We start from the raw sequence: 46852 nt of genomic DNA, 5'->3' as shown, positions 1-46852 counted from the left end.
AGATCGAGTAGTTCATGTGGGCGATACCGCCTTCGTACCTGAGGTCAACGATCAGCTTCAGTTCGTGCAGGCATTCGAAGTAGGCCATTTCCGGCGCGTAGCCAGCTTCAACCAGGGTTTCGAAACCGGCTTTTACCAGCTCAACGGTACCGCCGCACAGAACGGCTTGTTCGCCGAACAGGTCGGTTTCGGTCTCGTCCTTGAAGGTGGTTTCGATGATGCCGGTACGACCGCCACCAACGCCAGCGGCGTAGGACAGTGCAACGTTTTTGGCGTTGCCCGAAGCGTCCTGGTAGATCGCGATCAGGTCAGGGATACCGCCGCCTTTGACGAACTCGGAGCGCACGGTGTGGCCCGGTGCTTTCGGCGCGATCATGATCACGTCGAGGTCAGCGCGCGGAACAACCTGGTTGTAGTGGATCGCGAAGCCGTGGGAGAAGGCCAGGGTGGCGCCTTTCTTGATGTTCGGCTCGATTTCGTTTTTGTACAGGGCCGACTGGAACTCGTCCGGGGTCAGGATCATGACCAGGTCAGCAGCTGCAACAGCAGAAGCAACGTCGGTTACTTTCAGGCCGTGAGCTTCAGCCTTGGCAACAGTGGCCGAACCTTTACGCAGACCAACAGTAACGTCAACGCCGGAATCTTTCAGGTTGCACGCTTGAGCGTGGCCCTGGGAACCGTAACCGATGATGGCAACTTTCTTGCCCTGGATGATCGACAGGTCGCAGTCTTTTTCGTAATAAACTTTCATGAAATTCCCCTATATATCCAGGCCGTTCAGGCCATTCGCTAATTTGGTTTAGATGCTGAGTACTTTGTCGCCGCGAGCAATACCGGTTACGCCGCTACGGACGGTTTCCAGGATCGACGCGGTGCCGATGGACTGAATGAAGCTGTCGAGCTTGTCGCTGGTACCGGTCAATTGAACGGTATACACGCTGGCGCTGACATCGACGATCTGCCCACGGTAAATATCGGTAGTGCGCTTGATCTCGGCGCGCTGGGCGCCAGTGGCCTTGACCTTGACCAGCATCAGCTCGCGCTCGATGTGAGCACTCTCCGACAGGTCGACCAATTTGACCACTTCGATCAACTTGTTCAGGTTTTTGGTGATCTGCTCGATCACTTCATCGTGGCCAACGGTGGTCAACGTCAGGCGCGACAGGGTCGGGTCTTCGGTCGGTGCCACGGTCAGGCTTTCGATGTTGTAGTTGCGCTGCGAGAACAGGCCGACTACACGAGACAGAGCGCCGGGTTCGTTTTCCAGAAGCAAGGAAATAATGTGCCGCATGATTAAGTACGCTCCGTCTTGCTCAGCCACATATCGCGCATGGAACCGTCTTTGATCTGCATCGGGTAGACGTGCTCGCTGGTGTCGACCGAAACATCGATGATCACCAGGCGATCCTTCATGGCGAACGCTTCTTCCATCTTCGACTTCAAATCTTTCGATTCGGTGATGCGCACGCCGACGTGACCATAGGCCTCGGCCAGCTTGACGAAGTCAGGCAACGATTCCATGTAGGAGTGTGAGTGACGGCTGCCGTAGCTCATGTCCTGCCACTGGCGAACCATACCCAGAACACCGTTGTTCAGGATGACGATTTTGACCGGCAAGCCATATTGCAGACAGGTGGACAGTTCCTGGATGTTCATCTGGATGCTGCCCTCGCCCGTCACGCAGACGACGTCGGCATCCGGGAAGCTCAACTTGATGCCCATGGCCGCCGGGAAACCGAAGCCCATGGTGCCCAGGCCGCCGGAGTTGATCCAGCGGTTCGGCTTGTTGAACTTGTAGTACTGCGCCGCGAACATCTGGTGCTGACCCACATCCGAAGCGACATACGCATCGCCCTTGGTCACTTCGCACAGGGTTTCGACCACGGTCTGCGGCTTGATAACGCTGCCGTCGCCCTTGTCGTAAGGGAACAGGCCGCGATCACCGCGCCACTCATCAACCTGCTTCCACCAACTGGCCACGGACTCTTTGTTCGGGGTCTCGCCGATTTCCTTGAGGATCGCGACCATTTCGGTCAGGACACTTTCCACCGGACCAACGATAGGCACGTCGGCCTTGATGGTCTTGGAGATCGAAGCCGGGTCGATGTCGATGTGAATGATCTTGGCGTTCGGGCAGAACTTCGCCGGGCCGTTGATCACACGGTCATCGAAACGCGCACCAACTGCCAGGATCACGTCGGCATGGTGCATCGCCAGGTTGGCGGTGTAGCTGCCATGCATGCCGAGCATGCCGATGAACTGACGGTCGGTGCCAGGGTAGGCACCCAGGCCCATCAGGGTATTGGTCACTGGCAGGTTGAGCATCTTCGCCAATTCGGTCAGCGGCGCCGAGCCACCACCGAGGATCACGCCACCACCTGCGTACATCACCGGACGCTTGGCCGCCAGGAGCATTTCGGCTGCCTTGCGGATTTGCCCGGAGTGACCGCGAACGGCCGGGCTGTAGGAACGCAGCTTGGCTTTCTTCGGGAAGATGTATTCGAACTTCTCGGCCGGGTTGGTCATGTCTTTCGGAATATCGACAACGACCGGACCAGGACGACCGGATTGCGCCAGGTAGAACGCTTTCTTCATGACTTCCGGGATTTCCGAAGCGTGCTTGATCATGAAGCTGTGCTTCACGATCGGCCGGGAGATACCGATCATGTCGGTTTCCTGGAACGCGTCGGTGCCTACCATGGTGCTAGGCACTTGGCCGGAAATGACCACCATTGGAATGGAGTCCATATAGGCGGTGGCGATACCGGTGATGGCATTGGTTGCGCCAGGACCGGAAGTCACCAGTACCACGCCGGCTTTACCGGTGGCACGGGCATAGCCGTCAGCCATATGGGTAGCCGCTTGTTCGTGACGAACCAGGATGTGGGTCACTTCCGGTTCTTTGAACAGGGCATCGTAGACATGAAGAAGAGCACCACCCGGGTACCCGTAGATATATTTGACGCCTTCGTCACGCAAAAAGCGGACGAGCATCTCACCGCCAGATAAAAGCTCCACGTTGTTCACCTCTAAAACGCCAGAATACCGTCCACTCACAAGAGGACGGGTCTTAATAGGTTTACTTCTCGGCAGAGCATGAGCGACGGTGGTCGCCGACTACGTCAGCACTGACTGAGCAAGTATTGGGATCGTCCCAAGTGTTGCGGGGCTTTCCCACCCAGCGCGAGGTAACGCGTTGCGGGTGTTACAGGTCGGCGCGGGTATGCGCCTCATGATCTGCCGAGCGGGTCTGCTTCTGGCAGTCCCTCTACAGCGGACTTTGGATTCTTCTGTTTCGTCCTCTGCAAGTCAAGTCGTCTATGTGCTTTATTGTGAGTAAGCACATGAGAACGCAAGAAAAAACCCGTAAACCGCGAGTGTGTTAGCTTCAATTGCGCAACTTATGACAAGGAAATGGCATGCGTACGCTCTTCTTCACCGCCAGTCTGCTGATCACCTTGAGCCCTTGGTGCATGGCTGGCCAGATCTACAAGTGGGTGGATGCCCAAGGCGTGACCCACTTCGATGCCCAGCCGCCGCAAGGTCAGCAAACCACCACAGTGGTCACGCCCGCCTCACCCGCCGGCAAACCACCTGCGCCCGAGCGCAGCAATGTGCTCGGCGATCAGCAAGCCATCGATAAGACTGTGAAAAAGCAGGTGGCCGAGCAGCAAGCCCAGCTCAAGGTGTTCTGCGAGCAGGCGCGGACGAACCTCGCTCAACTGCAGAACAATCCGCGACTACGGGAAGAGATTGACGGGGAGATGCGCCGCCTGACCGACCAGACACGTCAGGAGCGCATCACCGAAGCACAGAAACAGATTGCCGATAACTGCCAATAAAAACCTGTAGGGCTCCTGCGCAGCGCTTTAGCGAGAGGCCGTGATCAGCAGGTCGAATTCTTTAAGCAGAACCTGAAGCTGTCGATCCTTGCCCTGAACGTTGCGGGCGGCGAAGACCATCTCGGCCATCTCCTGAATGCCCGACGCATTGGGCAACGGCAGATCCTGCTCGAGGATCGCCTTCATGCGCGGCAGGAAGATCCATTGCAGCCATTGCTCGAAGTCCAGGGTGTCGACCGAAAACGGCTCGACACTGGACAGCGCTTCAGTACTCGGCGCGACTTCATCCCACCAGCCCTGAATCCGCAACTCACGTTCGATCAGCAGCAACTGCTCGGCAATCTTTGGGAAACGTGCATCCATCACAGCGAAACCTTGGCCTTCTGACGAGCCTGCGCAGCGCCAGCGGAATCGCCCTGTTTCTCACGCGCCTGAGCGATCAATTCCCACAGGCTGGCTTGAAGATCTGGACGGCCATTGGCGAACGTCAGACCACGACGGGCAAACTGCTCGGCTTGCGGTGCATCGCCTTGAGCCATGCGTACTTGCGCCAGGCGATAAAGCACTTGCGGCTCACGCGGAGCAACACGCTGGGCACGTTCCAGGCTGGAGGACGCGCCGTTGAGGTCGCCACCGGCCTGTTGCTGTTGAGCGGTGGTCAACAACGCCAACACTGGGCCATCGAGTTGTTCATCGGCAGACAAACCGCCACCGGTACTGGCCGACGGAATCCCGCTCGGCGTCGATGGCATGCTGTAGCTGCCTTGATTGATCGGCGCGGACTGAACCGGCGACGTATCAATCGGACCCGGCGTAATCGGGCCAGGAGTGATCGGCGAAGTGCTGATCGGCGCCGAAGTCACGGCGCCACCACCCGGCACCATCACCACCACACCGGTATCGCCTTGCGGGATCGCCTGTGTCTGGGCTTGTGCAGGACGTTTCACGGTTGTCTGACGGAAACCGCCATTCGCCGAAATCCGTTCACTGTTCGACACCGCACTGCCGGAATCCACAACCGGGATCGAACCGCGCTGTACGCTGGAGCAACCGCTGAGCAAAGCCACGGCGGTAACCGCTGGAATCAACCACTTGTTCACTTGAAACCCTCTTCGCTTAATTCATCCAGCCCTTGACCCAATCCATCACCGTTTCGCCGGAAGCAGGGGTTTCCCCACCGCAAGCGGCGCCGGGAGGCGGTTCGCTGCCGCGAATATACGGCATCTGCACCGCACCTGGGCAGTTGGCATCAGAGCCCTGCCCGGTGCGCGAATCAACCCACGCCTGAACAATGTTATCCGGCTGCGGCATGTCCAGCGGCAGCGGATCGGCCTTGCGCATGAAACTGGTCCAGACCTGCAACGCACCGGTGGCGCCGGTGAACGGTGTCTTGCCGTTATCGTCGCGCCCCAGCCAGACCACTGCCAGCAGATCCTGGCTGAAACCGGCGAACCAGCTGTCACGGGAATCGTTACTGGTACCGGTCTTGCCCGCCAGCGTCAGGGTCTTGGGCAGCACGTTATAAACCGAACTGCCGGTGCCTTCACGCATCACCCGTTGCATGGCGCTCTGGATCAGGAAAATCGACGCCGGATCGAACCGTTGCTGGATCTGGAACGGATAACGCTTGAGCGGTTCGCCCTCGGCAGTCAGCACGCTACGGATCCCGCGCATCGGCGTATTGAAACCGCCGTTCGCGAGAGTCTGGTACATGGTCGCCACTTCCATCGGCGTCAAGCCACCCGCGCCCAACAGCATTGATGGGAACGCCGGGAATTCGCGAGTCACGCCCAGACGTGCCAGAGTCTTGAGGACATTCGGCACACCCAGTTCAAGACCGAGACGCGCAGTCGACAGGTTGTAGGAATGCGCCAACCCCTGATACAGGAACACCGTGCCATGGGAGCGGCGATCGTAGTTCTGCGGTTTCCAGACCTGACCGTCCGCGCCCTTCACCGAGAAGGCTTCGTCCGACAGCCAACTGGTCAGGCTGTACTGGCTTGGTTTCTCAAGGGCGGTCAGGTACACCGCCGGCTTGATCAGCGAGCCGATCGGTCGCACCGCATCCAGTGCGCGGTTGAAACCGGCAAAACTCGCCTGACGGCTGCCAATCATGGCCTGGACTTCGCCGGTTTCCGGGTTGGTCACGACCATGGCCGCTTCGACGTCATCCGAACCTTTGCGCCCGGCCAGTCGTTTAAAGGTGTCATTGACCGAGGCTTCGGCTTTCATCTGCAGGATCGGGTCGAAACTGGTGAAAATCCGCAGGCCTTCTTCGGTCAAGTCTTCGTCGCGATAGTCTTCGCGCAGTTGACGTTTGACCAAGTCAATAAAGCCCGGGAACGAGATGTCGGCCAGTTTGCCGCGAGTGGTCACGCCTAGTGGCATGGCCTTCGCCGCAGCGACCTGTTCGGCCGTCGCAACGCCCTGTTGCTCGAGCACATCGAGCACCAGATTGCGGCGTTCCAGCGCCCGCTCAGGATTGCGACGCGGGTTGTAATAGGAAGGGCCCTTGACCATCCCCACCAGCAAAGCGACTTGATGCAGTTTCAGTTCGGACAATGGCTGGCCGAAGAAGAACTGACTGGCCAAGCCGAACCCGTGCACCGCGCGCTGGCCATCCTGACCGACGAACACTTCATTGAGGTACGCCTCAAGAATCTCGCGTTTGTCGTAATGCAGCTCAAGCAGCATCGCCATCATGGCTTCGGTGAGTTTGCGGGTCAGGCTGCGTTCGCTGGTCAGGTAAAAGTTCTTGACCAACTGTTGCGTCAGCGTACTGCCGCCCTGGGTCATCTTGCCGCCCGAGGTGTTGACGTAGACGGCACGGGCAATCGACTTCGGCGATACGCCCCAGTGGTGATAGAAATCCCGGTCTTCCACGGCGACCAGGGTTTCCAGCAGATACGGCGGGACCTGATCGATCTTGATCAGGATCCGGTCTTCAAGGTTTTTCGGGTAAATGCCGCCGATCAACAACGGCTCCAGCCGCACCACGGACAGTTTCGAACCGTTGGTCGCCGAAAGTTCGGCCACATAGTCGCCGGAGAAGCGCACGCGCACGGGCTGGGCTTTTTCCAGGCCTTCATAGAACTGGAAGCCACGGGTATTCAGGTCGACGGTGTTGCCGCTGACCGCCGCAGCGCCGGGGCCGTTGCTCACGGCTTCGCGTCGGTAGCCCAGGGCGTCGAGCTCGGTGAGGAAGTCATCCTTGCTCAGCTTCTGGCCGGTGAACAGCTCCAGCGGGCGTGCATACACCTTGGCCGGAATGGTCCAGCGCTTGCCAGAGAACTTCTCCTGGACGATAGCGTCGAGGTAAACCGCGAACCCGGCGAGCACGACGAGGCCGACCAGGCTGAGTTTAATGGCCCAGCTCAGCCAGGGGCTAAGGCCCTTGGACGGTGGTTTTTTTTTGCTGCGAGGGGATCGAGTACGAGTCATGGCGGCGGATTATACGCACTTTATTCATACTCAACAGGAGCCCGCCGAGGTTTGCGTCAGGCGGACTTGCGGCCATAATGGCGACCTTGAATTTTCCCCGACTCTGAAGGATCGCCCGTGAGCCAGTCCCTGATCGCCGCCCTGCAAAACCCGGCCCTCTACCCGCATCCCGTTGACGGATTCCAGGTAATCGAGACCCATATCTCCTGGGTCATCCTCACGGGTCCCTTTGCTTATAAAGTGAAGAAGCCAATGAATTTCGGCTTCCTCGACTTCACCAGTCTCGACGATCGTGAACATTTCTGCGCTGAAGAGCTGCGCTTGAACCAGCGCCTGACCAACGATTTGTATCTTGAAGTGTTGCCGATCACCGGCAGTGCCGAAGCCCCACAACTGGGCGGCGAGGGTCCGGCCATCGAGTTCGCGCTGAAAATGCGTCAGTTCCCGCAAAGCCAGTTGCTCAGCACGCTGCAAGCCAACGGTGAGTTGACCACCGCGCATATCGACGAAATGGCCGAGCAAATCGCGCAGTTCCACCTCACCGCGCCGAAAGTGCCTGCCGAACACGATGCCGGCACCCCGGACAGCGTCATGGCGCCAGTGCGCCAGAACTTCGAGCAGATTCGCCCGTTCCTCAGCGACAAGGCCGATCTGCTGCAACTGGAGGCCCTGCAAGCCTGGGCCGAAAGCAGCTTCGAACGCCTCAAGCCACTGTTTGCACAACGCAAGGCTGACGGTTTCACCCGCGAATGCCACGGTGACATTCACCTCGGCAACGCCACCGTGATCGACGGCAAGGTCGTGATCTTCGACTGCATCGAATTCAACGAACCGTTCCGCTTCACCGACGTCTACGCCGACACCGGTTTCCTGGCGATGGACCTGGAAGACCGCGGCCTGAAAAGCATGGCTCGCCGTTTCATCAGCCATTACCTGGAGCTGACCGGCGATTACCAGGGCCTTGAGGTGCTGAACTTCTATAAAGCCTACCGCGCCCTGGTCCGCGCCAAGGTTGCCCTGTTCAGCATGCCGGCCGAGGCCGATCCTGTGCAGCGCGCCACCACCCTGCGCCAATACCGCAACTATGCGAACCTGGCCGAAAGCTACAGCACCATCCCTTCGCGTTTCCTGGCCATTACCCACGGCGTCTCCGCTGTCGGCAAGAGCCGCGTGGCGATGCGCCTGGTGGAAGCCCTGGGCGCGATTCGCCTGCGCTCAGATGTTGAACGCAAGCGTCTGTTCGGCGAGCAAACCGTGCCGAACGATCCACAGGCCGGCATCTACAGTGCCGATGCCAGCGCCGCGACCTACACCCGCCTGCATGAAATCGCCGGCGTGATCCTGCGGGCCGGTTTCCCGGTCGTGATCGATGCCACCTACCTCAAGCGCGACCAGCGTGACGGCGCGGCAAAAATTGCCGAAGCCACCGGTGCACCGTTCCTGATCCTGGACTGCAACGCACCGCAAGCCGTGATCGAGAGCTGGCTGGCCTTGCGTCAGACAGAGAAAAAAGATCCGTCCGACGCCAATCTCGCCGTTATCGCCGCCCAGCAAGCCAGCCGTGAAGCGCTGACGCCGGCCGAGATTCTCTGCAGCAAACGCGTTCAGACCAATGAAAGCGGGACTCTCGACACTGTTGTGGCGCAGATTCGCCAACGCATGCCGGGCCTGTAAGAAACTATTTCAGCCGTGGGGCCTTCGTCGGCTTCACGGCTGTCAAATAGTGGCACTATACTGGCGTCATAAAACCAACAGGTGATGTGACATGAGCCAGCCGAAACTTCTCGACACCCCGCTTTATGCCTTGCTGCACAAAGACGACATCACAGGTTTCAACAAGGAACGTCCCAAGGATGGCCCGATCGACATGGTCGGTGGCGACTTCCGTGGTCTCGACCTGCGTGAACTGAATGCCGATGGCGTCGACTTTACCGATGCATATTTCCGTTCCGCCGACTTGCGCGGCATCGACTTCCGCAATGCCTCCCTGGAAGGCGCGAGCCTGGCCCACGCGCAAATCTCCGGCGCCTACTTCCCACCGGAGCTGAGTGCCGACGAGATTCTGATGTCGATGAATTTCGGGACACGCCTGCGTTATCGCACTCGCTAATCCCCTGACACGACGCAATCCCTGTGGGAGCGGGCTTGCTCGCGAAAGCGGTTTAATCTTCAACATTCATTTCGCCTGACACACCGCTTTCGCGAGCAAGCCCGCTCCCACAAGGGTTTGCGCTGCCCTCCTTCCACTGCGTTCGCAGACATTCCTTCGTTGCCAATCACCCGCCTCTTAGAAGCTTTTGCGTCGAAACCGACCAAACAATCACGCTTTTCCTACTGATGGCTACACTCCTCAAAGGCTCGCCCACGCACCGTTCGGCCGTCGCAAGGAGGCTTGATGAATGATGAACTGCAACACCTGAAGAATCTTGGCAAGACGTCTGCACAGTGGCTGCATGCCGTGGGCATCCACAGTGCCTCGGACTTGCGTCGCCTGGGGGCGGTGGACGCTTATCGGGCCGTGCGCACGCGCGGGTTCCGGGCGTCGAAGGTGTTGCTGTACGCGATCGAAGGCGCGCTGATGGATGTGCACTGGAACGACATCCCCGCCGAACGCAAGGAAGCCTTGAACAAACAACTGGAAGCCATCTCTTCACGCCACAAGAATTGAACAGGCGCCATCGCCATGTACCTGCTCGGGGAACAACCGGCTTACGCCGACGCACTGATCAACCGCCTGCAAAACATGCCCGCCCGGTTGCTGGAGGGGTTATCACCCTGCGGGCCGGTCTTGGAGCTGCCTGCCGTTGAAGACCTTGCGACGGTATTGCCCGGCGATCAGCTGTTCTTGCTGGAAAGCGGTTTGCTGCATGGCTGCGTCGATAAGCGCGCCTTGTTCTATCTGCATGAAGGTGACCTGGTCGGCCTGCGCCAGGACGTTGAACTGCCCCATTGCCGCTTGCGCAGCGACGGCCCGTTGTCGTTGACTCCTTACCTGCGCGCCGAAGTGTTCCAGCATATTTATGCCGATCCACAGCGTTCGGAGTTATTCCTGCAATACCTGGGCGGCCAGACGTCCTTGCTGTCCGACGCCATCGCCCGCCTGAAACAACCCGAGTTTCGCAGTGCCCACGGCTTCCAGCGCGTGGCCAGGGGCGAAGTGCTGATTCAGCAAGGCGATGAGGCCGATCACGTGTTCGTCATCATCGAAGGTCACGCCGAGGCGTTTGTCGACGGACACAAAGTCGGCGATGTGCCCAAGGATGAGATTTTCGGCGCCATGGCGGTATTCACCGGCGAGAAGCGCAATGCCAGTGTAGTCACCAGCGAACCCAGCACGGTGATGCTGATCCCCAAGGATCAGTTTCTGAGCCTGACGCAAAGCAATCCGAAGATCGCTCACAGCCTGATCGAAAGCATGGCGCGGCGCATCGGCCTGTTGAACAAGCAGATCACCCAACTGAGCGCCGCTAAAATTTCGGGCTGAAGCCCAATGAATACGGGGCTTCCAGGCGAATTTAAAATTAATCGGAAAACAGCGGTTGACTTGGTAATGAGAATCGCTATGATTATCACAACTGGTCGCGAGACTGGTCGATATTCTGAAAAGCCCTTGGTTCGGACTCTCAGATTATCTCCTCATCAGGCTAATCACGGTTATTTGACCCGACTCTTGTCGGGTCTTTTTTTGCCTGTGGAAAAGTCGCCTGAGCCTACTTGCCCATCTGCTTACGCATCTCCGCGCAGTAATCCTGCGCCGGCGCAGCAGGCGTGTACCAGACGTAATCAGCCATGGCCAGCGTGACCTCACTGCCCTGCTCCGCCAGCATCAAAACGGTTGGCGCTTCAGGCTCGCCAAGATCCAATACATGCAGCGAAACACCGACATCCTTGCGCGCATGGTAGGCGCCGGCCAACAGCATTGACGGCGTCGGCGCCGCAATCAACCGCTGCGCCATACGCCGATCACGTTGCTGTTGCACCGCCAGCATGGCCGGCATTTGCGATTGGGGCAGCAGACCGCAATGGGAGCCGCTGATTTGCTCCAGCAGCTCTTTCTTGACCGACGGGGCATTGGAGCGCGAACCGCTCACTGTCGGAGACTGGGCGTAGAAAGCACGAACTTCGGCATTGTCCAGATTGGCGGCCAGCAGCGGATAAGGCTGAGTCAGGGCAAAACGCACAATCGGCCCGTACAAATCCCAGTCCCACCCCGACTGCCAGGCCAATGCGCCGGGCAAATCAGTTGAGGTTGTAGAGGCATGGCGCACGACATCGACGCGGGGCTGCTGGTCCGGCGTGAGCATTTCCAACAGCAGGCTGCCTTGCGCTCGCCGCTGACCCAGCTCTTGGAGCAACCACAATTGCAGTTGATGGTGATCGCGGTTGTCATGCTGCTCGCCGACAATCAGCCGCTCAGGCTTGGCCAACCGTGCGACCAGTTCTGGCGCCGTCAATGACTGACCGGTGCGCAAGTCGCGAATCTCGCCGGTGATCGGTGGCGGCGCGGAAATGTGCTGACAAGCAGTCAGCAGCAGCACGGCCAGCAGCAAAATCCCACGCATGTTCTCACCTCCATAAACAACTCAGCGGGCGATGATCAGCGGATGCCCACGCTCCGGGTGCAATTGCACCAGCACTTCCAGGCCGAATACCGCTTTGAGCGGTTCCGGACGCAACACTTGCTGCGGCGTATCCAGCGCCACCGGGCGCCCGCCTTCGAGCAGCAACAGGCGATCACAATAGCGCGCGGCCAGGTTCAGATCATGCAGGATCACCATCACCGCCGCACCGCGATCAGCGAATTCGCGTACCGCTTGCAGTGTGGTGTGTTGGTGCAACGGATCGAGCATCGAGGTCGGCTCATCCAGCAGTAGAGTCTGCCCCGCCTCCCCCGGCCAGAGCTGCGCCAATACCCGCGCCAGATGCACACGCTGACGTTCGCCGCCGGACAGCGCCAAATAACTGCGACCGCTCAGATGCCCGGCATCGGCGGCGCCCAATGCGGCGGCGACGATTTCATCATCGCGCACCCGGCCCGTCTGATAGGGCAAGCGGCCCATGCCGACCACTTCCTCGACACGAAAGCCGAAGTCCAGGGTCGACACTTGCGGCAACACTGCCAGCCGTTGCGCACGCTGGACGCCGGTGCAGTGCCGCAACTCCTGCTGATCGAGCCAGACGCGCCCCTCATCGGGATGCAGCTCACCGCACAACGCGCCGAGCAACGTACTCTTGCCGGCGCCGTTTGGCCCCAACACGCCGAGGACTTCACCAGGTTTGAGTTCGAGGTTGATATCCGTCAGCACGGTTTTGCTGCCCCGGCGGATCACCAGGTTTTCCGTGCGCAGCATCAGGCAGGCCTCCTGAGCAGCAAAAACAGGAAGAACGGCGCGCCAATAAATGCCGTGACGATGCCGATCGGCAACTCCGCCGGCGCGAGGGCCAGGCGTGCCACCAGATCGGCGAACAACAACAGACTGGCCCCCGCCAGCACCGAGGCCGGCAACAACACCTTGTGATCCGGTCCGGCCAGCAGCCGCACCAGATGCGGCACCACCAGCCCGACAAAACCGATCATGCCCGCCGCTGCTACAGCCGCGCCAACACCCAGGGCGGTGCAGAACACCAGTTCACGCTTGAGCCCTTCGACATCAATACCCAGGTGTCCGGCCTCGGACTCGCCCAGCAATAACGCATTCAGCGCCTTGGCCCGACGCGGCAACCACAGCGCCACGCCGGCCGTCACCAGCAACAACGGCCAGAGCCGCGAATAACTGGCGCCGTTGAGGCTGCCCAGGTTCCAGAAGGTCAGTGTGCGCAAGGTCGCGTCGTCCGCCAGATAGGTAAACAAACCCACGGCCGAACCGGCCAGCGCCGTCAACGCGATCCCCGCCAGCAACATGGTTGCGACATTGGTCTGCCCGTTACGTCGGCCCAATCGATACACCAGCGCCGTCACCCCGAGCCCGCCGAGAAACGCGCACAACGACAAAAGATAAGGCCCGAAAGCTTCAGGCAAACCGCCGAACGCCGAGCCGCCGACAATCGCAATCGCCGCGCCCAACGCCGCACCACTGGAAACTCCCACCAGTCCCGGATCAGCCAAGGGATTGCGAAACAAACCCTGCATCGCCACGCCGGACAACGCCAGCACACCGCCGACCGCCAGGCCCAATAAGGTGCGCGGCAGGCGAATCTGCCCGAGGATCAGTTCAGCCTGTTCCAGTCCATCCGGCGCAATCGGCACTCCGATCAGCCGCAGCGCTGCACGCAAAGTATCGAGCAGCGGCAGGCTCACGGGGCCAAGGGCCAACGACAACCAGATCGCCAGCAAACACAGCACACTCAAGCCGATAAACAATGCGCGAGGTTTTACCAGCGTGGTCATTGGCCAGCCGCGCCGGGGTAGAAGCCGTCAGACAGCTTTTTCAGCGCTTCGGGCAACCGCGGCCCCAGCCCACCCACCAGCAACGTCGGGTCGAGCTCCATCACTCGCCCAGCCTTCGCCGCTCGCGTCGAGGACAGGATTGGATTCTCTTTGAACAACGCCGCACGCGCCGCATCGCCGGTCAGGGCGCGATCGGCGAACACCAGCACTTCAGGGTTCAGGCTGGCCAGGGATTCATTGGAAAACGGTTTGTAACCGGTGTGCGTCGCCAGATTGTGGCCGCCGGCCTGTTGCAGCAGCCAATCGGCGGCGGTGTCCTTGCCGGCGATCATCGGCTTGCCGCCCATATGACCGAGCAGCAACAGCACGCCCGGCGCTTTCTGCTTGAGCTGCGCCTGGGTGACCCGGATCCTTTGCTGATCCAGTTGCTGTTGATAGGCCTGTAAGGCTTGGGATGCCTGAGTTTCAGCGCCGAGCAACTTGCCCAAATGCTCCAGGTTACTTTGCAGCGACGGCAAATCCGGCTGGGCCGAGAACAATTCAACTTGAACGCCAGCCGTGCGAATCTGCGACAGCACCGGCGGCGGCCCCATTTCTTCGGTGCCGACCAGAATCTGCGGGCGCAGGCTCAAGATGCCTTCCGCCGACAACTGCCGCTGATAACCGATGCTCGGTAACGCCTTGAGGGATTCCGGATGCTGGCTGGTGGTATCGACGCCCACCAGTTTCGATTCGCCGCCCAGCGCGCTCACCCACTCGGACAGCGCGCCACCCGCGCTGACCCAGCGTTGCGGCAGTTCGGCCGCTGTCACCTGATGGCTGACGAGCAGTCCAACACACAAGGCAAGAACGCGGGGACTCAGGCGCATAAACAGCTTCCTTAAAGGGTTTTCCCGGGCATCAGGCAGTCAAGCCAAGTATCCTCGGCAGACCGCACGCGCCCATGGGCGGGCGGCCATTTGATAATTGTTTGCATTTGCGCGTCAAGCCCGGACATATCTCGTCACGCGCAGCGCCACTAGAGGATAGACATGAAGTTTCTATGCCCAGGCCCAGAACTGGCCGACGCCAGCAGCCGCGGTTTCGACATCGACGGCCAGAAGCTCTTCGCCGTGCGCCGGGGCGGTCAGGTTTATGTCTATATCAACCGCTGCCCGCACCGTGGCGTCGGCCTGGAATGGAAGCCCGACCAGTTTCTCGACCCCAGCAACAGCCTGATCCAGTGCGCCACCCACGGCGCACTGTTTCTGATCGAGGACGGCGAATGCGTCGCCGGCCCCTGCGCCGGGCAATCCCTGACTGCAATTCCCAGCCGCGAAGATGAGCAGGGAATCTGGGTCAACCTTTAACCGTTGAGCAACACGTCCAGGCGTCGGTCCACCAGCATCTCTTCGTGACTCAGGCGCACGCCATAGGCCAACACCTCGACCCCGCACGCCACCGCCTCACGCAACGCCGCCGCGTAGGCCGAATCGATTTCTTCTGCGGGACGCACGGCTTCGATGCCTGTCAGATTGACGCAATACAACTGCACCGCACGGATTCCGTCCCGGGCCAAATGCGCCAATTCACGCAAATGCTTGGCCCCGCGCTGGGTCACCGCATCGGGAAATGCCGCCACGGGCGTGCCGTCGAAACCCAACGTGACGCTTTTGACTTCCACGTACGCCGGCCCGCTCGGGTAATCGAGGCGGAAATCGATGCGGCTGCTTTCCTGACCGTAGGCCACTTCCCGCTTCAGTTCGGTAAAACCGTTGAGTTCGGTGATCACACCGGCCCGCAGCGCTTCTTCGATCAAGCCATTGGCCCGTCCGGTGTTCACGCAAAACAAGCGCCCTTGCGGGGTTTCGCCGATTTCCCAGGTGCCGGGCAACTTGCGCTTGGGATCGTTGGAGCGGCTGAACCAGACTTGTCCGCCCTCGACCTGACAATTGAGCATCGAGCCGGTGTTCGGGCAGTGAATGGTCAGCAACTCGCCGCTAACGGTTTCGATATCGGCGAGAAAACGCTTATAGCGACGAATCAAACGACCTTCTTCGAGGGGAGGATGAAAGCGCATCAGCCTTGCCAGCTCTTCAAGCCGCGGGCGATTCGTTCCACCGCTTCCTGCAAGCGCGGCAGGCTTTGGGTGTAGGCAAACCGCACATGATGCCCGGCCTGATAACGCCCGAAGTCCAGGCCCGGGGTGATTGCCACGTGCTCGGTTTCGAGGAAGTGTCGGCAGAACGCGAAGGCATCGCCGCCGAACTGACTGATATCAGCGTACAAATAGAACGCGCCTTCCGGCTCGACGGCGATGCCGAATCCAAGTTCACGCAAGGCCGGCAGCAGGAAATCGCGACGACGACCAAATTCGGCGCGACGCTCTTCCAGAATGCTGATGGTAGCTGGTTCGAAACACGCCAACGCGGCGTGCTGGGCCATGCTCGGGGCACTGATGTAGAGATTCTGCGCGAGTTTTTCCAGCTCACCGACCGCTGCTTCGGGCGCCACTAGCCAACCGAGGCGCCATCCGGTCATGCCGAAATACTTTGAAAAACTATTCAGGACGAAAGCGCTGTCATCGACTTCCAGCACACTGGCCGCGTCGGTGCCGTAGGTCAGGCCGTGGTAGATCTCGTCCACCACGAGATGGCCGTGGCGCTGCTTGATCGCCGCCGATAATCCAGCCAGCTCATCGCGGGTCAGGATGGTGCCGGTCGGGTTGGCCGGCGAAGCCACCAGGGCGCCGACGCTGTCGTGATCCCAATGCCGCGCCACCAGGTCCGGGGTCAGTTGATAACGCACGTCCGGCCCAACCGGCACCAGTTGCGCCGCGCCTTCTACCAGCCGCAGGAAATGCCGGTTGCACGGGTAGCCCGGATCCGCCAACAGCCAGTGTTTGCCCGGATCGACCAGCAAGGCGCTGGCCAGCAGCAACGCACCGGAACCGCCCGGCGTCACCAGAATGCGCTGTGGATCGATATTCAGCCCGTAGCGCTGCTGATAAAAGCCCGAAATCGCCTCGCGCAGTTCGGGAATGCCACGGGCGGCGGTGTAACGGGTCTTGCCCGCGGTCAGCGCGGCCTGGCCGGCCTGGATGATCGGTTCGGCAGTGGTGAAGTCCGGCTCGCCGATTTCCAGGTGGATCACATCGTGGCCGGCGGCTTGCAGTTCATTGGCCCGCGCCAGCAGCGCCATGACATGGAACGGTTCGATCGCACGACTGCGCGCACTGTAGGGCTGAGCCATTAGCCTTCCTTCAACGGGGAAAAGAATCGATTCTACCTATCCGCTGGAACGAGGGAGAACCTAAAGCGGTCAGAGCCGTATAACCGGGGCTGCAAACGACTCAAGCGAGTGTCTCAGGTTTGACTAAAATCAATATTTGATCAGGTCTCCAGCACCACCAGACAAGGCTTTGCAATCATTTGCAAGCACCGTGAGCCACTACCGCGACATCCGGGAGTAGCGCGGTCCGTTTTGATCTGGTAAGTTCGCCCGCTTGCAGCCGCAGGGCCGGCAGGTGTCGGTGATGGAGCAATCCTGCGCAATGGATTACAAGAGTAGAGGCGGTCCATTTCATGCCCACCCAAGCAAAGCAGCAAAACCAGTCGATCAGCGGCTTCGAACCCTACAAAGAAGTTAAGGGCGAGGAGTACATGGGCAAGCCCATGCGCGCTCACTTCACCAAGATCCTGAATAAGTGGAAACAGGACTTGATGCAGGAAGTCGACCGCACGGTTGATCACATGAAAGACGAAGCGGCCAACTTCCCTGACCCGGCAGATCGTGCCAGCCAGGAAGAAGAATTCAGCCTTGAATTGCGCGCCCGCGACCGTGAGCGCAAGTTGATCAAGAAGATCGACAAGACGCTGCAATTGATCGAAGACGAAGAATATGGCTGGTGCGAGTCCTGCGGCGTCGAGATCGGCGTCAAGCGACTGGAAGCCCGCCCTACCGCCGACATGTGCGTTGACTGCAAGACCCTGGCGGAAATCAAGGAAAAGCAAGTCGGCAAGTAATCTCGACTTGAACGAAAAACGGAGCGTGCGAACGCTCCGTTTTTGTTTCCGCAATTTGCCCCGGCGCTGGCCCCCTGTGGGAGCGGGCTTGCTCGCGAATGCGGTGGGTCATACAGCTTAAATGTTGACTGACCCACCGCTTTCGCGAGCAAGCCCGCTCCCACAGGGTGGCCGGCGTACGACCCGACGACGTAACATCACTCCATGACTGCCACTGCTCCCTACATCGGCCGCTTCGCCCCCACGCCCAGCGGTCACTTGCACTTCGGTTCGCTGGTCGCCGCCCTGGCTTCGTACCTCGACGCGCGCTCGGTGGGTGGTCGTTGGCTGATGCGCATGGAAGACCTCGACCCGCCACGGGAAGAGCCCGGCGCCCAGGCCGCGATTCTCAAGGCGCTGGAAAGCTACGGGTTCGAGTGGGATGGTGAACTGGTCCGTCAGAGCGATCGTCACGACGCCTACGCCGAAGTGCTCAATCGCCTGTTCAATCATGGCCTGGCCTACGCGTGCACCTGTTCGCGTAAACAACTGGAGCCGTATCACGGCATTTATCCGGGCCTGTGCCGCAATGCCGGGCATGGCACTGATGACTCGGCAATCCGCCTGCGTGTGCCGGAACTGGAATATCACTTCATTGACCGAGTACAAGGCGAGTTTCGCCAGCATCTGGGTCTTGAGGTCGGGGATTTTGTGATTCGCCGGCGGGACGGGCTCTACGCGTATCAACTGGCCGTGGTGCTGGATGACGCCTGGCAAGGCATCACCGATATCGTGCGCGGTGCCGACTTGCTCGACTCCACGCCACGCCAGCTCTACCTGCAAGAACTGCTCGGCCTGTCACAACCGCGTTACCTGCATGTGCCGCTGATCACCCAGCCGGACGGTAACAAACTCGGCAAATCCTACCGTTCGCCACCGCTGGCCGCTGACCAGGCTACGCCGCTGTTGCTGCGAGCACTACGGGCGCTGGGGCAGAACCCCGGCAGCGAATTGACTTACGCCACGCCACGGGAAGTGCTGAATTGGGGCATTGCCCACTGGGATGCCGCACAGATCCCGCGCACACTGGCGCTGCCCGAAGCGCAGCTGCAGTGATGGCACTTGCAGTCGCGCCGCCATCCGTTACCATCGCCGCACGTTTTCGGGCACGCGCATAAAAAAGAGAGGCCGGGATGTACATCTATCGCTTGGTCCTGCTTTTGGTAGTGGGTATTTACCTGTTCTCCCCGGCCATCATGGATTGGTGGATCGACGCCACTGGCGCCTGGTATCGCCCTTATCTGCTCTGGCTGATTCTGATCGTCGTGACCTTCATCCTGCAGAGCCAAAAAGATGCCGATGAGCTTTAGCCTGACCCAGATGATCCTGATCAGCGCCGCGTACCTGGCGGTGCTGTTCGGCGTCGCCTGGATCAGCGAACGGGGCATGATCCCCCGGGCGATCATTCGCCACCCGCTGACTTACACCTTGTCGCTGGGGGTCTACGCCAGTGCGTGGGCGTTTTATGGCACGGTCGGCCTGGCCTATCAGTACGGCTACGGCTTTCTTTCCAGCTATCTGGGCGTGTCCGGTGCATTCCTGCTAGCGCCGGTGTTGCTGTACCCGATCCTGAAAATCACCCGCACCTATCAACTGTCGTCGCTGGCGGACTTGTTCGCCTTCCGCTTCCGCAGTACCTGGGCCGGCGCGCTGACCACGATCTTCATGCTGATCGGCGTCCTGCCGCTGCTGGCGTTGCAGATACAGGCCGTGGCCGACTCCATCGGCATCCTGACACGCGAACCGGTGCAGCACCGCGTGGCCCTGAGCTTCTGCGCGCTGATTACCCTGTTCACGATTTTCTTCGGCTCGCGGCATATTGCGACCCGGGAAAAACACGAAGGCCTTGTCTTCGCGATTGCCTTTGAGTCGGTGATCAAGCTGATCGCCATCGGCGGCGTTGGCCTGTATGCGTTGTACGGCGTGTTCGATGGTCCGCAACAGCTCGAATTGTGGCTGCTGCAAAACCAGACCGCCCTCGCCGCGTTGCACACGCCGTTGCAGGAAGGCCCGTGGCGTACGCTGTTGCTGGTGTTCTTCGCGTCGGCGATTGTGATGCCGCACATGTATCACATGACGTTTACAGAAAACCTCAACCCGCGTTCACTGGTCAGCGCGAGTTGGGGCTTGCCGCTGTTCCTGCTGCTGATGAGCCTGGCGGTGCCGCTGATTCTCTGGGCCGGGCTGAAACTCGGCGCGACCACGAATCCGGAATATTTCACCCTCGGCATCGGCATCGCCGCCAACAGCAAGGCTTTGGCGCTATTGGCTTACGTCGGTGGTTTGTCGGCGGCCAGCGGTTTGATCATCGTCACCACCCTGGCGTTGTCCGGGATGGCGCTCAACCATTTGGTGCTGCCGCTGTATCAGCCGCCCGCCGAAGGCAACATCTACCGCTGGCTGAAGTGGACCCGCCGGGCGCTGATCGTCGCGATCATCATGGCCGGTTACGGTTTCTACCTGCTGTTGGGCGCGGAGCAAGACCTGGCCAACCTCGGCATCGTCGCGTTCGTCGCCACGTTGCAGTTCTTGCCGGGGGTTCTGTCGGTCCTTTATTGGCCGACCGCCAACCGTCGCGGCTTCATTGCCGGTCTGCTGGCGGGGATTCTGGTGTGGATGGTGACCATGCTGATGCCACTGGTGGGCAATCTGCAGGGTTTCTACATTCCGCTGTTGAACATGATTTACGTGCTCGATGACACCAGTTGGCACATGGCGGCAATTGCCTCGCTGGCCGCCAACGTGCTGATGTTCACGCTGATTTCGCTGTTCACCAACGCCAGCCCGGAAGAGGCCAGTGCCGCCGAAGCCTGCGCCGTGGACAACGTGCGGCGCCCGCAACGCCGGGAACTGCACGCCGCCTCGCCCCAGGAATTCGCCACGCAACTGGCCAAACCCCTCGGCGCCAAGGCTGCGCAGAAAGAAGTCGAGCAGGCCCTGCGCGATCTTTATCTGCCATTCGACGAGCGTCGGCCTTACGCCCTGCGCCGTTTGCGTGACCGTATCGAAGCCAACCTCTCCGGCCTGATGGGGCCGAGCGTCGCCCAGGACATGGTCGAAACCTTCCTGCCTTATAAGGCCGGCGGGGAAAACTATGTGACGGAAGACATTCACTTCATAGAAAGCCGTCTCGAGGATTACCACTCGCGCCTCACCGGCCTCGCGGCTGAACTCGATGCCTTGCGTCGCTACCACCGCCAGACCTTGCAGGAACTGCCGATGGGCGTTTGCTCCCTGGCCAAGGATCAAGAGATCCTGATGTGGAACAAAGCCATGGAAGAACTGACCGGGATCGCCGCCCAACGCGTGGTCGGTTCGCGCCTGAGCACCATTGGCGATCCGTGGAAAGAATTACTCCAGGGCTTTATCAACCTGCCGGACGAACACTTGCACAAACAGCACTTGGCGCTTGATGGCCAGACCCGCTGGCTGAACCTGCACAAAGCCGCGATCGATGAACCGTTGGCACCGGGCAACAGTGGCCTGGTGTTGCTGGTGGAAGACTTGACCGAAACCCAGATGCTCGAAGACAAACTGGTGCACTCCGAACGCTTGGCGAGTATTGGCCGACTGGCGGCGGGCGTGGCCCACGAAATCGGCAACCCGATCACCGGCATCGCCTGTCTGGCGCAGAACCTGCGCGAAGAGCGCGAGGAAGACGCCGAGCTGACGGAAATCAGCGGGCAGATTCTGGAGCAGACCAAACGCGTGTCGCGCATCGTGCAGTCGTTGATGAGCTTCGCCCACGCCGGCAGTCACCAGCACAGCGACGAGCCCGTCTGTCTGGCCGAAGTAGCCCAGGATGCCATCGGCTTGCTGGCCCTGAACCGGCGCAATTTCGAAGTACAGTTCTATAACCTGTGCGACCCCGATCACTGGGTCGAAGGCGATCCCCAGCGGCTCGCCCAGGTCCTGATCAACCTGCTCTCCAACGCCCGCGACGCCTCGCCGCCCCACAGTGCGGTGCGAGTCAAAAGCGAAGCCGGCGAACACACGGTCGATCTGATCGTGGAAGACGAAGGCAGCGGAATTCCGAAGAACATCATGGATAGATTGTTCGAACCTTTCTTCACCACCAAGGATCCTGGCGAAGGCACCGGTCTGGGCCTTGCACTGGTCTATTCCATCGTTGAAGAGCATTATGGACAAATCACCATCGACAGCCCGGCTGATGTACAAAGCCAACGCGGCACCCGTATCCGGGTGACCTTACCGCGTCATGTCGAAGCGACGTCCGCTGTGAACTGAGACCGTCGAGAGTATCGAATCAATGCCGCACATTTTGATCGTCGAAGACGAAACAATTATCCGCTCCGCCTTGCGCCGCCTGCTGGAACGTAATCAGTACCAGGTCAGCGAAGCCGGATCCGTGCAGGAAGCACAAGAGCGTTTCAGCATTCCCACGTTTGACCTGATCGTCAGTGACCTGCGCCTGCCTGGCGCACCGGGCACTGAACTGATCAAGCTTGGCCAGGGCACTCCGGTGCTGATCATGACCAGCTACGCCAGCCTGCGTTCGGCCGTCGATTCCATGAAGATGGGCGCGGTGGATTACATCGCCAAGCCTTTCGATCACGACGAAATGCTCCAGGCCGTCGCGCGGATCCTGCGCGATCGCCAGTCGGCCCCTGCCGCCGGTGAGCCACTGGTTGGCAAAGCCGCCAATGGCGCAGCGAAACCGGGCGTCGATAACAGCAACGGCGAGATCGGCATCATCGGTTCCTGTCCGCCGATGCAGGACCTGTACAGCAAGATCCGCAAAGTCGCGCCTACCGATTCCAACGTCCTGATCCAGGGCGAGTCCGGCACCGGTAAAGAACTGGTGGCCCGCGCCCTGCACAACCTTTCCAAACGCGCCAAGGCACCGATGATTTCGGTGAACTGCGCGGCCATTCCGGAAAGCCTGATCGAGTCCGAACTGTTCGGCCACGAAAAAGGCGCGTTCACTGGCGCCAGCGCCGGGCGTGCCGGTCTGGTGGAAGCAGCGGACGGCGGCACCTTGTTCCTCGACGAAATCGGCGAACTGCCACTCGAAGCCCAGGCCCGCCTGCTGCGCGTGTTGCAGGAAGGTGAAATTCGCCGGGTCGGTTCGGTGCAGTCGCAGAAAGTCGACGTACGCCTGATCGCCGCGACTCACCGGGACCTCAAGAGCCTGGCGAAGATCGGCCAGTTCCGTGAAGACCTTTATTACCGTCTCCACGTGATTGCCTTGAAACTGCCGGCCCTGCGCGAGCGCGGTGCGGACGTCAACGAAATCGCCAATGCGTTCCTGGCGCGCCAGAGTGCGCGGGTCAACCGCACCGACCTGAAGTTTGCCCCGGATGCCGAGCAGGCGATTCGTCACTACACCTGGCCGGGCAACGTCCGTGAGCTGGAAAATGCGGTCGAACGCGCGGTGATCCTGTGCGAGAGCCCGGAAATTTCCGCTGAGCTGCTGGGCATCGACATCGAACTGAGCGATCTGGACGATGACGACTTCATCGGCCTGCCCCCACAACAGGGCAACGCCGCCGGTAACAACAGCCATGAGCCGACCGAAGACCTGTCCCTGGAAGACTACTTCCAGCACTTCGTCCTCGAGCATCAGGACCTCATGACCGAAACCGAACTGGCCCGCAAACTCGGGGTCAGCCGCAAGTGCCTGTGGGAACGTCGCCAACGCCTGGGCATTCCACGGCGCAAAACCGGGGTCGCCAGCGAAAGCTGAACGTTACCTGTAGGGTGTGCGGGTAACGCGTGACAAGGTGGAAAAACTGTTACCCCAGTCTTTTCACGTAACAGAAGCCGGGGCTTACGGTAACGAAGCCCCGGTTTTTTTGGGCCCGGAAAAACCTCATAACGCGGCCTAACCCCTTGTTTTGCTGGGCCTCGCAAAAGTTGGCACGCACCCTGCTATATGCTTAGTACAAAAACAATAACAAGCTATGCACAAGACAATAAAAATAAGACGAATCGACTCACGCACAATAAAAACAAGACGGCGAGAGGCGCAGCTAACTGATTCTTTTGGAGAGGCGTTGTATTTGGGGCTTGCCCCACGACCAGGCCGAGAACAACAAAAACTGTCCTAAGACAGAGCCTGAACTGGTTGGATCGCAAGATCACTGCAACACAGCGACCAAAGCAATCCGTTTGCTCTTGGCTCCCGATTGGGAGGGTCATGAAGGAAAAACTTCATGGCGAGGGCACTTAACAAAAACAAAAAGCCCGAAACCAATAATAAAAATAGAGCATGCAACTACTTCTTGGGGAGCTTCGGCTCCCCTTGTAGTTTCTGCGATTTGATCATCCCGCCCCGTTTTCCTGGCTTTTCCCTTGTAGCTTGCGGCTTGCAGCTCATATCTGCTGTGTCCTACACCATCCCCCGACTAAATGCTAGAATCCCGGCCCATCATGCGGTCATTCTTCGTTATGGCCGAACATTCCTTCAAACAGTGCATCCCATGCTGAAGAAGCTGTTCCAGTCATTCCGTTCGTCCAAGCGTCATACGCAACACATCCGCAGCACGCCTGAAGTGCTCAACAGCGGCCAACATTCGCTGCAGAAGGCGCAATTCAGCCGCTACGCGGTGAATATCGTTGAACGCCTGCAGAACGCCGGTTACCAGGCTTACCTGGTCGGCGGCTGTGTGCGTGACATGATGCTCGGCATCACGCCGAAAGATTTCGACGTCGCCACCAGCGCCACCCCTGAACAAGTACGGGCCGAATTCCGCAATGCGCGGATCATCGGCCGTCGTTTCAAACTGGTGCACATCCACTTTGGTCGCGAAATCATTGAAGTCGCGACCTTCCGCGCCAACCATCCGCAAAACGATGAAGAGGAAGACAGCAACCAGTCTTCCCGCAACGAGAGCGGGCGCATCCTGCGCGATAACGTCTACGGCACCCTGGAAGAAGACGCGCAACGCCGCGACTTCACCATCAACGCCTTGTATTACGATCCGGTCAGCGAGCGCATCCTCGATTACGCCAACGGCGTACACGACATCCGCAATCACCTCATCCGCCTGATCGGCGACCCGAAGCAACGCTACCAGGAAGATCCGGTACGGATGCTGCGGGCCGTGCGCTTCGCCGCCAAGCTGAATTTCGGTATCGAAAAACACAGCGCCGCGCCGATCCGCGATCTGGCGCCGATGCTGCGCGAGATTCCGTCGGCTCGTCTGTTCGAAGAAGTGCTCAAGCTGTTCCTCTCCGGCCACGCCGCGGACACCTTCGAGATGCTGGTCGACCTGCAGTTGTTCGATCCGCTGTTCCCGGCCAGTGCCGAGGCGCTGGAATACAACCCGACCTACACCCACACGCTGATCAGTGAAGCGCTGATCAACACCGACCTGCGGATCAAGCAGAACAAACCGGTGACCCCGGCGTTCCTGTTTGCAGCGTTGTTGTGGCCTGCCCTGCCGGCCCGCGTATTGCGTCTGCAAGAGCGCGGCATGCCGCCGATTCCGGCGATGCAGGAAGCGGCGCACGAGCTGATTGCCGAGCAGTGCCAGCGCATTGCGATTCCGAAACGCTTTACCATGCCGATCCGCGAGATCTGGGACATGCAGGAGCGTCTGCCACGCCGTAGCGGCAAGCGCGCCGACCTGTTGCTGGACAACCCGCGGTTCCGCGCCGGTTACGACTTCCTGCTGTTGCGCGAAAGCGCCGGCGAGCAGACCGATGGCCTGGGCGAATGGTGGACGGATTATCAGGACGCCAACGACAGCGAACGTCGCGACATGATCCGCGACCTCAGCGGCAAGGATGACGGCACCGGAGCTCCACGCAAACGCCGTCGCAGCGGTGGCGCCAAGCGCAAACGCGCCGCCGGCGCACCGAGCACCACGGGCGAGTAAGTCATGGAACGCGTCTACATCGGCATGGGCAGCAACCTGGCTGACCCCGCCGAACAGTTGCGCAGCGCCGTCGAGGCGCTGGCGCGGTTGCCGCAAACCGAACTGGTCGGGGTATCGGCGTTTTACCAAAGCGACTCGTTGCTGCCCGGCCAACCGCGCTACACCAACGCCGTCGCCGCCCTCGACAGCCGCCTCGCGCCGCTGGACCTGCTCGATGCGCTGCAAGCCATCGAAAACGGCCAGGGTCGCGAGCGTCTTGAACGTTGGGGGCCGCGCACGCTGGACCTGGATATCGTGCTGTTCGGCGATCGCCTGATCGACGAACCTCGCCTCAAAGTCCCGCACTACCACATGCAGGAACGCGCCTTCGTCCTGTATCCACTGGCCGAACTGGCGCCGGCGGACCTGCGATTGGCGGATGGCCGGGCCCTTGGCGAATTGCTTGCAGCGTGCCCGTTCGTCGGCCTCGAACGCATTCCCCAAGCTTCACACTAATCCCCTGTGGGAGCGGGCTTGCTCGCGAATGCGGTGTATCAGTCGACATCTCTGTTGAATGACACACCGCATTCGCGAGCAAGCCCGCTCCCACATTGGTTATGCAGTGTCACAAAAATCTGCTGAATCGCATCAGTTACCCCGGTAACACCACACACGTAACAATGCGGTAACACACACAATTGACTTCCCGAGTCCTCCTCACGACTATAGGCGTCCCGCTGCCGCCAACGCGGCGCTAAAGGGCGCAATCCAGGCCTTATAAGCACGACAAAAGACCGTGCGCCTGAGTAAATGAAGAATCACGCGCGTTACTCGCAGTAGTTTCCATAGCGCCTGAACGAGGATTTTTTACATGCCAGCCATCACCCTGACCACGCTCCAGAGCCTCAAGCAGAAAGGTGAAAAAATCACCATGCTGACCTGCTATGACGCGACCTTCGCCCACGCCTGCAATGAGGCCGGTGTCGAAGTGCTGCTGGTGGGCGACTCCCTCGGCATGGTTTTGCAAGGTCACGACAGCACCCTGCCCGTTACCACCGCTGAGATGGCCTACCACGTGGCCGCCGTCAAACGCGGCAATGCCGACGCCCTGATCCTCGCCGACCTGCCGTTCATGGCCTATGCCACCACCGAACAAGCCATGACCAACAGCGCCCTGCTAATGCAGGCCGGTGCGCACATGGTCAAAGTGGAAGGCGCCTTGTGGCTGGCGGACTCGATCCGCCTGCTGGCCGAACGCGGCGTGCCGGTGTGCGCGCACATGGGCCTGACCCCGCAATCGGTCAACATCCTGGGCGGTTACAAAGTCCAGGGCCGCAGCGAAAACCAGGCGCGGCAGATGCGTGCCGACGCCATCGCCCTGGAACAGGCCGGTGCTGCCATGTTGCTGCTCGAATGCGTCCCGAGTGAATTGGCTGAAGAAATCACCCAAGCCGTGGGTATTCCGGTGATCGGCATTGGCGCCGGCAGCGGCACCGACGGCCAGGTACTGGTGCTGCACGACATGCTCGGCCTGTCGATCACAGGCCGCGTGCCGAAGTTCGTGAAGAACTTCATGGCCGGGCAAGTCAGCATTCAAGCGGCACTCGGCGCTTACGTCACTGAAGTCAAAGCGGCGACTTTCCCAGGCATCGAACACGGATTCTCTGCATGAACACCGTCAAAACCGTCCGCGAACTGCGGGCTGCCGTCGCCCGTGCTCGCGGCGAAGGCAAACGCATCGCCTTCGTCCCGACCATGGGCAACCTGCACAGCGGTCATATCGCGCTGATTACCAAAGCCTCCCAACGGGCGGATTTCGTGGTCGCGAGCATCTTCGTCAACCCGCTGCAATTCGGCGCCGGCGAAGACCTCGACAAGTACCCGCGCACGTTGGCGGCGGATCAGGAAAAACTGCTTCAGGGCGGCTGCCACCTGCTGTTCGCCCCGACCGTCGAAGAAATGTACCCCGACGGCATGGCCGGCCAAACCCGCGTCAGCGTTCCGCAACTGTCCGAAGGCCTGTGCGGCGCCAGCCGTCCGGGGCATTTCGAAGGCGTGGCGACGGTGGTCAGCAAGCTGTTCAACATGGTCCAGCCGGATTTGGCGATCTTCGGCCAGAAAGACTTCCAGCAACTGGCGGTAATTCGCGCGCTGGTGCATGACCTGAACATGCCGATCCAGATCATCGGCGAACCGACCGTCCGCGCCACCGATGGCCTGGCGCTGTCGTCGCGCAACGGTTTCCTCAGCGAAGAACAGCGAGCGACCGCGCCTGTGGTCTATCGCACGCTGTCGTCGATTGCCGATGCGATTAAACAGGGTGATCGCGATTATCCGGCGCTGATCGAGGCGCAGATTAAACAGCTTGAAACGGCTGGATTGCGTCCTGATTACCTGGAAATCCGCCATGCCGTGACGTTGCGTCAGGCCACTGCGCAAGATCGGGATTTGGTGGTTCTGGTGGCGGCGTTCCTCGGGACGACGCGGTTGATCGACAACCTGCACCTGAACCTCGACGCGTCCGCCTAAACACCGCAATCCCCCTGTGGGAGCGGGCTTGCTCGCGAAAGCGGTGTGTCATTCAACAGAGATGTCGACTGATACACCGCTTTCGCGAGCAAGCCCGCTCCCACAGTGGGTTTTGTGGTGGCTTCCAGAGCGTATTGCCGCCCTCAAAGCCTTCGGGCAAACTGCCCGCCGTTCGATTCCGACCTGGGGAAACACTCATGCACGCCATCATGCTCAAGGCCAAGCTGCACCGCGCCGAAGTCACCCACGCAGTTCTTGATTACGAAGGTTCTTGCGCCATCGACGGCGAATGGCTGGACTTGTCCGGCATCCGTGAATACGAACAGATCCAGATCTACAACATCGACAATGGCGAGCGCTTCACCACCTACGCCATTCGAGGCGAAGACGGTTCGGGCATCATTTCCGTCAACGGCGCTGCGGCGCACAAGGCCAAGGTCGGTGATCGGGTGATCATTTGCGCCTACGCCCACTACAGCGAAGCCGAACTGCTGAACTTCAAGCCGCGCATGCTCTATATGGCGCCGGGCAATGAGCTGAGCCACACCAGCAATGCCATTCCGGTTCAGGTTGCCTGACAGCGCGCCCCTTCCGTTTGTCGGGGCGTTTCCCGTTTGAATGTTAAAAAAGTACAGAAAACGAGTCATACAAAGCGAAGACAGATCCGCACGCGAGGTTTACTGTTACCGCCCTGCGCTATTTAATCGTCTCCAAGCAGATTGCCCGCAATCTCCCACCCAGCGGTCGGGACGTTCCGGGATCTTCAGTGTCTTAAAGGCAGTTCAAGTAAAAGGAAAATCGCAGCGATGGCGTACTACCGCACTCCTCACGACGTTACCGCTCTGCCCGCCTGGCAAGCGTTGAAAGACCACCGCCAAGCCATGCAGGATTTCAGCATGCGCGAAGCGTTCAATGCCGACCCGCAGCGCTTTACCCAATTCACCCTCAGCAGCTGCGGTCTGTTTCTCGATTATTCGAAGAACCTGATCAACGCCGAGACCCGCAATCTGCTGGTGGGCCTGGCCAACGAAGTCGACCTCAAGGGCGCGATCAAGTCGTTGTTCGAAGGCGAGATCGTCAACTCCTCCGAAGGCCGCCCGGCACTGCACACCGCATTGCGCCGCCCGGTGGGCGACAAGTTGTCGGTCAACGGCGTCAACGTGATGCCGGAAGTGCACAAAGTGCTGAACCAGATCACCGACCTCGTGGGCCGTATCCACGATGGTCTGTGGCGCGGTTACACCGAGAAGCCGATCACCGACGTGGTGAACATCGGCATCGGTGGCTCGTTCCTCGGCCCTGAGCTGGTGTCCGAAGCACTGTTGTCCTACGCCCAGAAAGGCGTGCGCTGCCATTACCTGGCAAACATCGACGGCAGTGAGTTCCATGAACTGACCATGAAGCTGCGCGCCGAGACCACGCTGTTCATCGTCTCGTCGAAATCCTTCAACACCCTTGAAACCCTGAAGAATGCCCAGGCCGCTCGCGCCTGGTACCTGGCCCAGGGTGGTTCGGAAGCCGAGCTGTATCGTCACTTCATCGCGGTCTCGAGCAACAACGCCGCGGCTGTGGCCTTCGGCATCCGCGAAGAGAACATCTTCCCGATGTGGGACTGGGTCGGCGGGCGTTACTCGCTGTGGTCCGCCATCGGTTTGCCGATCGCCCTGGCCATCGGCATGTCGAACTTCAAGGAACTGCTGTCCGGTGCCTACACCATGGACCAGCATTTCCAGAGTGCTCCGTTCGACCAGAACATGCCGGTGCTGCTGGCGTTGCTCGGTGTCTGGTACGGCAACTTCTGGGGCGCGCAAAGCCACGCGATCCTGCCGTACGACCACTACCTGCGCAACATCACCAAGCACTTGCAACAGCTGGACATGGAATCCAACGGCAAGAGCGTGCGCCAGGACGGCACGCCAGTGTCCACCGATACCGGCCCGGTGATCTGGGGCGGCGTGGGCTGCAACGGTCAGCACGCTTATCACCAGTTGCTGCACCAGGGCACCCAGCTGATTCCGGCCGACTTCATCGTGCCGATCGTCAGCTTCAACCCGGTGTCCGACCACCACCAGTGGCTGTACGCCAACTGCCTGTCGCAAAGCCAGGCGTTGATGCTCGGCAAGACTCTGGCCGAAGCTGAAACCGAGCTGCGCGACAAAGGCCTGAGCGAAGAAGAAGTGCACAAACTCGCGCCGCACAAGGTGATCCCGGGTAACCGTCCAAGCAACACCCTGGTGGTCGAGCGCATCAGCCCGCGTCGTCTGGGCGCACTGGTGGCAATGTACGAACACAAAGTCTTCGTGCAAAGCGTGGTCTGGGGCATCAACGCCTTCGACCAGTGGGGCGTGGAGCTGGGTAAAGAGCTGGGCAAAGGCGTCTACAACCGTCTGGTCGGCAGCGAAGAAACCCCGGCTGACGATGCTTCGACCCAAGGCCTGATCAACTACTTCCGCGGTCGTCACCGCGGTTGATCTGACGCCACACTGCAACACCCCCTGTGGGAGCGAGCCTGCTCGCGAAGGCGGAGTGTCATTCAACAGATAAGTTGACTGACCTACCGCATTCGCGAGCAGGCTCGCTCCCACAGTTGTTTTAGGGCATGACTTGAACCCGCTGGGCACTCGGCGCATCTTTATGACTTGTTTACCAAAACAAGAATAAGGAACCGTCATGTTCGATATCAGCACGTTCCCCAAAGCCGATGCCGTACGCCGGGCAGCCAACCTGAGTCAGGACGACTACCAGCGTCTCTACCGACAATCCATCGAACACCCCAGCACTTTCTGGGCCGAACAGGCCACGCGCTTCCTCGACTGGAGCACACCGTGGCAAACCGTCCAGCGCTATAACCTGAAAACCGGCGAAGCCAGCTGGTTTGCCGGGGGCCAGCTGAACGTCAGTTACAACTGCATCGACCGTCATCTGGAAAAACGTGGCGATCAGATTGCAATCATCTGGGAAGGCGACGACCCCGCCGAATCCGCCCAGATCACCTACAAAAAACTCCACCACAACGTCTGTCGCCTGGCCAACGTGCTGAAAAGCCGTGGTGTGAAGAAAGGCGATCGCGTGTGCATTTACATGCCGATGATTCCCGAAGCGGCCTACGCCATGCTCGCCTGTACGCGGATTGGCGCGGTGCATTCGGTGGTGTTCGGCGGTTTCTCACCGGACTCCGTGCGCGACCGAATTCTCGACGCCGACTGCCACACCGTGATCACCGCCGATGAAGGCGTGCGCGGTGGCAAATTCGTGCCGCTCAAAGAGAAAGTCGACAAGGCGCTCGAGAGTTGCCCGAAGGTCAGTACGGTGATCGTGGTCGAGCGCACCCAGGGCGAAGTGAACTGGGTCGAAGGCCGGGACATCTGGTATCACCAAGCCCTGCGCGATGTCAGCGACGAGTGCCCGCCGGAACCGATGGACGCCGAAGACCCGCTGTTCATCCTCTACACCTCCGGCAGCACCGGCAAACCCAAAGGCGTGCTGCACACCACCGGCGGCTATTTGCTGCAAGCGGCGATGACCTTCAAATACGTGCTTGATTACCGCGACGACGAAGTCTTTTGGTGCACCGCTGACGTCGGCTGGGTCACCGGCCACAGCTACATCGTCTACGGCCCGCTGGCCAACGGCGCGACAACGCTGATCTTCGAAGGCGTGCCGAGTTACCCCACCAGTTCACGCTTCTGGCAAGTCATCGACAAGCACCACGTCAACATCTTCTACACCGCACCGACCGCCCTGCGCTCGCTGATGCGTGAAGGCCCGGAGCCGTTGAAGGAAACGTCCCGCGAAAGCCTCAGACTTCTCGGCAGTGTCGGTGAGCCAATCAACCCGGAAGCGTGGGATTGGTACTTCAACGTCGTGGGCGAACAGCGTTGCCCGATCGTCGATACCTGGTGGCAGACCGAAACCGGCGGCATCATGCTCAGCCCATTGGTCAGCGCCCAACGCATCAAACCGGGCTGCGCCACGCAGCCGATGTTCGGCGTGCAACCGGTGTTGCTCGATGAAGTGGGCAAGGAAATCAAAGGTGCCGGCAGCGGTGTGCTGGCGATCAAATCCAGTTGGCCGGCGCAGATCCGCAGTGTCTACGGCGACCCGCAACGCATGGTCGAAACCTACTTCAAGCCCTACCCCGGCTACTACTTCACCGGCGACGGCGCGCGGCGCGACGAGGACGGCGACTACTGGATCACCGGGCGTATCGACGATGTGATCAACGTTTCCGGGCACCGCATCGGCACCGCCGAAGTGGAAAGTGCCCTGGTGCTGCACGACAGCATCGCCGAGGCCGCGGTGGTCGGTTACCCCCACGACGTCAAGGGCCAGGGCATCTACGCCTTTGTCACGCCCATGAACGGATCCGAACCCAATGATGAACTGAAGAAAGAACTGCTGGCCCACGTCAGCAAGGAAATCGGCAGCTTCGCCAAGCCGGACCTGATTCAATGGGCGCCGGCCTTGCCGAAAACCCGTTCGGGCAAGATCATGCGGCGGATACTGCGCAAGATTGCCTGTAATGAACTGGATAGCTTGGGTGACACGTCGACCCTGGCTGATCCGAGTGTGGTGCAGGAGTTGGTCGATAAACGCCTGAATCAATAACATCCGGACTTGGAACGCCCTGTAGGAGCTGCCGAAGGCTGCGATCTTTTGATCTTCATTTTCAAGATCAAAAAATCAAAAGATCGCAGCCTTCGGCAGCTCCTACAGGGGCACTCCAGGTCCGCCTTTTTTTCGCCACTGAGTCGCCATGGAATTCATCCGTACCCGCATCGAAACCCAGCTCATGAGCCTGACCGGTCTGTCCTTGGGCAACCTCGACCTGGAGAACCCCAAGGGCGATCCCGGCCTGTTCGGTCCAGAGTCCATGAGTTGGCAAGTGCATGGTGATTTCAGCAGCATGTTGATCGGCGGCATCAGTGCGTTGATGCTGCAAGCCTTGCATCCACTGGCCTTGGCCGGGGTCTGGGATCATTCGAATTTTCGCGAAGACATGATCGGCCGCTTGCGCCGCACCAGTCAGTTCATCTCCGGGACGACGTTCGGTTCGCGCAAGGACGCCGACTGGCTGATCGAGAAAGTGCGCACCATTCACCTGCAAGTGGTCGGCACTGCGCCGGATGGTCGGTCGTACGCCGCCAGCGATCCCGACTTGCTGACCTGGGTGCACGTGGCCGAGGTCAGCCACTTCCTCGCGGCGCATCTGCGTTATCGCAATCCGCATTTGTCCCTGGCGGATCAGGACCGTTACTACGCGGAAATCGCGGTGATCGCCGAGCGTCTGGGCGCCCGTGATGTGCCGCACAGCCGTAAGGAAGTGGCCGAATACCTTGAGCAAATCCGCCCTCAACTGCTGTGCGACGAACGCAGTCGCGAGGTGTTGCGATTGCTGCTGAATGCGCCCGCCCCCAGTCGTCTGGCCAAACCGTTTGGCGGTTTGATGATGCAGGCAGGGATCGACCTGCTGCCGGATTGGGCGAGTGACATGCTCGGCGTCAGCCAAACCCCGCTGCAACGCCAGTTGATCCACGCCAGCGTCAAGCGCAGTGCGCCGATGCTGCGCTGGGCGATGAGGAATGGCTCGGTGCAGCGGGCCAAACGGCGGATGGGGTTGTTGACCTAGGACGCGCTTAAAAGCTTCGCGAGCAAGCCCGCTCCCACATTTGAAATGCATTCCCCTGTGGGAGCGGGCTTGCTCGCGAAGGGAGCACCGCGGTCTCACGCCAAGCTGTTAAACTCCCGCGCCAAATTCCCTCCTCCTGCAAGGCGCCCAGCATGTCTTCCTTGAATCAGGCGCTGCGCGCCGCCCTCGATCATCGCCAGGACCTGCTTGCCGTACTGCATCAGCAGGGCACCGATTGCTATCGCCTGTTCCATGGCAGCCAGGAAGGCGCCGGCGGCCTGACCATCGACCGTTACGGCCCGCAATTGCTGGTGCAAAGCTTTCACCAGTCGTTGGAGCGCGACGCACTGCTGCAACTGCACGACAGCATCAATCAACACCTGGGCCTCGACACCCTGCTGGTCTACAACGACCGCTCCCGGGGCAATTCGCGCATCGACCGCGAAGACACCGTCTACCAAGCCGACGAAGCCGCGCTGCAAGACCTGATCGGCCACGAATGGGGCCTCAACTATCGGGTTCGCGGCCGTCACGCCGGGCAAGACCCATTGCTGTTCCTCGACCTGCGCAACACCCGTGGCTGGGTCAAGGATCACAGCAAAGGCAAAAGCGTGCTGAACCTGTTTGCCTACACCTGCGGCGTCGGCCTGAGTGCGGCGGCCGGTGGTGCGCGCGAAGTCTGCAACCTCGACTTCGCCGAAGGCAACCTGGCCGTGGGCCGCGAAAACGGTCTGCTTAATCCGCAGTTGCCGGCCATGGAATTCATTCAGTCCGATTATTTCCCGGCGATCCGCCAACTGGCCGGCCTGCCGATCAGTCAGCGCCGCGGGCAGAAACTGCCGAGCTACCAGCGACTGGAACAGCGTCAATACGATCTGGTGCTGCTCGATCCACCGGCCTGGGCCAAGAGCGCGTTCGGCACCGTTGACCTGCTGCGCGACTATCAGAGCCTGCTCAAACCCGCGCTGCTGACCACCGCCGACAATGGCGTGCTGATCTGCTGCAACAACCTGGCAAAAGTCAGCATGGACGACTGGCGCGAGCAGGTGTTGCGCTGTGCGGAGAAGGCCGGGCGACCGGTGCGCGAGTGGTCGGTGATGACTCCGGGCGCGGATTTTCCGTCGATGGATCAGCAGCCTCCGTTGAAAACCCTGATCCTGCAGCTCTGACTCTCTGGGAAATTTCCTACACCTTTTTCTGAACAATCCTGAACAGGGCGAGTACTTCGGAACCGAAAACGCGTGCCATACTCCAAGGCACTCCGATCAGACAAATGAAGCCGCACATGCCCAAAGGATTGATTCGCGCTATCGGCGCCTTGCTGACTGCTCTGGCTCTCTACAGCCTGCTGGGGTTTCTGATTTTGCCGGGCATCGCCTTGCGGATCGCCAACCAGCAGTTGGCCAATTACGCCACGACGCCCGCACATATCCAGCGGATCGAACTCAACCCCTTCAGCATCGAGGTCACCCTGTGGGGGCTGATCATCGGTGAGCCGGGCAAGGAACAGGTCGGCTTCGAACGGCTTTACGCCAACCTGCAGATCGACAGTCTCTGGACCAAGGCGCTGCACCTGTCCGATATCGAACTGGACAAGCCCAAGACTGAAATCCTTTTCGGCAAGGACGGCAAGCTCAACCTGCTCGGCCTGTTCAAAATCCCCGCCAGCGAACCGACCCCGGCCGACCCGAACGCCAAGCCGTTCCCGCTACGGGTGGAGCGAATCAAACTGGCCGGTGGCTATGTGCACTTCCAGGATTCGCGCCCCAGCGAGCCCATCGAATTCCTTTACGACAAACTCGATTTCGAGCTGAAGAACCTCAGCACCCTGCCCGATGACAACGCCGACATGACGCTGGTCGCGGCCGGCCCGGCGGGCGGGCAGATCGACTGGACCGGTAATTTCAGCCTGGTGCCGATCGCTTCCGAAGGTAAGCTGAAAGTCACCGACGGCCAGATGAAAGTCTGGTGGCCGTATGTGCGGGATGCGCTGCCGCTGGCCCTGGAAAACGGCGTGCTGAACCTGAGCACCGACTACAAACTCAACCTGGCCAAGGAAACCGAACTGCTGCTGAGCAATGTTGCGGTCAGCGTCGCGCCGTTCGCTATCAATGCACCGGACGGTCGGCCACTGGTGAAACTCGAACGCCTGGACGTCAGTGAAACCTCTATCGATCTGGCCAAGCAGCAGGTGGTGGTCGGCAAGATCCGCAGCAACAAACTCGAAACCTGGGCCGCCCTTGAAGCGGACGGGCAACTGGACTGGCAGAAACTGTTCGCCAGCCAACCGTCCAAAGCTGCCGTCAAAGCCAAAGCCGAACCGGCGACCACTCCAGCCGCCGCCGATTCACCCAAACCTGAACCCACCCCGCCAGGCAAACCGTGGCAGGTGCTGCTCAAAGACGTGCAACTGCGCAATTACCAGGTGCACCTGGCCGACCGCAAGGCGCAACCGGCCGTGGCGCTGGAAGTGGGTCCGCTGAATGTGGATCTGCAGAATTTCGACAGCCTCAATGGCTCGCCTTTCGCCCTCAAGCTCGACACGGGAATCGGCAAGCAAGGCAAGATCACCGCGGACGGCGAGGTCAATCTGGCGCCGGTCAGTGCCAAGCTGAAAGTGCAGACCAAAGACATCGACCTTCGTGTCGCCCAGTCCTACATCACTCCGTTCATTCGCCTGGAACTGCGCAGCGGCATGCTCGGCAGTGACCTGGCGGTTGACCTGAAAAGCACCGACCCGCTGGCCTTCAGCGTGACCGGCCGGGCCCAGGTCGATCAGTTGCACACCCTCGACACCTTGAAAACCCGCGACTTCCTCAAGTGGCAGCAACTGGTGCTCGAAGGCCTGAATTATCAACACGGCGACAGCCTGTCGATCGACAGGGTCAACCTTTTCCAGCCCTATGCGCGCTTCATGATCAACGATGACCGCACCACCAACATCGATGACCTGCTGGTCCCGCAACCACCCGATTCCGGCGCCAAGACTGCCGCCGCCAAACCGGCAGCCGGCAAGGACAAACCGCTGGGTATCCATGTGGGCGGCATCGCGATCAATGACGGTTCGGCGAACTTCGCCGACTTCAGCCTGACGCCGAACTTCGCCACCGCCGTGCAACAGCTCAACGGTGCGATCGGCACCATCGACAGCCGCCAGGCAAAACCCGCCACTGTCGACATCAAAGGCAAGGTTGACCGTTATGCACCGGTCACCATCAAGGGTGCGGTCAACCCGTTCGACCCGATGGCCAGCCTCGACATCGCCACCAGTTTCAAACGGGTGGAACTGACGACACTGACGCCCTACTCCGGCAAGTTCGCCGGCTACCGCATCCGCAAGGGCCGGCTCAATCTCGACCTGCATTACCTGATCACCAAGGGCCAGCTCAAAGCCGAGAACAAAGTGGTGGTCGAGCAACTGCAACTGGGCGAGAAAGTCGACAGCCCGGACGCCACGAGCCTGCCGCTGAAACTGGCAATCGCCCTGCTCAAGGACGTTGACGGCAAGATTTCCATCGAGTTGCCGGTGACCGGCGACCTGAACAATCCGCAGTTCAGCATCATGCCGATTGTCTGGCAGACCCTGCGCAACCTGATCGTGAAAGCGGCCGCCGCGCCGTTCAAAATGATTGGTGGTTTGATCAGTGGCGGCGGTTCGGAGGACCTGGGCACCGTGTCGTTCGCACCGGGTTCGAGTGACCTGAGCAAGGAAGCCGAAGCATCGCTGGTCAAACTCTCCGGTGCACTCAAGGAGCGTCCGGCCCTGCGCCTGGAAATCGAAGGCACCGCCGCGCAAAGCAGTGACGGGCCGTTGATCGCCGAGCAACGTCTGGAGCGTGAATACCAGTACAACTACTACAAGATGCTCCAGCGCCGTGGCGACAAGGTCCCGGCCCAGGCGTCCCTGCTGCAAGTACCCGATGGCGAGAAAGGTCCGCTGCTGGAAGGCATCTACCGCACCCGCCTCAAGACTCAGCCGCCCGCTGAATGGAAAGATCTGGGCAAGGAAGAACGCACCGCCAAAATGCGCGCGGACGTGATCAAGTTCTGGAGTTCCAGCGACGTGCTGTTGCGGCAACTGGGTCAGGAACGGGCCAGCAGCATCAAGGACTTCCTGGTGGACAAGACGCAGATGGCCGATGACCGCGTGTACTTTGTCGACGCCAGCCTGGGTGAAGCGCAAAGTGATGGTCGGGTAGTGACCCCCCTGCATCTGGATGCCGAGTGATGATCAGACAATTGCTGATCGGCCTGACCCTGGCGATGGCTGCCAGTCAGGCCAGCGCAGCCGATACCCTGCGCTGCGGCAGTCAGTTGATCAGCGTGGGCGACCGCTCCAGCGAAGTACTGCAGAAATGCGGACAACCCGTGGCCCGGGATGAATTGGGCTACAAGCGCAGCGCCAACCGGCGCGAAGAGTTCCAGGTCGAGGAATGGACCTACGGGCCCAACAACGGGATGTACCAGTACCTGCGGTTTGAAGGTAATCGGCTGAAGGAAATCACCAGCAAGCGCGGCAACTGAACCACCACAACTTTCAAGTTGAACACCTACCCATGTGGGAGCGGGCTTGCTCGCGAATGCGGTGTGTCAGTCCACAGTGATGTCGACTGACACTCCCTCTTCGCGAGCAAGGCCGCTCCCACATTTGTTTTTGCGCCGCCCACAATAGAACAGGCCCCCGACACGAATGTCGGAGGCCTGTAATGGCCACATCCTTGTGGCCTTCGCATGAACTCTCCAGAGGCGGCAGACGTATTGCTTGGCCCGTCTGCCACGCCTTCTCCCGGTTCAAGCGGAGAAGTCTTGCCTTACTCGGCTTTCAGGCCATCAGCGGAAACCGCTTTGACGCCTTTGATTTTTTTGGTGATCGCAACAGCGGTGGTTTTCTGAGCTTCGGTAACGGCTACAGTCGACGACAGCGATACAACACCTTTGTTGGTTTCTACTTTGATGTCGGTGCCTGGAATGCCTTTTTCGGTTACCAGGTCGCTTTTGACTTTGGTAGTGATCCAGGTATCGGAAGTGGTTTCTTTAGCTTTGGTCATTTCACCAGCCGCCAGAGTCATCGGGGCTTGGGTGGTGGTGGTTTGTGCAAAAGCAGCACCGGCCATGGTCAGGGTCAGCGCGGCAGCAGTAGCGATAGCGAACTTCTTCATACGAGTAACTCCTGTTTTTCTATAAAGTCTGCTGCGTGTCTTCTCAGCAGGGTTACTGGGTATATTGCGAACGCTGTGCCAACTTTGAGACTGACAATAAATCCTTATAAAACAACAAGTTATGAATTATTCAAAAATCCGGATTCATGCAAAATGCATGACTATCGGATTATGTACATGCAAGATGCCGGTTTTATCGTTGGCCTAAGGCCATGAATTGTCGGGGTTTTCTTATTTACAGAGAATTTGCTGAACCCATAAAAAAACCCCGCGAAATTACGCGGGGTTTTGGCTTGCAGAAATGACGTTAACGTTATGTTGCAGAACCAGTGCAACTCTTAGGCAAGAAATCCTGCTGAGCCGTGCTGGTGCAAACCCAGCCAGTCGTCGAGCGCGTCAACGTTATCGTCTTGCCCAAGACCGGCGCTGGCGCGTTGGCGATCGTACAAACGATGGTGCCACTGCCATCACTGGCTGTCCCGGAAGCTGTCGTCGTGCAGTTTGACGTTGTGCCAGCCCCACCAATTGACGCCACGGTTGTCGGGCTGGTCCCGTTATTCATCATTTCTTCAAATGGCACCTTCAACGCGGAAATTTCCGCCAGGCCCGCCGTCACCTTGGCCTTCGCTTGGTATTTGGAGTAAGCCGGCAACGCAAACGTCGCCAGAATCCCGATGATCGCCACCACGATCAACAGCTCGATAAGCGTAAAACCCTTCTGAGTATTCATAGACAAGCTCCATGCATGAGTCGAAATCTCATGATCTGATTAAGCCTCAGCATACTCCGTGCCAGGCCTTCGCCGCCCTGCGTGCTGGGCGCGGAGTATCAAAAGCGCCCTTTCCTACCCCCTGCAACCGCACTATCTGACACTTTTTGTCACCTCAACCCCTCTGGTTTGGTTCCTCGTCTTGACTAGGCTATAAGTCATGAACTGTCTGCGTCCGGTATCCCCATGAATGACATCGCCCTTAGCGGTCTGGCCAAGCAATTGGTGCTGGCCGAACTGCTCACTGACAAAAGCGCGCAACAGGCGTATCAGCAAGCCCAACGCAATCGCATTCCCCTGGTCAGCTACCTGGTCCAGAACAAACTGGTAAAGAGCCGGCAAGTGGCGGAGATTGCCTCGGAACATTTCGGCATGGCCCTGCTGGACCTCCACTGCCTGGACAAGGAAACCCAGCCCAAAGGCCTGGTCAGCGAGAAGCTGATACGCCAGCACCACGCCCTGCCCCTCTGGCGACGCGGCAATAAACTGTTCGTGGGGATTTCCGACCCGACCAATCATCAGGCGATCAACGACATCCAGTTCAGCACCGGCCTGAGCACCGAAGCGATCCTGGTGGAGGACGACAAGCTCAGCGACGCCATCGAGAAATTTTTCGACAGCCACGCCACCGGCCTGGAAGAGATGGCCGACGTTGACCTCGATGGCCTGGACATCGAGTCGCCTGATGACAAAACCCACGATTCCATCGCCGGCCAGGACGCCGATGACGCGCCGGTGGTGCGCTTCGTCCACAAGATGCTGCTCGACGCGATCAAGAGCGGCTCTTCGGACTTGCACTTCGAGCCCTACGAAAAAACCTACCGCGTACGGATGCGCACCGATGGCATTCTGCGTGAAGTCGCCAAGCCGCCGATTCAACTGGCCAACCGGATCTCCGCCCGGCTCAAGGTCATGGCCAGTCTCGACATCTCCGAGCGACGCCGGCCCCAGGACGGGCGGATCAAGATGCGCTTGTCCAAGAGCAAGTCCATCGACTTTCGGGTCAACACCTTGCCGACCCTGTGGGGCGAAAAAGTGGTGATCCGGATCCTCGACCCGTCCAGCGCCCAGATGGGCATCGACGCCCTCGGCTACGAGCCCGACCAGAAAGCCCTGTTCATGGCCGCCCTCAAGCAGCCACAAGGCATGATTCTGGTCACGGGGCCTACCGGCTCGGGTAAAACCGTGTCGCTGTATACCGGGCTGAATATCCTCAACACCGTGGACATCAACATCTCCACCGCCGAAGACCCGGTGGAGATCAACATGGAAGGCATCAACCAAGTCAACGTCAATCCCAAGCAGGGCCTGGATTTCTCCCAGGCCTTGCGTTCGTTTCTGCGTCAGGACCCGGACGTGATCATGGTCGGCGAGATCCGCGACCTGGAAACCGCGGAAATCGCGATCAAGGCCGCCCAGACCGGACACCTGGTGCTGTCGACCCTGCACACCAACAGCGCCGCGGAAACCCTGACCCGCCTGCACAACATGGGCATTCCGGGTTTCAACATCGCCACCTCGGTCACCCTCATCATCGCCCAACGCCTGGCGCGCAAACTGTGCAGTCACTGCAAGACGCCGATCGAGATTCCCCGGGAAGCACTGATCAAGGAAGGCTTCCCCGAGGAACGCATCGGCTCATTCACGATCTATGAGCCCGTCGGTTGCGATCACTGCAACCATGGTTACAAAGGGCGAATCGGGATTTATGAAGTGGTGAAGAACACGCCGGACCTGCAACGGCTGATCATGGCCGAAGGCAACTCCCTGGAAATCGAGATCCAGATGCGCAAGGACGGCTTCAATGACCTGCGCACTTCGGGGCTGATCAAGGCCATGCAAGGCATCACCAGCCTTGAAGAAATCAACCGGGTCACCAAGGACTGAACATGGCGGTCAAGGCAGCAAAAATCAGCGTGTACGCCTGGGAAGGCACGGACAAGAAAGGCACGAAAATCACTGGCGAGTTGAGCGGTCAGAATCCGGCGCTGATCAAGGCGCAATTGCGCAAGCAAGGGATCAACCCGGGCAAAGTGCGCAAGAAATCCGTGTCGATTTTCAACCTGGGCAAACGCATCAAGGCCCAGGACATCTCCCTGTTCACCCGACAGATGGCAACCATGATGAAGGCCGGCGTGCCGCTGTTGCAGTCGTTCGACATCATCGGCGAAGGCTTCGACAACCCGGCCATGCGCAAACTGGTGGACGAGGTGAAACAGGAAGTCGCCGCGGGTAACAGTTTCGCCGCGTCCCTGCGCAAGAAGCCGCAATATTTCGACGAGTTGTACTGCAACCTGGTAGACGCCGGTGAACAGGCCGGTGCCCTGGATACGCTGCTGGATCGGGTGGCCACCTATAAGGAAAAGAGCGAACAGCTCAAGGCCAAGATCAAGAAAGCCATGACGTACCCGCTGGCCGTGGTGTTCGTCGCGATCATTGTCACCGGGATTCTGCTGGTCAAGGTGGTGCCGCAATTCAAGACCGTGTTCTCCGGGTTTGGTGCCGAACTGCCGGGGTTCACCCTGATGGTGATCAGCCTGTCAGAGTTCATGCAGGAGTGGTGGTGGGTGATGCTCGGCGCACTGGGCGCAGCGATCTTCGGTTTTCGCCATGCCATGAAAAAGTCCCAGGGCTTTCGCGACCGGATGGACACGTGGCTGCTGAAGCTGCCACTGGTGGGCGCGCTGATGTACAAGTCCGCCGTGGCCCGTTATGCCCGCACACTGTCGACCACGTTCGCCGCCGGGGTGCCGCTGGTGGATGCCCTGGAATCGGTGGCCGGTGCCACCGGCAACATCGTGTTCAAGCGCGCGGTGCTGCGCATCAAGCAGGACGTGTCGACCGGCATGCAGCTGAATTTCGCCATGCGCACCTCCGGCGTCTTCCCGAACATGGCGATCCAGATGGCCGCCATTGGCGAAGAGTCCGGCGCCCTCGACGACATGCTCGACAAGGTCGCCAGTTTCTACGAGGACGAAGTGGACAACATGGTCGACAACCTCACCAGCCTGATGGAACCGTTCATCATGGTGGTGTTGGGCGTGGTCGTCGGCGGGCTGGTGGTTGCCATGTACCTGCCTATTTTCCAACTCGGCTCAGCGATCTGACATGCCCTTGAATGAATACCTGACCCTCTATCCGCTGGCCTTCGTCATCACGGCGCTGGTGCTCGGCCTGCTAATCGGCAGTTTCCTCAACGTGGTGATCTGGCGCCTGCCGAAAATGCTCGAACGGGAATGGCGAACGCAGGCTCACGATGTCCTCGGCCTGCCCATCGAATCGCCCTCTTCGACCTACAATCTGATGCTGCCCCATTCCCAGTGTCCGCACTGCGCCCACAAGATCCGCGCCTGGGAGAACATCCCGGTGCTCAGTTATCTGTTGTTGCGCGGTCGCTGCTCGAACTGCGCGGCGCCTATCAGCAAGCGCTACCCGCTGACCGAACTGGCCTGCGGTCTGCTATCGGCATTCATTGCCTGGCATTTGGGTTTCGGCTGGCCTGCCGGCCTGCTGCTGGTGCTGACCTGGGGCCTGTTGGCGATGAGCCTGATCGATGCCGAACATCAATTGCTGCCCGATGTATTGGTGCTGCCGTTGTTGTGGCTGGGGCTGATCGTCAACAGCTTCGATCTGTTCGTGCCGTTGCACGATGCGTTGTGGGGCGCGGTGGCCGGCTATCTGGCGCTGTGGTCGGTGTTCTGGCTGTTCAAGCTGATCACCGGCAAGGACGGCATCGGCCATGGGGATTTCAAGCTGCTGGCGATGCTCGGGGCCTGGGGCGGTTGGCAGGTACTGCCGCTGACCATCCTGTTGTCATCGTTGGTGGGGGCCATCCTCGGGGTGATTTTGCTGCGTTTGCGTAACGCGAAAACCTCGACACCGATCCCCTTCGGCCCCTATCTGGCAATTGCCGGCTGGATTGCGTTGCTCTGGGGTGGTCAAATAACCGACTTCTATTGGCAGTTTGTCGGTTTGAAATGAATACCCCTGTGGAAAAACCCTGGATTCTCGGCCTGACCGGCGGCATCGGCAGCGGCAAAAGTGCTGCGGCCCAGCACTTCATCGACCTCGGTGTGCACGTGGTGGACGCCGATCACGCGGCGCGCTGGGTCGTGGAACCGGGTCGCCCGGCGCTTGCGAAAATTGCTGAGCATTTTGGCCCGGGCGTGCTGCAAGCCGACGGGCAACTGGATCGCGCCGCGTTGCGCAAACTGATCTTCGAAGTCCCGGAGGAACGCCGCTGGCTCGAAGCGTTGCTGCATCCACTGATCGCCGAGGAAATTGTCGAGCATCTGGCCAAGGCACAATCGCCTTACGCGATTCTGGTATCACCGCTGCTGATCGAGTCCGGCCAGTACGCCATGACCCAACGGGTCCTGGTGATCGACGCCCCGGAACAACTGCAGATCGAACGCACTCTGCAGCGTGACCAGACCAGCGAACAACAGGTCCAGGCGATCCTCAAGGCCCAGTCCAGCCGTCAGGACCGCGTGAGCCATGCCGACGATGTGGTGGTCAACGACCGGGACCTCGCCTGGCTGCACAGCGAGGTCGAGCGCCTGCATCACTTTTATTTAACTTTGCGTGGAGGCCAGTCATGAGCCAGACCCCAACCGTCAATTGCCCAACCTGCGGCGCCCCTGTCGAATGGAGCGCCACCAACACCTACCGGCCTTTTTGCTCGGATCGTTGCAAACTGATCGACCTGGGCGCCTGGGCGTCGGAAGAACACAAGATTCCGGTGAGCCCGGATGCCGAAGACGACCTGTTCAGCGAAGACTTCGAACCGCGTCACTGACCCCGTCTTTATCCATAGGCATCAGGGCCGCATAAAACCGTAGTCCTGACTGTCATCGAGGTTCTCGGCGAGAAACTGCAGCTCATCCGCCAGATCCTCGACACTGCGCACCGCCTTGCTCTGTTGCACCACCGCACTGAGCAAGGCGCGCAGGCTCAACCCCGGATCAAACCCCACTTCCTGCGCCGCATCCAGACTGTGACGCAACTCCTGCCTTGCCCATTCGTAGACACTCATTTCGATGCTCCTGAACGTTTTGCCGAGCATGAGTTGGCGAGCGTCAAACCGGTTTGATGTGGATCAAGACTTGGGATCGTCGTCTTTCCACGGCGCCGAAAGGTAACGCGTGCGGTTGAACGTCTCCAGCCACTCGGGACTGAACACCACCAGCGCGCTGATGATCATCCCGTTGATAAACGCCTCGGGAAAAATCAGCAGCCACAGATAGCCGACAAAATCTTCCAGCCAATACGGCATCGCAAAACGTTCGTCGAACCACAGCAATGTCAGCGCCAGCAGCAGGCACAGCAAGGCCGACAGCGCCGCCGCAAAGAAACCGGAAACGAAGATATACACAAAGGGATTACGCGGCTGGGCACGCTCGACCAGGATCGCGCAGCATTCGGTGACCAGCACCGGCAACAGGATAATCAACGCGCCGTTTACCCCGACGGCATCCAGATCCTGGCGCCCGAGCAGCACCAAACCCATTTGCGCTACCAGGGCGCCGACAATCGCCAGCGGCCAGTCCAGCAACAATGTCACCGCAGTCATGCCAATAAAGTGATACGACACGCCGGTATCGAAATCCCGCCGCACCAGCCACAGCATGAACAACGCGAACACCGTGCCGAACAGCAAATGCTGACGGCGACTGTCGGTGAACAACTCGACCCATGGCGCGCGGCAAATCGCCCAGATCACCACGGGTACGTAAATCAGCCAGCCGACCGCCAGGCTCTGCGGTGACAGCAACTCTGCGCCGATCATGACGCCATCCCCTTGAACACCACGACACACTCCTTGTTGGGTTACGGCTCCCTGCCAGCATACACCGGCGCAAAAGTGCCTCCAGTGGATGCAAAGCTTTCTGCTTGTCGCATTTGATATTGAAGAATAAAGTCTGTCGCGACCAACCCGCTGGAGGCATTGATATTCCTGAAATCTCCAAACCAAGAATCTCTTTGGAAAGTCTGTCGCTGCTGCCAAACGGCAATATTTTCTGTGTTCCTCTGCGAATAAAGTCTGTCACGCGGTCGGCTAAGTACGCAGGTGGGTTGGTGTAGCGGCGTTTTAATCAACGAGCCGTTGCATTTGCTCAACTGACTGACAGCACGAATGCCTTAGAAAGGGACTACGACGGCCTGCTCTTGCAGGCCGTCGCTGGATTGACGCATGAGATGGTCTGAGACATGTCGGGAATGAAAGCCTGAGCCAGGCTCTAATGGGAAACGAAGCAATTGCTTCGTGTAAATCACTTTTATGCCTTGTTAACTACCGTGATTAACAGTGCAAAAATTGGGTTTACAAGGAAGTGAAGGTCGCCAGTTTCAGTAGATACGCTGGGTATCCCTTTCTGAGTGGGTAATTGCACTGACTTGCCCACCCATTTGCATTCGACCTGACCAGTCATTTGCATCGGATTTGACCATCACGCTTCGTGACCATTACCGGCAGAGAACGGCCCAGAGTGTGTAAAAACGCTTCGCCAAAATTGAAGTGTACGCGTCTACGTTAAATCTGAAATTTATCGGCACGTCAGCAGATGTAAATTTCGCGTAGAAGCGCGATTTCCAGTCCAGTTTTGAGTACCTATCGCGCTCAAAAACGTTTTTACACAGCCTCGGCCAAAAGCTGCCGGTCGAGAGCAGTACCTAAAGCGTCTTGATGTACGTGCTCGCAGAGACGTCGCTGCGTACCGCAAGACCGGACAGAAAATGCTTCAGCGGCTCTCACCTCGGCAGAATGGCGATGGCGGCGGAAGCGTGCGCTTAAGCGCTTTGAATGTGGAGTTCATGGAGCGCTTACGATGCATCCAAACAACCCTCAAAACCCTCGAAGAATAAGGAGGGAAGATAACTCTAAGAGATTGGGCCCTTCTGAGTTATCTGCTACGAGCTGAGCATCGCCGTCAGACTTCACCAACAGAACACGGTTATGCCGAACCACGCCCGCGAGGGCAACGCCTAGCAGGCTGACTGCTGCAGGTGCGTAGTTTTAGTCCGCACGCCCCTTTGGAGTGCGATATCCTGAGACCCAGGAGGGAACTGCGGAGACGTGTTATCCGTCCAAACGCCGAACCCGATTGAGTCGCTTGCTAGCCACGCCACTGGAGGTACAGTTTTTAAATTATCAATCTACCACCACGTCCATGATTTTTTTTTGTCTATTGCATTTTTGATGTACCGCTCTACCACACCACGCACTTTTC

Annotated in this window: 44 protein-coding genes (1 of these 44 only partly in view); 27 read left to right on the top strand and 17 right to left on the bottom strand. The window is 59.6% G+C overall.

Going from position 1 to position 46852, the window contains the following annotated elements; all coding sequences use genetic code 11:
* From ilvC to ACIQY3_RS28420, 3 genes are all read right to left on the bottom strand, one after another.
* A partial coding sequence (gene ilvC / locus ACIQY3_RS28430; RefSeq protein WP_403026433.1) for a ketol-acid reductoisomerase occupies positions 1-751 on the bottom strand: 751 nt, incomplete at its 3' end.
* 48 nt (positions 752-799) lie between these two features.
* A complete protein-coding gene (gene ilvN / locus ACIQY3_RS28425) occupies positions 800-1291 on the bottom strand; it encodes an acetolactate synthase small subunit (protein ID WP_003176102.1) in 492 nt (163 codons plus the stop codon).
* A gap of 2 nt (positions 1292-1293) precedes the next feature.
* Positions 1294-3018, bottom strand: a complete 1725-nt coding sequence (locus ACIQY3_RS28420; protein ID WP_054055337.1) for an acetolactate synthase 3 large subunit — start codon at positions 3016-3018, stop codon at positions 1294-1296.
* A 401-nt stretch (positions 3019-3419) separates the two neighbouring features.
* On the opposite strand from ACIQY3_RS28420, the gene ACIQY3_RS28415 reads away from it, so the two are divergent.
* The gene (locus ACIQY3_RS28415) at positions 3420-3842 is read left to right on the top strand and encodes a DUF4124 domain-containing protein (protein WP_403026428.1); all 423 of its coding nucleotides are present in this window, start codon (positions 3420-3422) and stop codon (positions 3840-3842) included.
* 27 nt (positions 3843-3869) lie between these two features.
* Here the strand turns inward: ACIQY3_RS28415 and ACIQY3_RS28410 are convergent, their stop codons facing one another.
* Genes ACIQY3_RS28410 through mrcB form a run of 3 tightly spaced genes read right to left on the bottom strand, consistent with a single transcriptional unit; the run spans position 3870 to position 7283 of the window.
* Positions 3870-4205, bottom strand: coding sequence for a YqcC family protein (locus tag ACIQY3_RS28410; protein WP_403026425.1), 336 nt, complete (start codon positions 4203-4205; stop codon positions 3870-3872).
* Positions 4205-4942, bottom strand: a complete 738-nt coding sequence (locus ACIQY3_RS28405) for a tetratricopeptide repeat protein (RefSeq protein ID WP_403026423.1) — start codon at positions 4940-4942, stop codon at positions 4205-4207. Before ACIQY3_RS28405 ends, ACIQY3_RS28410 begins: the two co-directional genes overlap by 1 nt.
* A gap of 16 nt (positions 4943-4958) precedes the next feature.
* The gene (gene mrcB, locus ACIQY3_RS28400; protein ID WP_403026420.1) at positions 4959-7283 is read right to left on the bottom strand and encodes a penicillin-binding protein 1B; all 2325 of its coding nucleotides are present in this window, start codon (positions 7281-7283) and stop codon (positions 4959-4961) included.
* Between the two features lie 117 nt (positions 7284-7400).
* Here mrcB and ACIQY3_RS28395 point away from each other — a divergent pair, with 117 nt between their 5' ends.
* The 4 genes from ACIQY3_RS28395 (at position 7401) to ACIQY3_RS28380 (ending at position 10767) form a co-directional block, all read left to right on the top strand.
* Entirely contained in the window at positions 7401-8957 is a 1557-nt protein-coding gene (locus ACIQY3_RS28395) for an AAA family ATPase (protein ID WP_403026417.1), read from the top strand.
* A 91-nt stretch (positions 8958-9048) separates the two neighbouring features.
* Positions 9049-9393 (top strand): pentapeptide repeat-containing protein, encoded by a 345-nt coding sequence (locus ACIQY3_RS28390; RefSeq protein ID WP_213940712.1) that lies wholly within the window; start codon positions 9049-9051, stop codon positions 9391-9393.
* Between the two features lie 285 nt (positions 9394-9678).
* On the top strand, positions 9679-9951 hold the full coding sequence (locus ACIQY3_RS28385) for a TfoX/Sxy family protein (RefSeq protein WP_007971093.1): 273 nt from the start codon (positions 9679-9681) through the stop codon (positions 9949-9951).
* Between the two features lie 15 nt (positions 9952-9966).
* Positions 9967-10767: a Crp/Fnr family transcriptional regulator gene (locus ACIQY3_RS28380; protein ID WP_403026413.1), complete on the top strand. Its 801-nt coding sequence runs from the start codon at positions 9967-9969 to the stop codon at positions 10765-10767.
* A 226-nt stretch (positions 10768-10993) separates the two neighbouring features.
* Here ACIQY3_RS28380 and ACIQY3_RS28375 read toward each other — a convergent pair whose 3' ends face one another.
* From ACIQY3_RS28375 to ACIQY3_RS28360, 4 genes are read right to left on the bottom strand one after another with little or no spacing between them, the layout of a single operon-like run.
* Positions 10994-11845: a ChaN family lipoprotein gene (locus ACIQY3_RS28375; RefSeq protein WP_403026410.1), complete on the bottom strand. Its 852-nt coding sequence runs from the start codon at positions 11843-11845 to the stop codon at positions 10994-10996.
* 21 nt (positions 11846-11866) lie between these two features.
* A complete protein-coding gene (locus tag ACIQY3_RS28370) occupies positions 11867-12634 on the bottom strand; it encodes a heme ABC transporter ATP-binding protein (protein WP_403026408.1) in 768 nt (255 codons plus the stop codon).
* Complete coding sequence (locus tag ACIQY3_RS28365; protein ID WP_185076492.1) at positions 12634-13617, bottom strand: iron ABC transporter permease; 984 nt, start codon at positions 13615-13617, stop codon at positions 12634-12636. The genes ACIQY3_RS28370 and ACIQY3_RS28365 overlap by 1 nt, the downstream gene beginning before the upstream one ends.
* A 50-nt stretch (positions 13618-13667) precedes the next feature.
* Entirely contained in the window at positions 13668-14540 is an 873-nt protein-coding gene (locus ACIQY3_RS28360) for a hemin ABC transporter substrate-binding protein (RefSeq protein WP_403026406.1), read from the bottom strand.
* Positions 14541-14702: 162 nt separating this feature from the next.
* On the opposite strand from ACIQY3_RS28360, the gene ACIQY3_RS28355 reads away from it, so the two are divergent.
* On the top strand, positions 14703-15020 hold the full coding sequence (locus ACIQY3_RS28355) for a Rieske (2Fe-2S) protein (RefSeq protein ID WP_403026403.1): 318 nt from the start codon (positions 14703-14705) through the stop codon (positions 15018-15020).
* Here the strand turns inward: ACIQY3_RS28355 and sfsA are convergent.
* Both sfsA and ACIQY3_RS28345 read right to left on the bottom strand, forming a co-directional pair.
* Positions 15017-15730, bottom strand: a complete 714-nt coding sequence (sfsA, locus tag ACIQY3_RS28350; protein WP_403026400.1) for a DNA/RNA nuclease SfsA — start codon at positions 15728-15730, stop codon at positions 15017-15019. The two genes, ACIQY3_RS28355 and sfsA, sit on opposite strands and share 4 nt — an antisense overlap.
* Positions 15730-16902, bottom strand: a complete 1173-nt coding sequence (locus ACIQY3_RS28345) for a pyridoxal phosphate-dependent aminotransferase (protein WP_403026398.1) — start codon at positions 16900-16902, stop codon at positions 15730-15732. Before ACIQY3_RS28345 ends, sfsA begins: the two co-directional genes overlap by 1 nt.
* A gap of 332 nt (positions 16903-17234) precedes the next feature.
* On the opposite strand from ACIQY3_RS28345, the gene dksA reads away from it, so the two are divergent.
* From dksA to ACIQY3_RS28265, 16 genes are all read left to right on the top strand, one after another.
* Positions 17235-17675, top strand: a complete 441-nt coding sequence (dksA, locus tag ACIQY3_RS28340; RefSeq protein WP_007902025.1) for an RNA polymerase-binding protein DksA — start codon at positions 17235-17237, stop codon at positions 17673-17675.
* Positions 17676-17879: 204 nt separating this feature from the next.
* Positions 17880-18770: a tRNA glutamyl-Q(34) synthetase GluQRS gene (gene gluQRS / locus ACIQY3_RS28335; RefSeq protein ID WP_403026395.1), complete on the top strand. Its 891-nt coding sequence runs from the start codon at positions 17880-17882 to the stop codon at positions 18768-18770.
* Positions 18771-18847: 77 nt separating this feature from the next.
* On the top strand, positions 18848-19024 hold the full coding sequence (locus tag ACIQY3_RS28330; RefSeq protein ID WP_003176118.1) for a hypothetical protein: 177 nt from the start codon (positions 18848-18850) through the stop codon (positions 19022-19024).
* Entirely contained in the window at positions 19008-21962 is a 2955-nt protein-coding gene (locus tag ACIQY3_RS28325; RefSeq protein ID WP_161807681.1) for a sensor histidine kinase, read from the top strand. Before ACIQY3_RS28330 ends, ACIQY3_RS28325 begins: the two co-directional genes overlap by 17 nt.
* Positions 21963-21984: 22 nt before the next feature.
* Positions 21985-23421, top strand: coding sequence for a sigma-54-dependent transcriptional regulator (locus ACIQY3_RS28320; protein WP_403026393.1), 1437 nt, complete (start codon positions 21985-21987; stop codon positions 23419-23421).
* Positions 23422-24157: 736 nt separating this feature from the next.
* Positions 24158-25558 carry a polynucleotide adenylyltransferase PcnB gene (locus ACIQY3_RS28315; RefSeq protein WP_403026390.1) on the top strand — a complete coding sequence of 467 codons (1401 nt, stop codon included), beginning with the start codon at positions 24158-24160 and terminating at the stop codon, positions 25556-25558.
* A gap of 3 nt (positions 25559-25561) precedes the next feature.
* Positions 25562-26053, top strand: coding sequence for a 2-amino-4-hydroxy-6-hydroxymethyldihydropteridine diphosphokinase (gene folK, locus ACIQY3_RS28310; RefSeq protein ID WP_403026387.1), 492 nt, complete (start codon positions 25562-25564; stop codon positions 26051-26053).
* 355 nt (positions 26054-26408) lie between these two features.
* Positions 26409-27209 carry a 3-methyl-2-oxobutanoate hydroxymethyltransferase gene (gene panB, locus ACIQY3_RS28305; RefSeq protein WP_403026384.1) on the top strand — a complete coding sequence of 267 codons (801 nt, stop codon included), beginning with the start codon at positions 26409-26411 and terminating at the stop codon, positions 27207-27209.
* Entirely contained in the window at positions 27206-28066 is an 861-nt protein-coding gene (gene panC, locus ACIQY3_RS28300) for a pantoate--beta-alanine ligase (protein ID WP_403026381.1), read from the top strand. Before panB ends, panC begins: the two co-directional genes overlap by 4 nt.
* A 197-nt stretch (positions 28067-28263) precedes the next feature.
* Entirely contained in the window at positions 28264-28644 is a 381-nt protein-coding gene (gene panD, locus ACIQY3_RS28295) for an aspartate 1-decarboxylase (RefSeq protein ID WP_123596690.1), read from the top strand.
* A 228-nt stretch (positions 28645-28872) separates the two neighbouring features.
* Positions 28873-30537 carry a glucose-6-phosphate isomerase gene (gene pgi / locus ACIQY3_RS28290; protein WP_403026376.1) on the top strand — a complete coding sequence of 555 codons (1665 nt, stop codon included), beginning with the start codon at positions 28873-28875 and terminating at the stop codon, positions 30535-30537.
* A gap of 199 nt (positions 30538-30736) precedes the next feature.
* Complete coding sequence (gene acs, locus ACIQY3_RS28285; protein ID WP_403026373.1) at positions 30737-32674, top strand: acetate--CoA ligase; 1938 nt, start codon at positions 30737-30739, stop codon at positions 32672-32674.
* 148 nt (positions 32675-32822) lie between these two features.
* Positions 32823-33695: an oxygenase MpaB family protein gene (locus ACIQY3_RS28280; protein WP_403026370.1), complete on the top strand. Its 873-nt coding sequence runs from the start codon at positions 32823-32825 to the stop codon at positions 33693-33695.
* Positions 33696-33847: 152 nt separating this feature from the next.
* Positions 33848-34864 (top strand): class I SAM-dependent rRNA methyltransferase, encoded by a 1017-nt coding sequence (locus ACIQY3_RS28275; RefSeq protein ID WP_403026368.1) that lies wholly within the window; start codon positions 33848-33850, stop codon positions 34862-34864.
* A gap of 116 nt (positions 34865-34980) precedes the next feature.
* Positions 34981-37923, top strand: a complete 2943-nt coding sequence (locus ACIQY3_RS28270; protein WP_403026365.1) for a DUF748 domain-containing protein — start codon at positions 34981-34983, stop codon at positions 37921-37923.
* Positions 37923-38219, top strand: coding sequence for a DUF2845 domain-containing protein (locus tag ACIQY3_RS28265; RefSeq protein WP_403026362.1), 297 nt, complete (start codon positions 37923-37925; stop codon positions 38217-38219). Before ACIQY3_RS28270 ends, ACIQY3_RS28265 begins: the two co-directional genes overlap by 1 nt.
* 287 nt (positions 38220-38506) lie before the next feature.
* On the opposite strand, the gene ACIQY3_RS28260 is transcribed toward ACIQY3_RS28265, so the two are convergent.
* Complete coding sequence (locus ACIQY3_RS28260) at positions 38507-38854, bottom strand: BON domain-containing protein (RefSeq protein WP_213940691.1); 348 nt, start codon at positions 38852-38854, stop codon at positions 38507-38509.
* Between the two features lie 313 nt (positions 38855-39167).
* Positions 39168-39584: a pilin gene (locus ACIQY3_RS28255; protein ID WP_403026359.1), complete on the bottom strand. Its 417-nt coding sequence runs from the start codon at positions 39582-39584 to the stop codon at positions 39168-39170.
* A 225-nt stretch (positions 39585-39809) separates the two neighbouring features.
* Here ACIQY3_RS28255 and pilB point away from each other — a divergent pair, with 225 nt between their 5' ends.
* From pilB to yacG, 5 genes are read left to right on the top strand one after another with little or no spacing between them, the layout of a single operon-like run.
* Positions 39810-41510, top strand: a complete 1701-nt coding sequence (gene pilB, locus ACIQY3_RS28250) for a type IV-A pilus assembly ATPase PilB (protein WP_403026356.1) — start codon at positions 39810-39812, stop codon at positions 41508-41510.
* Positions 41511-41512: 2 nt separating this feature from the next.
* A complete protein-coding gene (locus ACIQY3_RS28245) occupies positions 41513-42730 on the top strand; it encodes a type II secretion system F family protein (RefSeq protein ID WP_403026354.1) in 1218 nt (405 codons plus the stop codon).
* 1 nt (position 42731) lies between these two features.
* Positions 42732-43604 (top strand): prepilin peptidase, encoded by an 873-nt coding sequence (locus ACIQY3_RS28240; protein WP_403026351.1) that lies wholly within the window; start codon positions 42732-42734, stop codon positions 43602-43604.
* Positions 43601-44224 carry a dephospho-CoA kinase gene (gene coaE, locus ACIQY3_RS28235; protein ID WP_403026349.1) on the top strand — a complete coding sequence of 208 codons (624 nt, stop codon included), beginning with the start codon at positions 43601-43603 and terminating at the stop codon, positions 44222-44224. Before ACIQY3_RS28240 ends, coaE begins: the two co-directional genes overlap by 4 nt.
* Positions 44221-44421: a DNA gyrase inhibitor YacG gene (yacG, locus tag ACIQY3_RS28230; RefSeq protein WP_054051315.1), complete on the top strand. Its 201-nt coding sequence runs from the start codon at positions 44221-44223 to the stop codon at positions 44419-44421. Before coaE ends, yacG begins: the two co-directional genes overlap by 4 nt.
* 21 nt (positions 44422-44442) lie before the next feature.
* Here yacG and ACIQY3_RS28225 read toward each other — a convergent pair whose 3' ends face one another.
* The 3 genes from ACIQY3_RS28225 to ACIQY3_RS28215 all read right to left on the bottom strand — a co-directional run.
* Positions 44443-44658: a hypothetical protein gene (locus ACIQY3_RS28225; RefSeq protein WP_054051316.1), complete on the bottom strand. Its 216-nt coding sequence runs from the start codon at positions 44656-44658 to the stop codon at positions 44443-44445.
* Between the two features lie 63 nt (positions 44659-44721).
* Positions 44722-45411: an energy-coupling factor ABC transporter permease gene (locus ACIQY3_RS28220; RefSeq protein WP_403026343.1), complete on the bottom strand. Its 690-nt coding sequence runs from the start codon at positions 45409-45411 to the stop codon at positions 44722-44724.
* Between the two features lie 1367 nt (positions 45412-46778).
* On the bottom strand, positions 46779-46852 hold the final stretch of the coding sequence (locus ACIQY3_RS28215; RefSeq protein ID WP_403026341.1) for a hypothetical protein. The gene runs 1942 nt beyond the window's last position; 74 of the gene's 2016 nt are visible here — the last part of the coding sequence; its start codon lies off the right edge, out of view; its stop codon occupies positions 46779-46781.

Origin of the sequence: Pseudomonas sp. NPDC096950 (genome assembly GCF_044762525.1) — a bacterium.
Taxonomy (GTDB): Bacteria; Pseudomonadota; Gammaproteobacteria; order Pseudomonadales; family Pseudomonadaceae; genus Aquipseudomonas.
The sequence above is the reverse complement of the archived record's forward strand: the minus strand, read 5'-3'. Positions and strand labels throughout refer to the sequence as shown.

Coding starts and splice junctions, on each gene's coding strand:
- ACIQY3_RS28345 (WP_403026398.1), bottom strand. CDS start 16,902: ATGGCTCAGCCCTACAGTGCGCGCAGTCGTGCGATCGAACCGTTCCAT.
- ACIQY3_RS28325 (WP_161807681.1), top strand. CDS start 19,008: ATGCCGATGAGCTTTAGCCTGACCCAGATGATCCTGATCAGCGCCGCG.
- ACIQY3_RS28240 (WP_403026351.1), top strand. CDS start 42,732: ATGCCCTTGAATGAATACCTGACCCTCTATCCGCTGGCCTTCGTCATC.
- ACIQY3_RS28275 (WP_403026368.1), top strand. CDS start 33,848: ATGTCTTCCTTGAATCAGGCGCTGCGCGCCGCCCTCGATCATCGCCAG.
- ACIQY3_RS28390 (WP_213940712.1), top strand. CDS start 9,049: ATGAGCCAGCCGAAACTTCTCGACACCCCGCTTTATGCCTTGCTGCAC.
- ACIQY3_RS28380 (WP_403026413.1), top strand. CDS start 9,967: ATGTACCTGCTCGGGGAACAACCGGCTTACGCCGACGCACTGATCAAC.
- gluQRS (WP_403026395.1), top strand. CDS start 17,880: ATGACTGCCACTGCTCCCTACATCGGCCGCTTCGCCCCCACGCCCAGC.
- ACIQY3_RS28280 (WP_403026370.1), top strand. CDS start 32,823: ATGGAATTCATCCGTACCCGCATCGAAACCCAGCTCATGAGCCTGACC.
- ilvN (WP_003176102.1), bottom strand. CDS start 1,291: ATGCGGCACATTATTTCCTTGCTTCTGGAAAACGAACCCGGCGCTCTG.
- ACIQY3_RS28255 (WP_403026359.1), bottom strand. CDS start 39,584: ATGAATACTCAGAAGGGTTTTACGCTTATCGAGCTGTTGATCGTGGTG.
- acs (WP_403026373.1), top strand. CDS start 30,737: ATGTTCGATATCAGCACGTTCCCCAAAGCCGATGCCGTACGCCGGGCA.
- panD (WP_123596690.1), top strand. CDS start 28,264: ATGCACGCCATCATGCTCAAGGCCAAGCTGCACCGCGCCGAAGTCACC.
- ACIQY3_RS28355 (WP_403026403.1), top strand. CDS start 14,703: ATGAAGTTTCTATGCCCAGGCCCAGAACTGGCCGACGCCAGCAGCCGC.
- ACIQY3_RS28320 (WP_403026393.1), top strand. CDS start 21,985: ATGCCGCACATTTTGATCGTCGAAGACGAAACAATTATCCGCTCCGCC.
- ACIQY3_RS28415 (WP_403026428.1), top strand. CDS start 3,420: ATGCGTACGCTCTTCTTCACCGCCAGTCTGCTGATCACCTTGAGCCCT.
- ACIQY3_RS28225 (WP_054051316.1), bottom strand. CDS start 44,658: ATGAGTGTCTACGAATGGGCAAGGCAGGAGTTGCGTCACAGTCTGGAT.
- ACIQY3_RS28370 (WP_403026408.1), bottom strand. CDS start 12,634: ATGCTGCGCACGGAAAACCTGGTGATCCGCCGGGGCAGCAAAACCGTG.
- ACIQY3_RS28385 (WP_007971093.1), top strand. CDS start 9,679: ATGAATGATGAACTGCAACACCTGAAGAATCTTGGCAAGACGTCTGCA.
- mrcB (WP_403026420.1), bottom strand. CDS start 7,283: ATGACTCGTACTCGATCCCCTCGCAGCAAAAAAAAACCACCGTCCAAG.
- ACIQY3_RS28265 (WP_403026362.1), top strand. CDS start 37,923: ATGATCAGACAATTGCTGATCGGCCTGACCCTGGCGATGGCTGCCAGT.
- dksA (WP_007902025.1), top strand. CDS start 17,235: ATGCCCACCCAAGCAAAGCAGCAAAACCAGTCGATCAGCGGCTTCGAA.
- pilB (WP_403026356.1), top strand. CDS start 39,810: ATGAATGACATCGCCCTTAGCGGTCTGGCCAAGCAATTGGTGCTGGCC.
- ACIQY3_RS28220 (WP_403026343.1), bottom strand. CDS start 45,411: ATGATCGGCGCAGAGTTGCTGTCACCGCAGAGCCTGGCGGTCGGCTGG.
- yacG (WP_054051315.1), top strand. CDS start 44,221: ATGAGCCAGACCCCAACCGTCAATTGCCCAACCTGCGGCGCCCCTGTC.
- ACIQY3_RS28270 (WP_403026365.1), top strand. CDS start 34,981: ATGCCCAAAGGATTGATTCGCGCTATCGGCGCCTTGCTGACTGCTCTG.
- ACIQY3_RS28375 (WP_403026410.1), bottom strand. CDS start 11,845: ATGCGTGGGATTTTGCTGCTGGCCGTGCTGCTGCTGACTGCTTGTCAG.
- sfsA (WP_403026400.1), bottom strand. CDS start 15,730: ATGCGCTTTCATCCTCCCCTCGAAGAAGGTCGTTTGATTCGTCGCTAT.
- pgi (WP_403026376.1), top strand. CDS start 28,873: ATGGCGTACTACCGCACTCCTCACGACGTTACCGCTCTGCCCGCCTGG.
- ACIQY3_RS28260 (WP_213940691.1), bottom strand. CDS start 38,854: ATGAAGAAGTTCGCTATCGCTACTGCTGCCGCGCTGACCCTGACCATG.
- panC (WP_403026381.1), top strand. CDS start 27,206: ATGAACACCGTCAAAACCGTCCGCGAACTGCGGGCTGCCGTCGCCCGT.
- folK (WP_403026387.1), top strand. CDS start 25,562: ATGGAACGCGTCTACATCGGCATGGGCAGCAACCTGGCTGACCCCGCC.
- ACIQY3_RS28360 (WP_403026406.1), bottom strand. CDS start 14,540: ATGCGCCTGAGTCCCCGCGTTCTTGCCTTGTGTGTTGGACTGCTCGTC.
- coaE (WP_403026349.1), top strand. CDS start 43,601: ATGAATACCCCTGTGGAAAAACCCTGGATTCTCGGCCTGACCGGCGGC.
- panB (WP_403026384.1), top strand. CDS start 26,409: ATGCCAGCCATCACCCTGACCACGCTCCAGAGCCTCAAGCAGAAAGGT.
- ACIQY3_RS28410 (WP_403026425.1), bottom strand. CDS start 4,205: ATGGATGCACGTTTCCCAAAGATTGCCGAGCAGTTGCTGCTGATCGAA.
- ACIQY3_RS28315 (WP_403026390.1), top strand. CDS start 24,158: ATGCTGAAGAAGCTGTTCCAGTCATTCCGTTCGTCCAAGCGTCATACG.
- ACIQY3_RS28330 (WP_003176118.1), top strand. CDS start 18,848: ATGTACATCTATCGCTTGGTCCTGCTTTTGGTAGTGGGTATTTACCTG.
- ACIQY3_RS28245 (WP_403026354.1), top strand. CDS start 41,513: ATGGCGGTCAAGGCAGCAAAAATCAGCGTGTACGCCTGGGAAGGCACG.